Raw genomic sequence first — 57,671 nt, 5'->3', positions numbered from 1 at the left:
ATCTGTCCGCATGATGACCGATGGGATGACGAACGATCGTCCTACTATCGGTTCATTAGGTTGGGGGATACCAGCCTTGGGACGAGCACAGGGGAGGTGAATGAGTTAAGACAAAGAATAATCTCGAATTATCCTAGCGAATCATCGCAGTACAACACAAACTGTAACACTCCAAGGAGCATCTCGGTATCATCCGGTTGGCAGGCGAGAACCCCTGGGTGTAGATCGTTGATGTCCTCCCAAAAGTTCCCGAGCGATCGCTTCTGGTTCACCCAGGGGGCTAGAGGCTACTCCAGCAGTGTCGATTCGTAGGCGCGGCAATCCTGGCAGGGGCCGGTAGGATTCACGGCACAGCGCACATAGGGCGATCGCGCATTAAAACGACAACTGATATCACCCATCACATAGCCCAAGCCTTCCACATACTGGCGATCGGGGTGGTGTTCTAGGGATGGCAGCCCCCGAGATGCCAGCGAGTCGAGGGCTAATTGCAGCCGTGCCTGGGCACGGGCATCGGCCCGGCGCAGGACGAGCCAAGAGGCAATGGATGGCGAGAGTCCAATCAAGAGAATGAGCAGTGCAATCACCATAGATGCAACGAGATTCAGCTAGACTCCATCAAGTTTACCGACATGATGCGGGTTTCTCCGCCGTCTGGCAAGGGATCGAACCCTGTAGGGGTTGCCGAGGGCGATCGCTACAGGGTTCGAGGGTGGGAAAGCGATCGCCCTAGATTCAGCCTAGGGGCAGCTATTGTCCTTAGGCAAGATAGTCCGTGGATCGACCGGCTCCCCATCCGGCTTACGGATTTCAAAATGTAGGTGAATGGAATAGCCGCCGCCGTCGATCTCGCGCCCTTCGCCGTCGAATCCCGACCCGCCCCGGATGCCAATCAATTGACCGCGCTTCACGGCTTGCCCCGGCTTTACAGCAATGGAGCGCATGTGGAAGTAGACATGCTGCCAACCATCCGCTCGCTGGATGTAAATGGCGCGTCCCTCCGCCCCGGAGGTGTCATTTTTGACGGTTTTAACGACTCCATCGCTGGCCGCGTAGCATTCGTCTGGGGTGTAGCCGCCAATGTCTACGCCCGCATGGAGGCGTCCGCGGGCAAATCCAAATTCACACTTGGGGCCGCAGCTTGTGCCCTTCATCGGCCAAGCCCAGCCGGTGTCGGAGGGAATGCCCATGGCCGCCCGCTGGACAATCACCGGTTTGCCATCTTGCCCAAGCACGCGCACATGGGGCACATAGACATACCAGGTATCTTGCCCCTGGATCGCTTCGGCAAGCTTCACCTGGTAATGGTTCATCTCGTTTTCGTTGTACTCCAGCAGACCAAGTTCGACGCCTCCACGCAGGGCAGCCTTTTCGGTGTCGGCTAGCTCCGATCCCTGAATGGGCTTGAGCTTGAGTAGCGTACTGTCGATCACCTGCAGCTTGAGTTTCGGCGGTGCGGCAGCATCCACAATCCGAACGTGGGGGGCGTAGACATACCAGCGATCGCGCCCCTGGAGAGCCGCCGCCAGCTGGACGTTGAAGTGATCCGCTTCTTCGGTATAGGCAACAATGTCGAGGGTGGTATTGGCAGCGATCGCCGTCTTGTCTGTGTCGGATAGCTGGGTTGATTGAACCGGTTTAGCTTTGAAAAACGTAGTGCCAAGCGTCGTCAGTTTCATGGGTTTCCTCTCGGTACGATGCAAACAGGTGACCGGACAGATATTGGGCTGATGGACTGACCCACGATGGGAACACAGGGTGGAATCATAGCGTTAGCCGCCTCGCACCGTAACCGTTGATCCTTAGGAAGAGGAGAAGCAGGAATCGGCTCGCCTAGTCCTTAAGGTGCAGCGTTGGGGAGTGAGGAAACGCAACGTTGGTCAGTCCACCAAATGATCGGTAACAAATCTTCCATCAGTGTGCCTTAGGTCACTCGGAAACGTGCTGGACTTCATCAAGCTTTAACGGAAGATGGCGAAAACCTGCAAAATCCTCCCATTTTCAGAAACCTGCTTTACACTCGGACGGAACTCTATGTCCTACCGTCCTACCGCTCAACCAACCGACTCTGATCAACAACGGATTCAGCAATGGATGGGAACATACTCCTTCATCTGGAACGTTCTGACAGGTGAAGATGAGGCGTGGTAGGTTCTAAAGGGCCATGTTCCAACTCTATACCAGCAATACTGATAGGCAAGACCCATGAGCAACTTAGCGGGAGTGAATGTTTTAGTTGATGGTTATAACCTGCAACTCAGCCAAGGAACTGGCATCAAAACCTATGGGATTAGCTTGGTGCGATCGCTCAAAGACCTAGGCGCAGACGTCAACGTGCTCTATGGGCGTAATATTCCTAGCTTAAAAGATGCATCCTTGGAGGAGGTCTTATTCTTTGATGTAAATGAAGGCCCCCATCGATATTTAGATGGATCTTATCTGAAGCGATCGGCCCGCTTGATGCTGGATGTTGGCCGCACCCTTAGCCACCAGTCGTTTACTGCCCGCCCGATTGATGTAGGGCAGGTGGTAATACGTGGCTCTGTGCGGGGTAGTTTTATGGCCTCAATCACGAATTTGCTGGATATTACAGGAACCTATAACCTGCCTGGCTGCTACCGAACGGCCTCTGCTCTATTCCGTCTAGGGCTTGCCATGGGCGTCACATTGCCGAAGAAGGTTGATATTTTCCACGCCACCTATACCCTGCCGATGACGGTGCCCGGTGCCAAGAAAATCACCACCATCCACGATCTGATTCCCCTGCGCTTGCCCTATACCACCTTGGACAATAAGCGGCTGTTTTATAAGGTTGTGAAACGCTGTCTCAAGGATTCTGCTCTAGTCGTTACCGTATCTGAACATTCCAAGCGAGATATGGTGGATTTATTCGATGTCCATCCCGATAAGATTCAGGTAACGTATCAGCCCATTGCCCTGGAGCCGTTAGATAAAACACCGGAAGAGATCCAGCGCTATATCAAACGGTTTCGCATTGAGCATAAAAACTACATTTTGTTTGTGGGGGCGATCGAACCCAAGAAAAATCTGGGCCGGTTGATTGATGCCTATGCTCGGTTAGAAACCGATACGCAGTTTGTGATTGTGGGTAAGCGAGGCTGGCTGTGGGAAAACGAAATCGGCGCGATCGACACCATTTTTGGGGTAGACGTAGCCAAAGCAAAGTTTCGTATTCTCGATTATGTCACCACGGAAGATCTGCGCCATCTCTACGCCGGGGCAACCTGCCTAGCATTTCCTTCGCTATACGAAGGCTTTGGGCTCCCGCCGCTGGAGGCCATGTCCTTTGGTTGTCCGGTCATCACCTCCAACGTGTCGTCGCTGCCGGAGGTTTGCGGGGAAGCGGCGCTTTATGTAGACCCCTACAGTGTGTCGGATATTGAGCAGAAGCTATCCCAACTCTTGGGCGACGAAGCCTTGCAAAAGGATCTAGCCAAAGCTGGCAGGCAAAATGCAGAGCGGTTTAGCCTAGAGCGCTATAACGAACGTCTGCAGCAGGCCTACCAGCTCGTGCTTTAGGGAGCGATCGCTGCAGACTCCAACCTTGCCAGGACGGCTTGGTGATAGGCGTTGGCGTCGGCATGGTTGGCGGGGTCTAACGCGTTCCAGTTTTCATGGGCGGTGAGGACGGCGAACACCGGGTTGGCAAAGACTAGTGTCCAAGTCTTCATCGCGGAAAACAGATGCAGCGGTAGGGAGGATATCTGTCCTTTATGGATAATCACCCACTGGGTAGGGCCCATCGGCTCTTTCACGATGTGTAGATAGGGCGTCAGTTGCCCTGGAAAATACTCGGCGAATTCTATGGGGGCAACAATTTTTTCGCTCGTGAGCCAGTGCTGACGAACAAACTGCGCCGTTTCTCGCCAATACACGTCATCTAGAGGAAACAAGAAGGGGCGATCGCCCTCGGCTAACGGTTCGACCCTGGGGCTAAGGCGGATCTGGTTCACGGCCAGCCCTACGGGGCGGTAGTCGGGATTGCTAGGATCCAAGGATTGCAGGGATTGCGTACGCGGCACCTGGAAGCGCAGGCGGGTGAAGGGGCGATCGCTCTCAATCACGCTTTGGGGAATGGTGCCTTGGTAGATCACCAGAAATAGACCGTCATCTTGAACATGACAGACCTTGGTGAGCGGAATGGGGCGATCGCCCACGGTGAGGGTCAGACCATTGACGACCTCTGGCGTAATGCCGCCGACGACCTTCATGCGCAGGGTGAGATCCTGGCCGCTGGCCAGGGGTAGATCCAGGGTAGATTCCGTAGCAGGGCCAGTCCAGCGGAAGAGCGTATCGGTGTCCGCATTGCCCTCGCGCAAATGCCAGCCGGTGCCGGAAATCGGTTGGTCAAAGGTGAGGTCAAGCTGATGGATTTTGGTGTGCTGGTGAGCGGTGTAGCAGTCGATGTAATGACGCTCTAGCCAAGACTCTGGAGCCGTCTGGGTTTGGGAGTCTGGCGATCCGTAGGTGGCTTCGAGGGTGGTCTGCATCTGGCGGAAGCGATCGCGAAACTGCTCAACGGCACGATCGTAGAGAACCAGATCGCCCTGGTTCATGTCGCGCAGGCAGTCGAGGGTACCGCTCGATACACCTTGGAGGTAGTCGGATGTCTTGGCAATCATCAGCTTCTGGTATTGCACAATTGGATACCAGCCAAAGCTGTAGGACAGCAGCGCCATGGACGCCCGAAAATCCTCCAAGATGCCAAAAAAGACCAGATCGTCAAGGCGTTTTGTGGCAATATCAAGCAGATTTTCCGTGGGGGCCTGGCTGGCATCGGTGGTGGCGGTGGCCATGGCTCGCAGGTGGGGGTCGCGCATGGCCTCTTGCACGAAGGGATCGCGCACAAAGCTGTCTAGATCGGTGGCGATCGCTCGCTGCTGTAGCTTAATTCTGGTTTCGAGGGCCACGCCAGCCTGATGCTTGAACTGATAGACGGCGTCTACGTGTTCTTGCTGATGTTTCCATGAATCGGGGTAGTCGTTCATGAAATTGTATTCCGAGATAGTGCGCTGCACGGGATCTCGAAACATGGAAATAAATACGGGGGATGCCACATATTGGGTGTAGTCATCCCAGGTGAAATGACCGCGAATTAACCGATAGTTTGAGGAAAGGAACGGAGCGGTGGCCAGGTGACACCAAAGCTGAGATGGACAAATGTCTTGATGGTGGAACTTGGCGTCTAGCAGGGAGATGAGGGTGGTTCCTGCGGTTTTGGGCACGTGAACAAAACACAGCGTATCGTGAGGCTGAAGCTTGTAGGGAATCGGACTCATAAAGGATTGATCCTAGGTAGCCAAAATAGAAAAACAGGTTGCACTGGTCTTAGGCAGATGATGTTGCGTAATCTAGGGGTGGCAGAGTAACCCTTTTACAGTCTTAGCAAGAATTGGGGTGGAATGCGATCGCCCAATGGCTGAATTGCACCTCCACCCAATGGGCTCCCCCGAATGGCGTACCCTTGTCTGCTGTTTCCTAGCATCGTCCCTAGTGATCTCCTAGGTTGCCTGCCATAGCTTAATCTGCCCGTCCCAGCAGCCACTGGCTAGGAGGTTGCTGAAGGGCGCAAACACCGCCGACCAAACCCAACTATCATGATCACTCATCACATGCAGCAAGCTGCCGGTGCGGGCATCCCAGAGGCGAATGGTGCGATCGCTGCTGGCACTCACCAAAAGGCGACCATCTCGGCTAAAGGCTACCGAGTTGACAGATTGATTGTGGGTATCCAAGGTGTAGATCACCTGCCCCGTATCCCAGTCCCACAGGCGAATGGTGTTGTCGGCGCTACCGCTGGCGATCGCTTTTCCGTCGGGACTGACACAGACCGACAGCACTTCCCCCTGGTGCCCTGACAGGAAGCGCACCGGTTTACGACTGCTGAGTGTCCACATGCCCAAAGTCTGGTCATGGCTACCGCTGACCAGCATCGGCTGCTTGGGGTTTACCGCTAAGGACAGCACCCAGTGGTCATGGCCCTGCAAGGTGCGGTGTAGGCTGCCGGTTGCCAGTTTCCATAGGCGAATGGTTTTGTCGTGGCTCGCCGTCGCGATCGCCCGATCGCCGGGGATGAAGATCACCGATCGCACCCAGTCTCCATGGCCGGTGAGAACGCTCTCTAGGCTACCGGTTGCCGGTTGCCAAAGGCGCACGGTTTTATCATTGCTGCAACTGGCCACGCGGGTGCCATCGTAGCTAATGGCCACATCCCGCACCCATGCTTCATGCCCCTCCAGCGATCGCGCTAACTCGCCCGTTTTCAGAGACCAAAGTTTCACCGTTTTGTCGCCACTACCGCTAACCAACCATTGGCCTTGAGGATCGAGGGCTAGGGCTCTAACCCAGGCGGAATGTCCGGTCAATGTTTGCACACATCGCCATGCTTGGGATGAGATTTGGTTCATGGTTTAAGAACTCAACAAGGTAAAGATGCACAGCGTTGTCATTACAGCGTCGTAACTACATCGTTGTATGCGTAGACCTCACCCCACCCCTAGACGTTGCCCACTCCTGTGGCTGGCGATCGCCCCTACTGCGTCCAGGCCTTCATCTTGCCTGGATTCAAGAGACCGTAGGGATCCATCTGTCGCTTGAAGGCCAGTTGCACAGGATCGGCCGTTTTCCGTCCCCCATCTTCCAAAATATAGGTATGAGGATTGGCAATAAAGGCTCCCTGCGCTTCATGATACTGAATAATCTCCTGCAGTCGCTCAGTGGTGGTATAGCGCACCAGTTGCAGAGCAGCAGGAATCACCTTCCCGTTCACCCGAATAAATTCGAGATGCATCATCACCTCATCCCCAAAGTGATGGTACATATGCTCCACCATGGACAGCTTGGGATCCCAAGGGAAGAGAGTTTGCAGATAGGTGAGGGAGGCATCCACATTCCGGGCATGGAGAGTGGTGTGATTCCAGGTATATTCCATCAACACCGCTCCCTTCCCCGCATCTTTTGCGCCTTTTTGGTAGGCCAGGGTGCCGCCAAACTCAGCAATCAAGGCGGTGAGAGGCTCTAGGCTAGATTCAGCAATGATCAGCAATGCGCCATGCTGCCCCTCGGGCAAGGCCTGGCGTAGAGCGGTGAAGTAGCTGGGAATCGGCCAGGCGCAAATGGTGATTAGCTTTTTGATAATGCCATCAGCATCTCCAAGGGCCTGGCCAAAGCGGGCCGCCGTCATGAAGTCTGGAAAGGTGACCATACAATCCATCCAGGGATAGGCAGGCCCCAAGGGCACCTCTAACTGGGTGATGATGCCGTTGGTGCCGTAGGCATGATTCACTTTCTGCACATCATCGCCCCGTAGCTCCACCACGCGGGGCGTATCCTCCATGGTCACCACGCGCAGAGCCTGGAGGTTGCCGCGATCGCGCAATTGTCCGTAGGTAATCGACCCGATGCCGCCACTGCCACCGGCAATGAAGCCACCCACCGTTGCGGTGCGGTAGGTGGAGGGCACCATGCGCAATTCCCACCCGGTCTCCCGCGCCTGCTTGTCGAGCATGGCCATCTTCACCCCCGGTTCCACACAGGCCATCCCTGGCTGAATCCAGCGCACCGCCTGCATTCGGGTCATGTCTAAAATCACGCCCCCTTCTAGGGGAACACATTGCCCATAGTTGCCCGTGCCTGCTCCCCGCACTGTCAGCGGAATGCTGAACTGAACGCAAGCTTGCGCCACCCGCAGCACCTCGGCCTCATTCGCTGGTCTGACTACCAAATCTCCCACCTTGCCGGTGAGTAAGGGCTGTAATACAGGGCTAAAGGTGTAGTAGTCCTGAGATAGCTTCAAGATTTGGTTGGCATCTTGAATGGTCTCAATGCCGGCGATCGCATTTAAAAAATCATCGGAGCGGGTGAGCATCGCTGAGGTCATCGTTACTAAGGATCTCCCTGATATCGCTAATACATCCAAACCATCGATCTTCAAGCCCTGAACGGCCCGAATTCGACTACCTATCGATATACCGTACGTTGGATGCCCAAGTTGTGGAACACAGCACTATTGTAGGGGCATGGTAGGGGCTTGAATGGGTAGGGTCTAGTCGATGGGTTTATGTTGAGAAACGTAGGTTGAGAACAACGTAGGGTGAAGAACATATGTTGAGAGTTGTAACAAATGTACTTCAGCATTTCAATAGAAGGGTGGATATGGGTAGGCATCTACGTAAAACCCACGATCTCGTTTACATAGTTTCAAGATTTGATACGAAGCGCAAGGTTTAAAGCTGCGATCGCCTGTTAAATCAAAGGATTCAGCGATTTAATCAGGTTTATAGCCTGCAAAAAGGCGGTTGTGTTGATCCCCTTTATTCAAGCAGGGCTGTGATAATCCCGGATAGTAGCCTCTGGTCTTGTTATAAGGCGGGTTGAGTTTAAAGAAAGTGTAATGCTAGGGGCAATGATGTCCCATTTTCCCTAGGGATGGCATAGGATAAGAGGCGTCAAAAGCTGTGCATGGCGGCGATCGCATCTTTGCAGGGGGGATTGGGTTCAGTAAAAATGCAGTTGTTGTAACAACCCTTAAGCGAATACCTTAAATGTGCAGCGTCAGAGCATCTCACTGGGTAAAGCACTCACGGTTAACGCCGTTGATGTAGCCCACCATCATTTTTGTAAACCCTTCAGAAAACGCGATTAACAAGTCTGTATCCCATAGGAACGAGTGACAACCCAGGATATATGTTGATCGCCCATACGGCTTTGCATCTACACAACTCCGAGTTTTGCCAGGTGTGCCCTAGTTGGGATGTTCGTCCCAGCGTCGTAGTCTGCCAACCTGTGCATCTCTAACCAGCGCCATCTTTTAGTTTTCGATTCATTGAAGTTGCTATTCGGAAAACTAACGTAAACTCCTGAGCTCGTCATGGCTATTACAATCACCACTGAACTGAAAAGCGAAAGTTTGCAACTGTTGCGGCAGTACCAAGATACGCCTTCAGCCAATCTGCGTAACAAATTAGTTCAATTAAATCTTGGTTTAGTTCGTCGGGAAGCCCACCACTGGATTAATCAATGCACCGAGTCCTACGAAGACCTGATGCAAGTGGGCAGCATGGGCTTAATCCGGGCGATTGAGCGTTTTGATATGTCGAAAGGACACGCCTTTAGCTCCTTTGCTATCCCCTACATTCGAGGCGAAATCCAACACTATCTCCGCGACAAGGGCAGCCCCGTCCGGATTCCTCGACGCTGGCAAACCATTTATCGCCAAGCCGCCCATGTGACCCGTGAACTGCGGACGCAGCTTGACCGCCAACCAACGGATGTCGAAATCTCTACCGTTCTAGACATTCCCCTGGCAGAATGGCAAGACATCAAGCTTGCCTATCGCAATCGCTCTCCCCTCAGCCTAGATGCACCCATGTGCGAAGAGGATAGTGGCGCAACATCGTTGGGTGAGCTGTTGCCGGATAACCAGTATCGCAGCTTCCAACTGGCTCAAGAAGACCAAATCCGTCTCCAGCAAGCGCTGCTGCAGTTGGAGAACCGCACCCGCGAGGTGTTGGAATTTGTCTTCCTGCAAGATCTGACCCAAAAGGAAACGGCAGAACGCCTGGGTATTAGTGCGGTGACGGTATCGCGCCGGGTGAAAAAAGGGCTGACCGTCCTGCGCACCATCATGAGCACACCGGTTGGCGATCCGTAAGATGCCTTCCATAGGCAGGAATCCTTGAAGCCCTGCAGATATAACCGATTTTCGCGATCAATACGATCCTCCCTAGTCCCTGGTTTGTCCTGGAGCTAGGGAGATTTTTTATGTTATGAAAGGTCGCGATAGAAGAGAAACCGCAGGAGCAGCACTACGGAAATGGCTGTATAGCTAGCCGCATTGGCCAGCAAGACCGCATCACGCTTATCGGGCTGCTGGAGAAATTGGGAGCGATCGCTGCCTTTGTAGCTGGTGGCTGACGAAATAAACGTGCGGCGTGCTTGGGCTTGGGGAGGCGGCTCGTTGGTCGTGGGAGTAGCCTCAACCCGTTCCAGCAAGCGTTCCAGCAGATTCAGCCCCTGAAGCTTCACGAAGAAACTCAGCATAAAGGTAATGAACCCACTCACGCCAATGAGAAGCAGCCTGTCTGGTAGGCGATCAAACAAGACGTAGCCCACCAGAGCTTGCTCAAGGCCTTCATCGAGGATAGGCAGCACGAGGAAAAACACGAGCCAGCCCATGACCACCGACAGCAAATTGAGGGAGGTGGCATATTCAATGCTGCGCTTGTAGGACAGCTTCAATTCCCAGTGCAGGATAGCGGCCTCGGTGGCGATCGCGATCAATAAAAACAAGCTTTGTAACACCACTGCCCGCAGCGGCAATACCCAGACCATATAACGCCTCTCTTGATGCTTGTTGCCCCAGGGATGGTTGATGGGTCAATGTTGCAACCTAGTAACGCAAGATAGAAGAACGAAGATAGAAGACAGAAGAACGAAAAGGAAGTCTAGGACAAACCAGGTTTTCCACCTTAGCAACTAGGTGGGGTACGTCCGCCTCAGAGTACTAGTCAGGAGGTGGACTCAAGTCACAGCGGCTCTGGCCGGGTTTCGGCTACGCTCAACCCTCTTCTCATAGAGGCCCAACCCTCTTTTTATCAAGGTTTGAGCATTGAGCAATGTGGCAATACAGCTTGCCAACCAACTTCAAGAGCCATCGATGCCTATCTGGCCAATCATTCTAGCTAGTTTCCCGCTCCATCTCTTCAGCTTGCTCAAGGCACAACAGATGTTGGCCTACAGGGGAACTGGAGATCAACTCGGCGTCAACGCTATATCTAGAAATAAGATTTGCGATCGCCTCCTGCTCTCCTCTATACCTAGTGTTACCATCAAACAGATGCCGATTGCATTGATTTGGTATTCTATGGGTTGATTGAGCTCAGCAACTATGACGAATCTCAGAGCAGTTTCTCGAAATGGCATCGGTATTCGCACGGCCCAACACCGATCCGAGCGCATTGCCGGTCAAATCCATGTCTATGACGGGGCGGGGAAGGGTAAATCCCAGGCTGCTTTGGGGGTAGTGCTGCGATCGATTGGTCTGGGTATCCATGCCCTAGAGCCAACGCGGGTCTTGCTGCTACGATTTTTGAAAGGGCCGGGGCGCACCTACGATGAAGATGCCGCCATTGAAGCTCTGCAGCATGGCTTTCCCCATTTAATCGACCAAGTGCGTACGGGGCGGGCAGAATATTTTGGCCCCGATGAAATTACCCGGTTTGACCAACAGGAGGCCCAGCGAGGCTGGGATGTGGCCAAGGGGGCGATCGCCTCGGGGCTCTATTCGGTGGTGGTGCTGGATGAACTGAATCCGGTGCTCGATCTGGGGCTCTTGCCTGTGGATGAAGTAGCGCGCACTCTCAAGCGCAAGCCTGATTTCATGGAAGTAATTGCCACGGGCCGGGGCGCACCCCAGCCGCTATTGGATATTGCCGATCTGCATTCAGAAATGCGGGCCCACCACCATCCCAATGCCGTCGCCCATGGAATTGAAGGGATTGAAATCTACACCGGGGCAGGCAAGGGCAAGTCTACCAGTGCCTTGGGTAAAGCGTTGCAGGCCATTGGTAAAGGCATCAGCCAAGACAAATCCCACCGGGTGCTGATCCTGCAATGGCTGAAGGGCGGCACCGGCTACACCGAAGACTCGGCGATCGCTGCCCTGCGCCAGAGCTATCCCAGTTTGGTGGATCATCAGCGCTGCGGCCGAGATGCGATCGTATGGCGGGGACAGCAGCAGGAGTTGGATTATGTCGAAGCGGAGCGGGGCTGGGAACTGGCCCGAGCAGCGATCGCTTCGGGACTCTACAAAACCATTATCCTGGACGAACTCAACCCCACGGTGGATCTAGAGCTTTTGCCCCAGCCGCCGATTGTGCAGGCCCTGCTGCGCAAACCAAGGGATACGGAAATCATCATCACCGGGCGCTGCAAAAATCCCCCAGCCTATTTTGATATTGCCAGCATCCACTCGGAGGTGTTTTGCCATAAACACTATGCCGAGAAGGGCATTGACCTGAAGCGCGGGGTCGATTTTTAACGGATGGCTTAGGGATCGCCTCAAGCTGGTCTAAGATACTCCCACCTCAACCTAGCTCGGTGGGAGATCATCCTAGGCTCTGTTTTAAAACCTGCTAAATCTCTTGATCTTTCGTACGAGAGAATCGGGGTTTGGATGAGTTTTAAAACACGCCCTAGTACTCTGAGGCGGACGTAACCCGCCTAGTTGCTAAGGTGGGAAACCTTATGTGTCCTGAAATTCCTTTTCGTTTTTCTATCTTCTTTCTTCTGTCTTGTGGCGCTAGGGAACCACGACCACCATAGTGCCGACGCCAACTTGGTCAAACAGGGCCATCACATCGGCATTGTGCATGCGCACACAGCCATTGGAAGCGGCTTGACCAATGGATGAAACCGTCGGCGTGCCGTGGAGACCAATGACACCGTTGGGCATCTCGGCAAAGCCAATCCAGCGAACGCCCAGGGCGCTGTTGGGCCCTGGCGGATGCACCTCTCCTGTCCAAGGGCTTTGCCAGGCTGGATCAACTACCATTTGAAACACTTCGTAGGTGCCGGTGGGGGTGGGGGTGTCGGGATGGCCGATAGCGACGGGATAGCTGGCCACGACCTCATCCCCGTGGTAGAGGTAAACCCGCCGATCGCTGAGACGGATGAGGATACGGGGCTGAATCTGCTCCTCGGGTAGGTAAAGATCCCAGGTTCCCAGCGCGGGCAGATCGGGTTGGGAGAGGGTGACCTGGTCGGGGCTAAGGTTCCCCTGTCCTGGTTCAGCCGGTCGTCCCTCGGCGATCGCTGCCCCACCGTTCAGTAGGAGGGCGATCGCCACAGCTCGACCGAGACCAACGAGGTACCTGGAAGGGTGCAACAGGGTCATGATGTTGGATGCATGAATAAAAGTCTTTACGATGCCGATGCGTTGGCGATCGCCACCCAGCCCTGGATCACCTGGGCTACCGTCCAGGCTTGGGCGATTGCTCCTCGGGAATGCATGGGTGGATCCCCGTCGAAAATTTCGCCTAGGGAGCCGATGCACTGGGCGCGAAGCTGGCTAGCCATGGGATCTAAATAGGCCAGGGCTTGCTGAGGATCGCCATACACCTTGAGGTGGGCTTGCACCAAGGGGCCGAGCAGCCAACCCCAGGCCGTACCTTGGTGATAGGCGGCATCCCGCTCGCGAGAGCCGCCGCCATAGTGACCGCAGTAGCGTTCATCATCGGGGCTGAGGGAGCGCAAACCGTGGGAGGTGAGCAGCTTACGGCTACAGACATCCACCACGGCTTTTTGTTGCTCGGGGGTGAGTAAGGGGGCTAGACCTAGGGAGTTATGGGGGTAGGCGATCGCCAGTAGTTGGTTAGGGCGCAGCGATGCGTCATGTTCCTCCATGTCCAATGGATCGAGCACATCGTAGCAATAGCCATACTCTGGGTTCCAAAAACGCTGGAATCCTTTTCCAGTCTGCTGGGCCAGGGCTCGATAGTCCTCAGTAGATTTACCGAGGGCGATCGCCAACTGGGCCATGGTGCCGAGGGCGTTATACCAGAGGGCATTGATTTCCACCGGCTTACCTGCCCGAGGTGTGACCACCCACTTGCCAATCTTGGCATCCATCCAGGTCAACTGACTGCCAGGCTGTCCTGCATAGAGCAGGCCGTCATCGGGATCCACCTGAATTTGGAAGCGAGTTCCCTTCTGGTGCCAGTCGATCACCGATTGCAGCAAGGGAAATAGGTCGCGCACTAGCTCCAGATCCCCCGTTTCGGCATAGTAGGCGCGAATGGCTTCGAAGTACCACAGCACGGCATCAACGGTGTTGTAGCCAGGTTTTTTGCCCAGATCGGGAAAGACATTGGGCAACATGCCTTGGTCGAGGTAGCCGGCATAGGTGCGCAGAATGGTGGCGGTAATGTCCGATCGCCCGGTGTAGAGGGTCAGGCCAGTCAGGCTGATCATGGTGTCGCGCCCCCAGTCGTTAAACCAGGGATAGCCAGCGATGATGCTGCGGCCATTGGGTTCCTCGGGGAGCGATCGCTTCACAATAAACTGATCGGCAGCTAGAACCAGGGGCTGCATCCAGTCGGGAGCTGTTTGGCTATGGGAGGTGGAGGCCCAGCATTCCTGCAGGTGCTGTTCGTGGGCTCGTTGGCGGGCGATCGCCTCTTGACCATTGAGGCTGGCATTGGCATCGGTTGTAGCCACCACAGTCACCGTTTGCCCTGGCTCTAGGGTGATGGCCAAATCTGCCACATGGAGATGATCTTCATGGGCTGGGAGCCCGCGATAGTGTTCTTGGGCGAGATTAAAATCTTGGTACCATTCGTTGCAAAGATAGACCTCAGCCTGCTCGGCTAGCACATAGACCGGCTGCGCCTTGGGGAAAGCCGTCACCTTAACGCCGTGCTCGGCTGCCTCGATCGACATTTTCCAGAAGCCGACCTGGGTACTGCTGTGATGATCGCGGTAGTTGGTGAGCACCTTGAGGTAGAGCTTGATCGGCTGGGGCGATCGCTTCACATGGTAAGACACGTAGGTGGTATTGGCTCCCTGCTCCATCCAAATCCGCTTCTCAAGCAGCACATCAGCGCAGGCAAATGTCCAGGTGGGAATGCTGCCCTCCAGGGCAAACTGCTGAATGTGGTTATACCCTGTGGGATCCACCTGCTCGTTCGTCCAGCGGCTGGTGTGTAGGGGAAAGTAGTTGCTGTCGTATTCCAGAGTCTCGCTGAGCTGGGTCACCAACAGCGTGCGCCGCACCGGTGGGTTTAGAGCAGCAATCAAAACCCCGTGGTAGCGACGGGTCAGCAGACCAGCCACGGTGCCGGAGGCATAGCCACCGATGCCGTTGGTGACTAACCATTCACGCTCTTCAGCGCTGTGCAGATGTCCGCAAATCTCTCGACCAAATTGAATGTTCATGGCAGATTTATCAAGGCAGGGCAGATCAAGAAGGGATGGAATCGGGTTAGGGAGACCCGGAGCCAGGCACTAGGTCTGGACTCCTTGGGGATAAACCGTCCATCTATGCATGGCTAGGCTAATGATTGGTGTAGTGAAGTTCCTATCCTACAGTTAAGGCAGGGCTTCCGACTGTCTGATAGGCTAGTGAATGACCGTTGCTGTCAGTGAGCCGGCCCAATCATACCAATGTTGTTGCAGAATCCAGGGGTATAGCAAGCATGGATACCAAAGCCTTTAAGCGATCGCTTAATCAATCTCAGAAGTATCACCGCAAAGGCTTCGGGCACGATGAAGATGTCTCGGGCGCAATGAAGTCAGAGTATCAAAGTGATCTCATTCAGTACATTCGCGACCACGACTATACCCTAACCCAGGGCGATGTGACGATTCACCTAGCAGAAGCCTTCGGGTTTTGCTGGGGCGTGGAGCGGGCGGTGGCCATGGCCTATGAAACCCGTCAGCAGTTCCCCACAGAGCGCATTTGGATTACCAACGAAATTATCCATAATCCATCTGTGAACCAGCATCTGCGGGATATGAAGGTGGGCTTCATTGAAGTGCGGGATGGGCAAAAAGATTTCTCCGTCGTAGACCAAGGGGATGTGGTGATTTTGCCTGCCTTTGGCGCAAGTGTGCCGGAGATGCAGCTCCTCAACGATCGCGGCTGCACCATTGTAGACACCACCTGCCCCTGGGTTTCTAAGGTGTGGAATACGGTGGAAAAGCACAAGAAGGGCAACCATACCTCCATCATCCACGGCAAATATAACCACGAAGAAACCATCGCCACTAGCTCCTTTGCCCGCACCTATTTGATTGTGCTGAACCTGGCGGAAGCCCAGTATGTGTGTGATTACATTCTCAACGGGGGCGATCGCCAAGTCTTCATGGAGAAATTCCGGCTTGCCTGTTCCGAAGGTTTCGATCCCGATCGCGACCTAGATCGCGTGGGCATTGCCAACCAAACCACCATGCTCAAAGGGGAAACAGAGCAAATCGGCAAGCTGTTTGAACGCACCATGATGAAAAAGTATGGCCCCATTGATCTCAATCAACATTTCCTCAGCTTCAACACCATCTGTGATGCCACCCAAGAGCGTCAGGATGCCATGTTTGATCTGGTGGAAAAAAATCTAGATCTGATGGTGGTGATTGGTGGCTTCAATTCATCCAACACCACCCACCTACAGGAAATTGCCACCGAACGCGGCATTCCGTCCTACCACATCGACAGTGGCGATCGCATTGGCCCGGGCAATCAGGTGGAGCATAAGCCGCTGCACCGAGCGTTGGAGACCCAGGTTAACTGGCTACCGGATGGCCCCTTGACCATCGGTGTCACCTCCGGAGCTTCCACTCCCGATAAGGTGGTGGCTACAATCATTGAGCAAATCTTCGCCATCAAGACCCTGGCTGGGGTGAATTAATCCCAAAAAACACCCGCAGTCAATCATGGCGATCGCCTGCGGGTGCTTCACTGATGTTGTGTCACAGTTTCTGAATAAAAGAGCTGGTGATCTGAATGCGTCCAGCTAGGACGGCTTAAGACAAGACTACCCTGAGGATCTAAGCGGCAGGGGTGGTCACTTCGACGGGGTAGCTCACGGCCTTCCATGCCGCCAAGCCACCGCGTAGTTCTGACACGTGGGTGTAACCGGCATCCCGCAGCGTGGTGGCAGCGATCGCGGTTTCATCATCCGTTTCGCCGTAGACATAGATGTCCCGATCCACTTCGAAGTTGCTGCCGGATTGGGCCACCAAGTTGTCTAGGGGGATGGAAACAGCGCCGGTGATGTGGCAAGCGTTGAAATCTTGGCGATCGCGCACGTCTACGATGGTCAAGGCAGGCTCGCCCCAGTCAAGACGGGCTTTCAGGTCATAGACGCGGGATTGAGGTTGAATCGGGCCGGGTGTAGGAATCAGTCCTAGAAATGCGCTCATGGTTTAGTCCTTTCAAATTGAAATTGTTGGATGCTTGTCTGTAAGCTAACAACTTTCTTTACGTTTTGCAAAGAGATGTTGCCTTTTGCCTACATATAGTCATCTCTGAAGGACTAGGGATTGGGCTGAAGGGCCTATGCCGAGGCAGGTGTGGTGAATGGGCATAAAAAAACAGGCCATTTCCCTGAAGGAACCTGACCTGTTTGCCTATCCATGCAGCAACTGCCCAACGTAAACTTCGGAGTTCATAACCAACGCGCTGATGTGGAGAGCGGATGTCTGAGGCTGTGGTTGGGCATCACAACCTCAAGCATGAGGTGCGGCATTGGTGGTGACGAGCAAGTTTGGATCCTGCGCAAACGTTGTTTGATCGCGATATGCAACGTCGTTAATGACGTAATGTGTACAGGATAAAACCTAGGACTTGGTGTTAGATAAATCAACCCATTCAGAGAGCGGTTCTCCTTCAAAAGGTTGAACGCCAATATCAGGATATTGATCGTCTCTAGGACTGAATAAACGAGCAGCTCCTTCGGAGATATATTGAAGGGCGTTTTGGGTCAGTTTAAGGATGTTCATAAAGCCTCTCAGCCGTTTTACAACAGGGACAGCGGTGAAACAAATCGCCCTAGATTTAGGGACTATGCATTGGGCTAGTGTTGTTGATGGCAGGCGATCGAGAACGGCGAGTGGGTGATAATGTCTGAGTTGAGTGAACAAAGCTCTTGATCCCCTACCTCTTCATCATAGATGTCTCACTGCTGCTCTGTCATTAAATCTTGATAAGTTAATCATCGTAATTTGTGACATTGATTCATAAAAACCGGCTGCTTTTTTCGGAATGTTGCTAATAGCTGAACTTCATCGTGGAGAAGGTTGAAATCATCGGTTTGGATGTAACTAAGTGTTGAGAACTTTTTGAATAAATAGGGCAAGTTGTTCCGCACTGTCAGCGATCGCTAAGGCTTGGGTCGCTTTGGCCATTTGCTGTAGCTGCTCCGGTGAACGTAACAAATTCAACACCTTTTCTTGCAGGTGTTCGGCTTTCAGGGCAGATTGTTGGCAAACTTGAGCTGCGCCGGTCGCCGCAAAGACTGCTGCGTTGTAGGTTTGGTGATCTTCGGCGGCAAAAGGATAGGGAATGAGGATGGAGGGGGTGGCGGTGATGGCAAATTCTGTGAGGGTGCCAGCTCCGGCACGGCTGATGGCTAGATCTGCACGACGCAGTAGACCGGCCATGTCGTCATAGAAGGGGCGGGCAATGTAGTGGGGGTGCTTGAGGGTATCGACATCAGGATCGTTGGTGCCGGTTAAATGCACCACCCAGGCTCCAGCTTCAAACCAGGCGGAAGCAGCATTGCGTACCAGACGATTGACGGCGACCGCGCCCTGGCTGCCGCCAACCACCACGATCAGCGGTACGTCATCGGGAATCGGCAGGTCTACGAGGGGCGATCGCTCAGTTTGCCGAAAAGCATCTCGAACCGGGGTGCCCACGCAGATGGTCTGGGTGCGGGGCAGGTAGGCCGCTGCGGCTTCAAAGCCCAGGGCCACGGCCGTACACCAGGGGCTAAACCAGCGGGTGACTTTGCCGGGGAGGGCGTTGGATTCGTGGAGAATGACCGGCAGCCCCAGGGAGCGGGCGGCAATAATCGCCGGGGCGGCAATGTAGCCACCGGTGGTAAACACGCCCTGAAACTGCCCTTGACTTAGCAGACGGCGGGTAACGATGATTGCGTTGGCGAGTTTGCCAAAAACTTGGACGGTGGCCAGCCCCCGGCGCTGTAGCCCCTCAAAGTTAATCAGGTGTAGGGGATAGGTTTGGGGAACCAATTGGGTTTCTAGGCGATCAGGAACCCCTAGCCATTCAATGCTGTAGTCTGAAAGGTGGGCTGCCGTCGCGATCGCTGGAAATAGGTGACCGCCGGTGCCACTGGCGGCGATCAAAAGCTTAGAAGTATGTGCCATGGTCATCGTCAAACGCTATGTTGCCGAGTTAGGGCATTCCTCCGTCACGATACAGCACTTCGATGACGATGCGATCGCCTTGGTCGTGAAATGCAACAGTTGGGCGATCGCCGCCCCATGGCGCTGACCTGATCGACGGTTCCCTTGTCGTTCCCCTATCGCTGGGATCATAATTGAACGTGCATCTATAGAAAAACTAGGGCGCGTGCGGATAGCGATGCCTATCCCTCCCCACTTCATAACCTTGACCTTTGAAACCCTACACTATGTCCATGCCACAATCCCCCGAAGCCGCTGTCCCTGATTGGTCTGCCCTTGCCCCTGTCAACCCTCGTCGGCGATGGCTTCCCTGGATGCAGAGCCTGTCTCTCTCGTCCGCCGTTGTGCTGTCAGCAGTGGTGGGGAGCAGCGATCGCGTCCTGGCAGCACCGCCAGAAACCGCCCCTGCCGCTGTGCTGGAATTTGTTGCTGACTTGGATGCCGCCGCCAGCCAAGCGGATGTGAGTCAGGTGATGCAGTACTATAGCCCAGAGTTTCGCAGCGCCGACGGACTCAGCTACCGCGATATGGAAAATGCTCTGACTACGCTGTGGGAGCAATATCCAGGGCTCACCTATGAAACCCAGCTTTTGTCTTGGGAGCAGGACGGCGACGCCATTGTCACGGAAACCATGACCTTGATTACCGGCACGCCCCTGGTGGGCGATCGCTCTTTTGACTTCACATCTACCCTAGAAGCTCGACAGCGGTTAGTGGGTTCAGAAATTGTTGAGCAGGAGATTCTTGCGGAGGAAACGGTGCTGATGTCGGGCAGCAATCCGCCCACGGTGCAAATTAACCTGCCTGCATCGGTGACCATGGGTCGCTCCTTTACCTTCGACGCCATTGTCATAGAACCGTTGGCAGGAGAACGGTTAATGGGAGTCGCCATTGATGAGCCCGTGGATTTGGCTGGCTATCTTGACCCCATGGATGTGGAATTGACCGTTTTGCCGGCTGGCGGGCTGTTCAAAATTGGCCAAGCTCCAAGCACCCCCGGCAGCCGCTGGATTTCGGCGGTCTTGGTGCGGGAAGATGGCATCACGATGGTGACGCGACGGCTGCATATCGTCCGCCCTGGTGAAGGTTCCTAGGAAAGCTGAATACTGGTGCATAGTTGTTTGATCAAAGGTCTATGGTTTCTATCCAACATCAGACGGTGCTGATTACAGGGGCAAGCAGCGGCATTGGGGCGGCCTGTGCGTCAGCCTTTGCTGAAGCGGGGGCTCGGCTGATTCTCGCGGCCCGGCGGCGGGAGCGCTTGGAGGCGATCGCCCCTGCGTTGGTCGAGCAGTATGGGATTGCGGTTCATCCCGTGGTTATGGATGTGGGCGATCGCGCTCAGGTGGAAGCCGTCTTGCAGGGCCTGCCGGCAGACTGGCAGGCGATTGATGTGCTGGTGAACAATGCTGGTCTGAGTCGCGGATTAGAGCCGCTCCAGCAAGGCAGTATAGAGGATTGGGACGAGATGATCGACACCAACCTCAAGGGGCTGCTCTACGTCACTCGTACCGTGCTGCCGGGCATGGTGGAACGGGGGCGAGGGCATGTGATCAACATTGGCTCCATCGCAGGACATCAGCCCTACCCCAAGGGCAATGTCTATTGCGCCACCAAGGCGGCGGTGCGGGCCCTCAGCCATAGCCTGAAGATGGATCTGTCTGGAACGCCCGTGCGGGTCAGCTCCGTGGATCCGGGGTTGGTGGAAACAGAATTCAGCCAGGTGCGCTTTCATGGCGACCAGGATCGGGCTGCCCAGGTCTATGCCCATGTGACGCCTCTAACGCCAGAGGACGTGGCGGAGGTCGTTCTGTTTTGCGCTACCCGTCCGCCCCATGTGAACCTCAGCGAGATCTTGGTGTTGCCGACGGATCAGTCTAGCTCCACTTTGGTACATCGGCATTCGTAACCCGCTGCTGACCTGCGGTGCAGCATGGGCTGTCCACCTATGGCTGGAGGAGCGCCCTACCGAAGATTGCGGGCATCGCGGGACGTCTTGGTCTATCGGGCAGCGATCGCTTAGACAGCGCAGGGGCGATCCCATGATAGCCCCTGCCAAACACAGGTTTGTGGCGCGATCTCGGGGTTCTGCCACGGGGCAGAGTACACACCTGTTGGGACGTGGTACACAATAGAGAAGATGGCGATCGCTTCATTGCCCTCACCCCTTATTTTGCCGTCTACTGGATAACCATGACTCAGCAACCTGCCCATATCTGTATTCTCGGTGGAGGCTTCGGGGGTCTCTATACAGCGCTGGCGCTGGATCGCCTTCCCTGGCCACCGCTCCAGCATCCCCGCATTACCCTAGTGGATCAGCGCGATCGCTTTACCTTTGCGCCGTTGCTCTACGAACTGCTGACCGGCGAACTGCAAACCTGGGAAGTGGCACCGCCCTATGCCGAACTCCTGTCCGAAACCCGGATTCAGTTTCGCCAAACCGCTGTTAACCAAGTGGATTTGGCGAACCAACGGGTTGACCTCGCCGATGGATCCTCCTTGGACTACGATCGCCTCGTCCTGGCTCTGGGCGGAGAAACGCCCGTGGATCAAGTGCCCGGTGCCCAAGAGCACGCCATTCCCTTCCGCACGGTTCATGATGCCTATCGCCTCGATGAACGTTTGCGGCTGCTGGAAACCTCCGAGGTAGACAAAATTCGCGTGGCGATTGTGGGGGGCGGCACCAGCGGCGTGGAGCTGGCCTGCAAGCTGGCCGATCGCCTTGGAAAACGAGGACGGCTGCGGTTGGTAGAACGGGGCGAAGATCTGCTGAAGCGATCGCCCGAGTTTAACCGCGAGGCGTCTCGCAAGGCCCTCAGCGATCGCGGTGTGTGGCTCGATCTAGAAACCCAGGTCACCCAAGTCACCAGCGATAGCCTATCCCTCGACTATCGGGGGCAGATCGACACCATTCCCGTTGATATTGTTCTCTGGACCGTGGGCACCCAGGTGGCCGAGGTGGTGCGATCGCTGCCCGTCCCCCACAATGATCAGGGGCAGCTCACCATTACCCCCACTCTCCAGGTTGTAGAACATCCCCACGTGTTCGCCCTTGGTGATTTAGCCGCCTGTGAAGACGCCGCTGGGCAACGCATTCCCGCCACCGCCCAAGCCGCCTTCCAGCAAGCCGACTATGCCGCCTGGAACATCTGGGCTGACTTGAGCGATCGCCCCCTGCTGCCCTTCCGCTACCAAAACCTAGGCGAAATGATGACCTTAGGTATCGATAACGCAACATTAATGGGCTTGGGTTTAACGTTAGATGGACAACTGGCCCACATTTTCCGTCGCTTGGCCTATCTTTATCGCATGCCCACCTTTGATCATCAACTCAAAGTAGGCTTAAATTGGATTGCCCGTCCCCTGCGGGAGTTGCTATCTACCTGATTGCTCAAGTCTTTCCGTTGATGGTATTCAACTTGCGATGAAACGTCCTAAAGTTATTTTTCTGGACGCGGTCGGCACCCTCATTGGCGTCCGTGGAACCGTTGGTGAAGTCTATTGCGATATTGCGAAGGTCTATGGCGTCCAGGCGGATCCAATCGCCGTGAACGAGGCCTTTTACGATAGTTTTAAGGCCGCTTCAACCATGGCCTTTCCCGGTATTGACGAAGATGAAATTGAAGAGCGGGAGTTTGGCTGGTGGTGGGCGATCGCTGCTCAGACCTTCCAGCGGGCTGGCGTGCTAGACCAGTTTGATAACTTTGCCGGCTTTTTTGCCTCCCTCTATGCCCACTTTGCCACCGCTGATCCGTGGTTCGTCTATGCAGACGTGCGCTGGGCCCTAGAACATTGGCAAAGCCAAGATATTGAGCTGGGCATCATCTCCAACTTTGACTCTCGGCTGCACCGCGTTTTACCGGCGCTGAAGCTCGATGGCTTCTTTTCCTCCGTCACCCTGTCCACCCAGGCAGGATCGGCGAAGCCCGACCCCCGTATCTTTGAAATCGCTCTAGCAAAACATGACTGCGCGCCAGAAGATGCTTGGCACATTGGCGATAGCTTCCGCCAAGACTATGAAGGGGCCAGGGCCGCTGGCCTGCGCGGCGTGTGGCTGCGTCGCAGTGAGGTAGAGAGCGAGCAACCTGTTCCGGCCTAGCTAATCTGATGGGGGCATGCTCCAACCGCCATGGATGCCCCTATCAGGCTAGCTGCGATCGCTATATGGTATGCCATAGCCCCAAGTTGCCACGGTACCGAAGGGTAGAGTAGCTATGGGGTAGGGTAACTATGGGATCAGGCCCATCCTGGGTGGTTCTGGCTATAGGTCGCTCCGCGTGACCCACATCAGATCCAAGAGCAAGAACTAGTACTCTGAGGCCTAAGTGACCCGCCTAGGTGCTGAGGCGGGAAACCTGGTTTGTCCTAGAATTCCTTTTCGTTCTTCTATCTTCGCTCTTCTATCTTCGTTCTTCTGTCTTGCATTCCTAAGGGGTGCAGGCATCACCCTGGGCAAGTTCAGATGCGCCCAGCAACGTTTTGAGGATCACACAGCGGGTAGATCCAGAGCCATCTGCCGGCACTTGAACGACCACAGTGATCGGTAGATTGCCATCTGAGACCAAGATGCCATTGGGGTCAAACACGACCGAATCGACCTCGGCACCGTTGCCATCAAAGACGTCTAAGCTAGCCATTCCATTGGCCAGCCGTCCTTCACCCAAAAGCTCGGTGTTACGCCCCCCACCCCCTGCAGAGCCATAGAGTAACTCCGGTGGATTTCCATCATTGAACTCGACTACCTGATTGCTGCGCAAGCGCCCTGCATCAGTTTGCGATTGGCGGATACGCTGAAATACTTGGTCGGCAAGCTGATTAGCCTCGCGGGAATTGGCAAAGGCAACCCATCCTGGAGCAGCGATCGCTGCCAGAATGCCCACGATAATCACGACTGCCAAAACCTCAATCAGGGTAAAGCCGGCGTTGGCTGGTTGGCGAAGCAGTTTTGCTCTCATGGTGGTTCTCCAAGCCCATGACTGTAAATTCGTTAACATTGGTTTAAATCTCCGACTGCCGGTAGTACTGCTTGTTCTTGCACCCAGGTTGAGGCTGCCCTCTTCTCATCAATCAAGGCTTACATTATTTAGTCAATGGGTGTTTTGCCAATCACCCCACGGCTTAGGACTCTGGTTTCTAGGGCAGTCATAAAGGAATCTTCATTTTGAGCCCCAGACCGTCCATCCGCATTGCCGCGCAGGCGAAGAATCACCTCGGTATTGCGGTTGGTGGCTGAGGGGCCCACGCAGGCATAAAAACTGCGGACTCCGTCCAAGCTTGTAGTGCCTAAGAGTTGATCCGATGGGCTAACGTTAAAGCCGGTGGGACACACAGATTGGTCAGCTGAAACAAATTGAGCGTTTGCACCCTCTCCGCCATCGACAAAATCAACTAACACATCAGGACGACCATCAGCATTCCCGACTTGCAAATTCTCGTCCCCTAGGAACGGCCAGGTTCTGAAGTTCTGTTGGGCTCCTGGGTTAGCATAACCAGGACGGCGCGCTCCCCCTTGGGTAAACTCGGTGAGCGAATAGCGAGTTAGCTGAGCCTGTCCATCCCAGCCCGCGCCATCACTTAACAGATAGACCACAAGTGAATAGGAGTGACCGTTAATGCAGTTGGTGTCCTCAGGCGCATTGCCGTTGGCACAGGCTTGTAAGATCGCATCTGGAAACCGATCTTGCTTCCAAAAGGCCACCACCGGCACGCTGTTTTGGGTGAGATTGGCGGGTAAGTGGTTGACAATGCCAGGACAGAAGTCATCGGTGCCCGGAGCGCCTCGTCCGGTTATGCAGACAGGTTCATAGACGTAGACCGCCTCACGCAGTTCGGTGCTGATGTAGTCCAGCGCATTTTGCATATCCTGTTGGGTTTCATCGCGGGCCGCTTCTCGCTGGTTGGTACCCATGAGTTCTAAGACCAAATACAGCAAGCCAGAAATAATCATGCCTGCCAACGCTGCCGCAATTAAAACTTCCATCATGGTGAAGCCGGCAGAGGCCTGTTGAGAGCGGCGGGCATAACGACGAAAGAGGTGAGAGAAGAATGTGACCATGGTTCGTGACTCAGGGTGGACGGTGCTCAGTGGTGAAACAAAGAATTAAATGGCTGGGTGAACGTTTGACGGAGCGCTGTGTAACCCTAAGCTAGCCGTCACAACCGCCTTGGGCACTGTGAAACTCACATAGGGAGTCACGGGTATCACTCCAGTTCACCTGGGTATTAATCACGGCAAGGGGACGAGTGCTTTGGCTGCTATCGCCGCTCGTAAACCCGAGTCCCGCTTCTTCTGTTTCAAGATCTCCCCAATTCACCGGGTTATCTAGGACGGCATAGACCCGCACCGCCATGTAAAAGTTGGTGGGACGGTTGAGACCGTTTTGCTCGCGGTCTGAGACGACGCCATTGTTGCGAAAGACCTGCATGATAAAGTCAGGTTCGCAGTCGCCGGTAATGTCAATGGGTAGGGCTCGGTTGGCCGGCAGTTGACCACCGTCATAGCTATTGCAGCCAGGGTCGATGGATTGAAGTTGGTTGACAGTGCCGGTGGGCGGCCCTTGATCTGCTAGAGGGCCGTTGCCAACGGCGACTGGCAAGGCAGCAGGCTCATGGCGACCATTGTTGACCATCCCGCGCACTCGGTCAAATTCACCCTGGGCTATCTGGTAGGCCTGCTGAGTCCGTTGGTTTTGCAGGCGTGTGGCGACGGCAATCACAATGGGTGGGGTAATCATGGCCCCCACAATTCCAATCATGATAATCGCGACGAGGGATTCTATAATTGTTAACCCCGATTCAGAGGGGCGATCGCTTGCTTGGAGGTGTTTGGTAAAAGGAACTGACATCATCCGCATCCTCGAACACAGTGGCACAGTAAATAAATAAGTATCTGTAGCGGCCCAACTCAGGCTGGTTGATTAGCCTGGCTTCCTGCTGTCCCGTCCCCCTCCATGCCTGGAAAGGGACAGGAAGCACAGCATGGGGGAGGCAGAAACCGCCAACCCCCATACCTTGCTAGTTACAGTTGGAGTCTGGGATAGCTCGACAGAGCGTCAGCATGTAAGGATCATCCGCCGGGGGCTCGCTATAGAACTCGTTACGGGTGTTTTCCGCTGAGATAAAGCGAGATGCCAGGGGCCCAGCCGGTGCATACTGCAAGCCTACGTCATACCCCCAACGTCGATTAGGTGGGCTGTAGTACCTGATTTGCTCAGCGTTAGGTGGCACGGCACCTGGTTCCCAAGCGCTTTGGTCAAACGGTGACGTGGCATAGCGGCTGAAGGAGAGCTGAATAAACGACCCAGTGAGAAACTGCCGCGGCCAAGTGGTAATAAACCGAGGGAAGTTGTGCAGTCCACCGTAGGATTGGTTGGGACGAGAGGGCACCAGACCGCTGACTACGATCGCATTTTGGCGAACCTCATCCCCTACAATCAACGACTTGCCGTCTGAGAAGTCGTAGTAGGTTTCTCGGTTGGTGAGCCCATATTCTCGGTTTTGTGCAACCCAGTAGTTGTCAGCCACCTGCACGGGGTTGGCATTGTTGGTCACCTTAATGGGCGAGGTCAGATCCATAGGAACTTCCCGCATCCAGCGCTGCCCGCGAACGGTGCTGGGCATGGTGGTTTCGTTGCGTGCCGGGGGCAAGGTACGCGGACGGTTTTGGTTGAGGTAGGAGGTGACGCTGTTGTTGCCCGCGCAGTTGTATTTAGCGGTGGTGTTACCAGCGTTACCGTTGTTCCCTGCGGTCAAGAACCCTTCTTCAATGGAGCCATCACAGAAGTTGTCGGGCAAGGTGGTGATAGCATCAGCTAGCACTTCCGAGGGCCGCCATAGATCGGTATCTGGACGAGAGAAGCGGCGATCGAGTGTGGCGCGGTTGTAGAAGTTGTTGAAGTTTTCGTTGAGCAATTGCTCAAATTCTTCTAGCCGCTGTCCACCGTTGGTTTGATGCAGGTTGAAGTCGCCTTGGATATACACAGGGTTATCCGAGATGAAGGTCAAACCTGACTGAGCCCGGTTTGGACGCATCAGCACAGCACCCTTACGCAGCCGGAAGCCATGGGGACGGCGATCGGGGTCGGGGGCATAATCCACAGGTTTGGGGCTGATGTTGTTGTCGGCATTCAGCGGTGGATCCGTTGAGAGATAGGTATCTCCGCCCGCCCGCATCCGACAGTTTTGGTTGTTTTGCAGGGCAGTGTTGTTGCCACAGGCTGCCCAGCTACCGCCGCTGCGAGGACGGATAATCGCCCCCTCCGAGACAGCATCTTCACGGAAGGCATACACCACACCCCCGGTATCGTTGCCGTTCACGGGCATCCAGAAGTTGCCGCGATAGGTGCTATCTTTGAGCAACTCAAGATCAATGTCGAGCACTCGCACGCTCATCATTTCCCGACCATTCATCAAGGCGGAATCTTTGAACGGCACTCGCACCAAGGTGCCAGCATCGGGGCTCACGCCGCTAGCCGTACGAGGGTCAACACTATCGCATAGCCCTGTCAAACATTCCTTGATCCGCACTTCGATGGGGTGGGTCGGGTTATTGCCGTTGCCTACGTTTGCATTCGGGAGGCTCCAGTCAGCTCGGGGCAGAGGACGCAGAACCACCTCGGAGATATCGCTATCGTTGGTGAGATCTACGAAGCTGGTGTCGTAGGCCATCTCCCGGTAAACGATGTTGGCGTTGTTGACGCTTTGGATGTAGGCGCGGTAGTTGGTACCCGCTGCCCGATCTCGCGCATCACGGAGGTTTGCGTTATCTGTGCCGCCGGCCCGATCGCTGCGATCGCGTCCTGGGAACAGCGCATAGAGAATCGGGTACTTAGGATAGGCTGTGCAGAGCCCACCTAGGGATTCAGTAGCAGCCAAACCATAGAAGGGGCTGCTGTTGGCGGGGTTGGAGGGATCAAAACATCCCGGCTGTGGGCTAGGCCCAGATGAAAAGCCCCGGCGCAAATCGCGAATAATCTGTTCGCGAGTGGAGACAATTTCCGCAAGCGCAATCAACCGATCAAATTCTGGACGGTTGGCTCCGGCCGTTTGGTGCCGCCATAGCTTCAGCCCATAGATAATGTTGTCTGGGGTAAAGCTTTCTGGACGGAGGTTATAAAATTGATAGTTGGTAGCGTTGTCAGTAGCCTTTGTGGGTTGACCTCCTGGAGCCCCTGCCGGTACAGCAGGTAGACCATAGCCAGCACCACCCAGAGGAGACTGTGCATCAACCCCATACAGTTGAAGAATCCGATTTGCCAGCAACTGCATGTCATTGCGGGTGTTGGCATTGGCGGTATAGTCAAACTTCAGCATGTAGTCTACGTTGTAGGCCAACATCCCTAGGGTGCAAGCCGCCGTATGCAAGGTGGCTTGATCCGCAGGGCTGAGGTCGTCGTAGCCATTGAAGTCCGCATCGGCAATGCCACCGCCGTCGCTATTGAGGATGCGACGAAGAATGGAGAAGTCTCCCCACATGGCCATGCTGGGATAGGGATGCACCGTGTTGTCTTGCACGGGCGGGAAGGAGGGAGCGCCGCCGTTGGGGTCGCCCGCATAGTTGGCTAGGTTGGCCAAGGCCCGCATCATGGGCGTTCCAGGGTTGAAGGCGTTCCGTGCCGGAGCTTCAAATTCCCAGCCATTGGTGCCGGTGCCCGCAAAGAAGTTGCTGATCACCAAGGGGTATTCTGTGCCAATGCCGCCCCAGTTGCCCAAGTTTAAGTTCTGGAAGGTTGCCGCTCGGGCTAGGGTTTCCGGCGTTCCGGGGTGGGTCGTGAGCGCCATGCAGGCCGTGGGTAGGTCGGTAGCATCTTCAAAGTGATAGACCGCCATAGACTGCACCGCTGCTAGGTTATCCCGCAAGGTGCGTCGTTGCCGAGCTTCATGGCAGCGGTTGGCATTGCCGCCGGTGCAGGTATTCCAAGGCCGTAGGGGGTCGAGGTCACTGATGTCGGCTTCGTTAAGCCCTGTGACGTTTCGTTCAGGGGGCAACCCTCTTGCATTGAGGATGCCGCCCCAGCCCACGGGGTTGCCCAGCTCCAAACGCTGGCTAACCACAATCTTCATGCCTTCCGCATCGGCCCGGCGTTCCCAGTAGCCATCTAGACCAACGTTGGCGGCGTTGGCATCACCCGTGAGGGCTTCTGTGCGGGTCAGGTCTGCTTCAGTAACCACCAAGCTGCCGTCAGCGGTGGCTAAATCACCGTCGATAGGAATACCCAAGCCAGGAATCGGGACACCTTTGACCCGGGGGTTTGGCCCAAAGCGGTTATCGGCTCGGAAGGAGTCGTCTACGAAGGGCGTATCTTCTGATTGGTTATAAATCCGTCCTTCCCGCAGGAAGATATTGTCTTGCTCACGGTTCCAGCGTGCTTCACGATAAACGCTTGTGTCATCACCAGGAACGTTGCGGGGCTTGGAACGATCTTGGGTGAATAGAAAAACGGGGTCAAGGGAATAGTCAGAAGGAGAAGGCCCGTTGTTGGCTACAGAGTCGCGATCGCGGTTGAACAAAATGGCGTTGTTGTTGCCAATGAGCGGCGCTTCACCTTCGCGATAGACGTGGAAACGGTTTTGGTTTTCAAAGCGATCCGTCCCAATCTTGCCACTCATGGCCTGCCCTTGGAAGGGTTGGTTGCCATCGGTGTTGGGGTCGGTGTCATCCAGATCACCCACCGTGACTTCGGAGGCCTGGCGGGTGTAGAGACAAGAGGCTGGAGAGCTGATCAGGTAAGCATTATAGGAGTTGTTGCCAACAACTAGGCTACCTTCGGTGTGCATCGCCCCGTTCCAGTTAAATTCTGGGCCAGGGAAGATTTCTAGGTCATTCCGGAACCATGCTCCCCACTTGTTGCCCCGGCTATATTCCCGGTCTTGCTGAAACTCTAAGGTCGAGACCGTGCGGTTGCGTTCATCCGGCAGCACGTAAACACTCACCTGGAAGTTTTTCCGCACCATGGAGGTGTTGGCTTGGTCGGGGAACCAACCGGCCTCCGGCTGGGTACCGGTGTTAGTGGCGCAGGCGGGGTTGGCTTGGGAGCTGTTGCTCAACGGCCCGTTGCGGATTTGCAGGGCGTTGGAGCGGGTTTCTAGAGCCGGACGGGTTTGGTTGTTGAGGTCTTGGAAGTTCGCTGGGGTGCGGAAAATCAGCGAGTAGGCAACCCAAGCGTCATCGGTGCCGTCTCCATCGGTGTCAGCCCGATAGCGCCAAGCGTTATCGATGTCGCCATCGCCATTGAGGTCAATGCGCTCTTCTGGGCCGTAGGTGCCAGTTGGGTCGGCAGGAAACGTGTAGGGATCTTGTCCGCCGGGCAGCAGTCGCTGGTTGCCAGGCGTGCTGTTCGCCATCATCTCGTACAGCGACAATTCTGGCGGAATCCCGCTCGGGAGGCGGCTGTCTCGCTCTCGGTTGAACATGTACTCTAGCTTAGCCTTGGCCCGGTCGATGGCAGGCGTGGCGGTGTTATACACAACCCGCTGCTGGCGATCGGCAATGGTGTCATTGGTGCGGCTAAAGCTGCGATAGCTGATGGCTCCAACGCTAAGGCTCACCACCAGCAAAAGAAGAATAGTGGTAGGCAAGACGAAACCGCCAGCCCTGCCCATCACAGAGTGGCGACCTAGCAAAAATAGGGTTTTCAAAACCCAGTTCACAAATGTTTTGGTGAGCTGCTTGGCAAACTGACGAACCTGTCGCAGCAGCTTGCCGAGTGCTTGAATTAACTTACGGGTTGACATAACTGCCTTCCTGTCGGAATTTGGGTGCCTTGGAACAAACGGAGAATAGTGGAATAAATAGGGTAGATTGTCGGGGGCGATCGCCCACTTGGTTGGGGAAAACCAGGGGAAAACCAGAGAGAGATCGAGATAGAATACGCCGCCTAGATTTGCAGGCAGGTGGGCGCAGGCGTAGATGCTCGGGTTGCGCCAAATCCTAATCTGCGTCTTGGGACTTAAAGGCAGAACCCTAAAGAATTAACTTGTGATTCAAGTTGGAATGAGCCGATTCCGCAAAGGTTGATTCTTTTTTGAAATCTTTTTTGAAATCTTGTTGAATCGTGGCGTCAATGCGGGATGAAACGGTTGCAGACCAAGGATTTGAAAGATCTAAATGACGTTGCACGATGACCTGATGATGTCTGAAGATGCGGGATGCGATCGCCCTCCTTGCTTCCCATGGTCGTGGCCCATCTCCTGGCTTGCCCACCATGGACAGCGATCGCTCTGTAGAGATCAGATCTATTCAAGGTCTAGAGCCAGCCTACCCAGGTGCGGCATGAAACTGATCAGGGATTCCATGGAAATGCGGATGTGTTGATTCACGTCAGTAGGCCTATAGCCGCGCATACAACAAACGAGATGTATTGCTACATCTCGCTGTGGGGCCCGAAACAGTCGGGCATATAACTTGAATTGGCACGGCTTTGACCCGTTAAATCCGGTGAAATGTGCTTCTAGGGTAAGAAGCTAGGGTTGCGTTTATACGTCTAGGGTTGGATAGACGTCACAGACATACTGATTGAGATCGATGCCTGCTTCTTTTGCCAAGGCATTGATACCTTTGTGACCTAGGGTTTTGATCGCCTTGGTCGATAGACGTAACCGTACCCAGCAGTTGCCCTCGGGCCACCAAATGCGCTTGTCTTGCAGGTTGGCGTGCTGGAGTTTCTTGGTACGACGGTGGGAGTGAGACACCGCGTAGGCGTTATTGGCTTTTTTGCCAGTGAGTTGACACTTGCGGGACATGGTTCTACTGCGATCGCGACAATGTGCGTTTACACGCAAGATTCAATTCTACCGGATGGTTTGACCAGATGGCTAGTAGTTGCTCGAAGTCGTGCTCCACCACCAGCCTTGCTGGTCTACGATACGTGGCTAGGAACGGCATCAGGGAGGCGATCGCCCGTTTGGGCATGGAACCAGTGACGATGCTGGCTGGGAAGGGCCAAGGTAATCTCGTCTGACCAGGTTTGATCGCTGGGCAGCAGGGCCCGCACTTTCACATCGCTATGCTTCACCTGGATGCTCAGAAGATTGCTCATGCCCAAATGTTCTACGAGGAACACCTTGCCCTCTAGGGTTTCCGTATCCTCAGGGCGGGCGATGCGTACATGCTCAGGACGGATACCCAAAACAGCCTCGGGCGGGGGCGCAAAGCGATCGGGCAGGCGCAGGCGACTGTTGCCCAAGACCGCCGTGTTGCCTTCACAGGGGAGGTTAAACAGGTTCATCTGGGGGCTGCCAATGAAGCCTGCCACAAAGCGATTGGCGGGGCGATCGTAAATGTGGCGGGGTGAGTCGAGCTGCTGCACGTTGCCTTCATGGAGCACTGCCACCTTGGTGGATAGGGTCATGGCTTCGGTTTGGTCGTGGGTGACGTAGACCACCGGCGTGTTTTGGGCATCAAAAATCTGCTTCAAATCTGCCCGCACCTGTTCCCGCAGTAGGGCATCGAGGTTGCTGAGCGGTTCATCCAGCAGAAAAACATCGGGGCGACGCACCAGGGCCCGGCCCAATGCCACCCGCTGCCGCTGTCCACCGGATAGCTTGGCAGGCTTGCGGTCGAGCAACTCGTTGAGCCCCAACACCCGAGTGGCATCGGCTACCCGTTCTTGGATGGCGGAGGTGGACATATTGCGCAGTTTTAGCCCCGAGGCCATGTTGTCGTAGACGGTCATGTGGGGATAGAGGGCATAGCTTTGAAACACCATGGCAATGTTGCGATCGCCTGCACTCACATGGGTCACGTCTTGTTCGCCAATCATCACCCGACCGCGCGTCGGCTGTTCGAGACCGGCAACCATGCGCAGGGTGGTGGATTTTCCGCAACCGGAGGGCCCCACAAGGGTGAGAAATTCGCCGTCATCGACCGTAAAGCTCATGTCTTTGACGGGGACAATGGTGCGGCCGTAGGTTTTGTTGAGATGTTGTACTTCGAGCTTAGCCATAGCAACTTTTCCGTAGTCGGTGGGTCAGACTGTGAATCAAGGGGTAGGAGAACCAAATGCGGGCAATGCCTTGGGGAAGGCGATCGCCCTTAGCCTTTGACGGAACCGGAGGTCAGCCCTTGAACGATCTGGCGCTGGAAAAACAGCACAAAGAGAATCAGGGGTAGGGTTCCCATAATGGTGGCGGCGGCTAGGGGGCCGTAGGGGATGTCAAAGAGAGTGGTGCCAGCCAGTTGGGCAGCAGCCACGGGAACGGTTTGCATACTCTCTCGGGTGATGAATGTGAGTGCAAAAATGTACTCATTCCAGGCGAAGATAAACGCCAAGATGCCGGTGGTGGCCAGGGCCGGGAGGGTCATGGGCAAGACAATCTTTTGCAGCATTTGCAGGGTGTTGTAGCCATCGACCTTGGCAGAATCTTCGAGATCGCGGGGCAACTGCTGGAAGAAGCTGCGCATCACCAAAATGGTCAGGGGCAAATTAATGGCGGTGTAGGGGATAATCAACGCCAGATAATTGTTCGCAAGACCGGCAGCGCGCACCAGTTCCAGCAATCCTAGGAAGAGCAAAATGTAGGGGAATAGGGTGACCACTAAGACCATCGCCAGAATAATCTGTTCGCCGGGGATGCGCAGGCGGGCCAGGGCATAGGCTGCCGGTGCGCCAATGCAGAGGCAGAGCACCGTGGAGATAATCGCCACAAAGGCGCTGTTGAACAGGTAGCGGTGGAAGTGGTTTCGGGCGAAGAGGTCAATATAGTGTTGAAAGGTATATTGATCCAACGCGGGAATATAGACCACGGGGTCGGTGGTAATCGCCTCGTTGGTTTTAATCGAGGTCAAGAGTTCCCATAGCACCGGCCCCAAACTGAAGATCAAAATGAAGGCGATCGCCACCCATAGGGTAACTTGCACCCAAGTGGGGCGGGCTTTGGTGGGATTGGAGGCCACCACAGGCTTTTGGGTTGTAGTCATGCGTCAGCTCCGGTAGCAGCAGAACGGGCTTTGTTGAAGTAGGCGATCGCCACGGCCACCACGGCAATCAAAATCAGGAAGGTGACGACGACCAAGGCAGCACCGTAGCCAAAGTCGAGGTAGCGCATCACGGTGGAATAGATATAGAGCGACACCATTTCAGTAGCCCCGCCTGGCCCCCCGCCGGTCATGACGGAGATCAAATCGAAGATGCCGAAGGCTTGGGCAAAGCGGAAGAGCATGGCGATCAAAATTTGCGGCATCAGCAAGGGCAAGGTAATTTGCCGAAAGCTCTGCCAGCGACTTGCGCCATCAATGGCATGGGCCTCGTAAAGATCCTGGGGAATAGACTGTAGACCCGCCAGCAGCAGGATGCTGACAAAGGAGGTGGTTTTCCATACGTCAGCCGCGATCGTGCAAATCATTGCCCAGGCAGGATCGCCCAGCCAGTTCACCGGATTGCCGATCAGCGGCACCCAGTTCATCAGCATGTCGTTCCAGACGCCATACTCGCTGTTAAAAATCCAGCGCCAGGCCAGGGCGATCAAGGCGGTAGGCAAGGCCCAGGGCAAAATGGCAATGGTGCGCACCAGCCCTCGCCCGCGAAAGGTTTGGTCGAGCACTAGGGCAAAGCCCAGCCCTAGGACTAGCTCAATCACCAAGGACACGGCGGTGAAGATCGAGGTGTTCCAGATACTGCCCCAGAATCGTCCATCGAGGGCCATGCGCGTGTAGTTGTCGAAGCCGGTAAACTCGGCGTTGAGACCATTGCTGAGGTTTTCGGTAAACAGACTCAGCACAAAGGCTCGAATAATGGGATAGGCATAGACGAGGAGCAGTACCAAGATGGCGGGTAAGACCAGCAGCCACCCGGTACGCATCTCTCGCATCCGAATCGTATCTTTCATAGCGATCGCATCTCTTGCTAGGGGGTCGGTGGGTCGCAGACGACCCGAAGAATAGGACTGGTGCGCTTAGGCAGAACCCAAAACCCGACGAGTCTCACCGGCGGCTCGCTCCATGGCGGCTTCTGGCGTCAACTGTCCAGTAATAGCGGCACTGAGGTAGCGCTGCAAAATATCAGAGGCCTGGGCATATTGACCAATGGGCGGACGCAGAACGGCTTGTTCGGCCACCTCCAGCAGTTGCTCATAGTGGTCGTAGGCTTCGAGTACCTGCGGATCGGTGAAGAGCGATCGGCGGCTGGGGACGTAGCCATATTCCACAACAAACTGCCGCTGGGCTTCCTCACTGGTGAAAAACTCGACGACTCGCCACGCTTCATCGGGGTGGGGCGTATTGGCCGAAATTCCAAAGCCCCAGCCGCCCTGACAGGCACCACTGCTGCGTCCTGCTTCAGACACCATGGGCTTCAGGGCCACCTGACCGCGAATGGGCGATCCCTCACGATTCACTTCCGGCCAGACGTAGGGCCAGTTTCTTAGGAAGGCGGCGTTGCCATTTTGGAACACCCGCAGACTGTCTTCTTCTAAATAATTGGTGACACCGGGGGGCGAGACCCGGCTGCTGATGGTTTCTTGGAGAAATTCGACGGCAGCGATCGCTTCCGGTTGATCCAGCCCCACGTCGAGACTCTCGGGATCAATCCAAAAGCCGCCGTGCCCTTCTAGGATTTCCACAAAACCGGCGGCTAGACCTTCATACTGCAACCCTTGCCACACATAGCCCCAGTTCACTAACTCTTGCTCCTGGAGGGTGCGGGACGCATCGAGCAGTTCCTCAAAGGTATCCGGTGGCTCTAACCCGGCTTCTTCCAATAAATCCGTGCGGTAGTAGAGCATTCCCACATCAGAACGGAAGGGCATACGATACAGCCCTCCCTCGACCTGCCCCGCTTCCACATCAGCGGTGAGGAAATCTGCTAGATCGTCCTCGGACACTCGATCGGATAGATCTGTAAGCCAGCCCGCCGCTGCAAATTTAGGAATCCAAACAATATCGGAAAAGATAAGATCATAGGGAGAATCGCCTAGCAGGAAGGAGGCGGTATATAAATCCTCCACGGCATCGGCGGCATTGGGGCCACGAATCACATCAAGACGAATGTCGGGATTATCGGCTTCAAATTCATCCACTAGGATCTGTAGCTGATCTGCTTCCAAGGCGCGCACGAGGAAACTAATCGTCACCGGCTGTTGGGCTAGGGCAATCAGGCCTATGCTGATCGCGCCGATACAAGACAAAAGAGCGATCGCTATCCATCGCGATCGCTGCATACGCCGCCCCAGCCCCCGCAACGGTGCAACTATGTGGGTCAGGTCGTGAAGCCAAGATCTCAGGGTATTCATGCTCGGGGTCTCTATACAACGATCGCTAGGGGTGCAGCTCTAGGCTGAAGAGATGGAACTGCAACGCTGGGCTTTTGGATCAAAACCTAAGGCCTGATTCAGATACAGCAACAGTCCTGTCGCATAGACAAACCATTCACCACGGGCGCAGCCAACCTAGACGAGCTACAGCAATCAGCGATCGCTCATGAGCCTCCCAACGGCGGGCCAGCCCCGGCTTACGAGAAACCTTAAGGTTTTCTTCATAACCTAGAAATGTGTCTTTAGCTTAGGAATTTGTCTGTTGCGATACATCTCTCTAGAGACAGATATGATGAGAACGTGCAATACTTCGTAATATTGGCAGTGCAGGCGATTGCTCCTCCATCGCTGCCACAATATCTCGTAGATCTGTTTGAATGGAGATCAGCAGGCCTAATCAGTCTGTATCTCAGGGAGCCCTGACGGGCTCTTAATGGCGGGACAGGTTGTTCCGCTTTTTTGTCCTTCTACCCGTTGGGTCTGGATCTAGACCGGCGATCGCTTTTGGGATGGTACTTTGATTGCTTGATCGACGATGAATCGTCGATTGATTGCGATAGAGTGCTATCCCAACGACACCGAACTGGCATCCAATCCCCTATCCTCCACCTAATTCTGGCAACGATGACCCAATCCGTCTTGACTCCGCTTGAAAATCCTCTCCTCATTGGCTATGGGCTGCCGCCCTTCGATCGCATCCAGCCTGAGCATGTGGTGCCCGCCATCACCCAACTGCTCACGGAGCTAGATGACGAGTTGGCTTACTTAGAAGATCGGGGCACTCCCACCTGGGCAGGCTTGATCGAGCCCCTCACCCACATTGAAGAACGGCTGTCCTGGAGTTGGGGGGTGATTGGCCATTTGATGAGCGTTAAGAATAGTCCAGACTTGCGGGAAGCTCAGCAGACGGTGCAGCCAGCGGTGGTGCAGTTTATCAATCGCCTCAGCCAAAGCCAGTCTCTATACGAGGGCTATAAAGCGATTCGGGATGGCGAGGAATGGCAGCAGTTGGATGCGGCCCAGCGCCGTATTGTTGAGGCGAATATTCGCGAGGCCGAATTTGCTGGCGTGGGGCTCACCGGAGAGATTCGCGATCGCTTCAATGAGGTTCAGCTTGAACTGGCGGAAATGGGCACGGATTTTTCCAACCACGTGCTAGATGCCACCAAGGCGATCTCCTTCCTGTTTACCCAGGCTGACGAGGTAGATGGATTGCCGCCCAGTTTGCGATCGCTGGCGGCCCAAATGGCACGGATGGCAGGAGAAACCGAAGCGACGGCCGAGGCTGGCCCTTGGTTGATTACCCTCGACTTTCCTAGCTATCTGCCGTTTATGCAGCATAGCCGCCGCCGCGATCTGCGAGAAAAACTATACCGGGCGTTTGTCGGCCGGGCCGCTTCCGGAGAATTTGACAACACCGCCCTGCTGCGCCGCATTTTAGAACTGCGGCAGATCAAAGCCCAGATCCTCGGCTTCGGCTCCTACGCAGATCTGAGCCTGGCCAGCAAAATGGCTCCAGATGTGGCGGCCGTGGAAGCGCTGCTAGAGTCCCTACGCCGATCGAGCTACGATGCGGCCGTGCATGACTTGGAGCAGCTTACCGCCTTTGCCCAGGCTCAAGATCCCACCGTCACCACCCTGGCCCATTGGGATATTCCCTTTTGGTCGGAGCGGCAGCGGGAGATTGAGTTTGCCTTAAATGAAGAAGAGCTGCGCCCCTATTTTCCCCTCACCCAGGTGCTGGATGGTTTGTTTGACCTGGCCCGCCAACTCTTTGGGGTCATTATTACCCCCGCAGACGGGCAGGCTCCGGTATGGCATGACGATGTGCGCTACTTCCAAGTGTCGGATGAGCAAGGGAAAGCGATCGCTTACTTCTACCTCGATCCCTACAGCCGTCCTGCGGAAAAACAGGGGGGCGCTTGGATGAATGTCTGTCTCCAGCGGGCCAAGATTCGCTTGGTAGAAGGAGAACGGCTGCGGTTGCCCATCGCCTATTTGATTTGTAACCAATCACCGCCGGTGGATGACGTTCCCAGTCTGATGACCTTCCGGGATGTGGAAACCCTGTTCCATGAATTTGGGCATGGGCTGCAGCATATGCTAACCACCGTGGATTACTCCGGGGCCTCGGGAATTAACAACGTGGAATGGGATGCAGTGGAACTGCCCAGCCAGTTTATGGAAAATTGGTGCTACCGACGCTCTACCTTGATGAGCTTGGGCAAGCATTACCAAACTGGCGAACCGTTGCCCGATGAGTATTACCAAAAGCTGGTGACGGCCCGCACCTACATGAGCGGCAGTGCCACCCTGCGCCAAGTTCATCTCAGCCTGCTAGATCTGGAGCTCCACCATCGCTACCAGCCCACCAGCGATGAAACCCCCAACCAAGTGCGCGATCGCCTCGCTGCCACCACCATGGTGCTATCGCCCTTGCCAGAAGATTCCTTCCTCTGCGCCTTCAAGCATATTTTTGCCGGGGGCTATGCGGCGGGCTACTACAGCTATAAGTGGGCTGAGGTGCTGAGTGCCGATGCTTTCGCTGCCTTTGAGGAAGCGGGTCTAGACGATGACGGAGCGATCGCGGAGGTGGGACGGCGGTTTCGCGATACGGTGCTGGCCCTAGGCGGTAGCCAGCCGCCCATGGAGGTGTTCAAGGCGTTCCGAGGCCGGGAACCGGATCCCTCCGCCTTGCTGCGCCACAGTGGGTTACTGGTATCGGCTTAGGTCTGAATCGCCTAGTCTGGATCACTTAGCTCTAGATCACCTAGGTCTAGATCACCTAGGTCTAGATTACCGATCTGGATCACCTACGTTTGGATCATGGCATCGAGCGCACCCTGGAGATCTTGGGTGAGGCTGGTGATGGCTTGACGGCGATTGCCCTGATAGTCATCCCAGCGATCGCTCACACACAGGGGTTGCCCCACCGTCATCTGCACCCGTTGGGCTCCCAGTCGAGGGATTTGGGAGGTGCGATCGCCCTTGATGCGCGCAATGGTTTTCCACAGCAGCAGCAGGGTATCGGCAAAGCGCTCCACGGTAGGTTTTTCCTTCACGTAGCGCCCTGTGACGCTGACGAAGTTTTCCACTAGTCGCATGTGCCACAGTCGCAGATCCGCTTCTTCCGCAATGCGATCGGCCAACCCCTGCTCCACTGGCGATAGGTCAGACAGTTGTAGATCATTGCGATAAATCCGATCCCAGCCCGCCTGCTCCACCCGCCGACAGCGATCGATCACCGTACCCTTGGGCGTGAGCTGGAAGAACTGTTCTGCCACAATCAGGGCCGTATCCAGCAACGTCTGCAAGCGCTGGGGGAGATCAAGCGAGGTATCCCCCGCCTGGGATGGGTTAGCAAGGGCATCGGCTAGGGCTTCGGGCAGCATATGCTGATAAAAGCGAATGTAGTAGCGCTCAAGCTGAACCAATAAATGTTCGCCCAGACCGTATAGCCGCTGGTATAGCCACGTTTCTTGCTCAGGGGTGAGGGGTTGCCCATTGCGAATGGTGGGTAAGGTAGCCGGTGCGGGCGGCGGCACCCAACCACTGTCGGCTTCAAGCTGGCTAAGTAATTGGACGAGGCTTGTCCAAGGAGCCGTCGTGAAGTGGTACTGAATGCCTAAAGGTAAGATAAATACCTGGGTATCGCGATCGCGTACATCTTCCGCACACCAAAAGCCAAACTGGGCAATGCCAGGTTCTAGGGGGCTAATCAGTTCATTATGACCATTGGTGCCGCCTTCCGGAGCCGCCGCCATGGGAAAGTCTCCCTGGGCAAAGAGCTGGCGGATGGAGCGTAGACCCGGGCGATCGAGACCGCCGCGCCGGATGGGGGTGCCGCCAAGCTGGGCCATCAGCCAGCCCACCGGTCGCCCTGCCCAAAGGGGAATGCCGCGATCGTAGACAAAATGGACATGGGGGTTGGTGATTCGAATACCCTGCTGGGAAGCGATCGCCGGTAGCTGTGACCAGATCATCTGGGCGATGCACAGTGGATCGCTGGTGGACGGATGGCGGAAGGCAATCAGGAAGCGGGCTTTGCCCGACTGAAAGTCTTGGTATAGGCGGGCGAGGGTGTCGCCATTGTGAACCTCGACTTGGTCAATCTTCAGCCGCCAGCGCAGCCAGAACGGGAGGAGCGATCGCGCCCCCTGCCAAACAGCAGCATTAAACGAAGGTTCGATAAAAGCCAGCGGCGGTTGAACTTCAGTGACAAAGTAGGACACAGCAACAATCCTCAAGAGGGATGAAATAGCCTGCCCTCGTTGAGATAACGGGTTAGGCTCTGATGTCCAGAATACCCATCATTCCGCGATCTTCGTGATCAAGAATGTGACAGTGGTAAACTGTCATACCCGAAAATTGGTCAAAGGGCACGCGAATACGTACCCGTTCATATCGTGGCACTAGCACGGTGTCCTTCCATGCACGGTAAGGCTCCGCCACACCATTGCGTTCGATCACCTGGAAGGGATTGACGTGAATGTGAAAGGGATGATCCATGCCGCCGTCGTTGATAATCTCCCAGTCTTCCACGGTGTTGAGCTGGACTTCGGTGTCAACGCGATGGTGGTCAAACATTTGACCATTGATCAAAAAGCCCGGCATCATGCCGCCACCCATGCCGCCGCGATGCATACCGCCCATGCCGCCATTCATCCCCGGCATACCCATGCCGCCGCGCTGCGTACCATCCTGATTCATGCCGCCCATGCCGCCACCCATGCCATGGTTAAGCACAAACGTCCGCACTTGGCTAGGTTCCGGCAGGGCCTCAATGGGTAGAAGCTGAGTGGGTGGAGCCATCACCGTGGTGCGATCGCCATAGACGAGTCGAGCCAGCACCTCCGGCTGATCCTGAATGGTTTGGTTGTCCATGCCTTGCATCATCGTCATCAGACCGCGATCGTAGGGAAGGTTAAGCACCTCATACTCACCCGCCGCTTCTGTCCCATGAACCAACACCTCGGCCCGTTCACCGGGCGTTAGGAGCACCTCTTCCACGGTCACCGGCGCTTCCAAGGCTCCGGCATCACTGGCAATCCAATGCATGGGATGGGAAGCGATCGCCAATCGATAAAATCGCGAAGCCGATGCGTTGACGATACGCAGCCGCAGTAATCCATCTTGGGGAATTGTGAAACTAGGGCGGCGCTGACCGTTGACCGTGAGGATCGATCCTTCCCGTCCCCACATTTGAGCCATAGGGCTAGGAGTGGCTACCTGCTGCTGACTCACGTCAAAATCTTTGAGCACCAGAATTGCCTCGCTGGCCGCCTGCACTTCGGGAATGTCATCCAAGGCACCACGGACAATCAACACACCGGAAAGACCGCCAAACACCTGCTCGGCCACCAGCCCATGGTGATGGGGGTGATACCAAAAGGTGCCCGCAGGATGATCGGCAGGCAATGTAAAGTCGTAGGTGAAGGTCTCTCCCGGTGGCACCGACAAAAAAACATTATCAGCCGTGCCGGTGGGCGGAATATGTAGACCGTGGTAGTGCAGATTGGTGGGAGTCGCCAAGCCATTGGTGAAGCGAATGCGGATGGTGTCGCCTGCGCGGGCTTCCAAGATCGGGCCGGGCATCTGACCGTTGTAGGTCATGACCTGGACGGGGCGACCGTCGCCTAGGAGGTCAAGACGTTCCATCCTAGCTGTAAGATCCACCTCTAAAAGTCCCCCTTGGCTGATGAAGCGATCGCTCAAGGGCTGAGCACGGCTTATGGTTGAAGAAATACAGCGGGGTAGCATGATAGCCCCTGCGGTTGCGCCAGCAAGGGTCAAAAAGTGACGGCGATTGATCATGGTTGTAACAACTGAGTGAGCATACTCCATTATGGCCATGTAGCTATGAATACTGGGGGGCGATCGCTTCGATCAGAGAAAATCTATACTTATCTAATATCCTGAGTTCAAATAAACATCCCTCACGGGCGTCGAGGCGAACGGAGTCAACGATAGACGATTGCTGAATCGATAGATGATTTGCCCTCATCCCCAACCCTTCTCCCTAGGGAGAAGGGAGCTAGAACTCCTGTTCCCTCTTCCTAGGGCTAGGGCTAGAGTGAGGGCGGATTGAGCCATTCATACTTGTATTCAGCAACGCTCGATAGGCAACGACGCTTGAGGACGTAGGTTTTGGGGGGCGATCGCCCTCTAGCTAGATGTCCACTTCTATGATGGATCACACCCCTGTTCTCAAACGAGAGCCTGGATGCCACACTAGTAGTGAATGTTGTTTCAGCGTACCTGTAACCATGCAGCTTTCCTTGGCTTTGAGTGATCCAGATCTCAACTCTGACGAACTAGAGGTCTTAACCCAAACCCTGCACCGCCAGCTCTATGATTTAGCGGAAGATGTTGAACGAGTGCCCGTTCAAACTATGTCTCCAGCGGGAAGCTTGGTGCAAAAAGGGGACGAAACCGAGCCAGGTTTACTGCAAATGGAGGTGAACCTAGACAGCGTTCGCAAACTGGCGGCTTGGCTCTGGCAGCGCTTGGCAGGGCGATCGACCAAGGCCACGCTGAAATTTGGCGAGGGTAGTCGTGCTGTGGAGTTTTCCTTTGAAGGCAATAGTCAAACCGATTTGGCTGCAACCCTAGAGGATGCGACCGGGTTTATTGAACGAGTCTTGCAGCTTCAGGCAGAGCAGCAGGGCTCCCAGGCGATCCTAGAAACGGACGGCTCATGAGTGAACGAAAACCAAGTCATTTTCTTGTAGGCTGAGATCTTGATGCGTTCATCCAGCAAGCCGAAACATGTCCCTACTCTGAACTGACGGCTCTAAGGCTGCGGACTTGCTATGCAGCGGTGATCGTTTTGACGCCTGATAGAGAGGCAAGAGACTATCTACGTAGAGTTATGGCAGTTATGTCTAGAACTTTGCTTTAATATTGAACAAGACATCAAACGTTGGCTTCACTAAGATCTCAATAAGATGAAGGAGGTATGAAGACAGTAGTCATACATAGGCATTAGCCATGGTTGCATGGTAAGGCAACGGTCAATCGTTGATGCAATCGTTGATGGTATTGACTACCTCAAAGACAGGTATGAAACACGTTGGCTCAAGGTGTCTTTGGTTATGACTCTAGTCTAGGTAAGCCCGCCTCAGTGTCATGAACTGCACTTGTATCCCTCTCAGGAGCTAGCTCATGGTTAGACGACGATACTCGCTACAATCATGAGAATCTCTTTGCCTTGGTTTGCCCCTTCAAGAAGCGATCGCCTTCTTGTAACCTCATGCAAAGAACAACAACCCATGCTCATGACACCATGCCCAGACGTTGGGTAGATAGATAGAGGCTGTTGTACTCATCAGTGTTTTGCCTACCAGAAGATCCACGGGGCTGCTCTACGCTCACCTCAATGGAGAGGCGATCCACGTCATTACCTTAGCCTGTTAATAATGTCACTTTAAGAAATACCACGTTTAGCTAGCACAGTCAGCAGCCCATATTCACCCTAAGGCTGGCTCATGCTTGAGGGACGTCGTTGGCTTGAAGTTGATCAAGATAGGACTATCATGTCTGACCTGATGATTCACTGGTTTTAAGTCGATCAAGGGTTCAAGAGATGATGGATGAAGACTGCGGTTTGATCTGAAATGAATGTCAGTAGGTTTTGGTAAGGAAATAAAATAATGGCTGTCAGAAGAGGTGATGCTAGCAACAATCGGTTGCGGGGTACGGTTGAGGATGATCGGCTGTTTGGGCTGGGTGGTGATGATATCCTCCTGGGTCTGCAAGGTAATGACCTGTTAGACGGTGGTGCTGGCAGCGATCGCTTACTTGGCGATGCGGGCGATGATCGGCTGATTGGCGGCGGTGGTGGCGACTTTCTAGACGGCGGTACCGGCAGCGATCGCATGGAAGGGGGCGCGGGCAATGACATTTATGTTGTAGATAATGCAGGCGATCGCGTCATTGAGGCGTTGAACTCTGGCATCGATCTGGTCAATGCGTCTATTAGTTTCCGGCTAGGTGCAAATATCGAGAATTTGACCTTGACCGGAAACCAGGCGATCAACGGTACGGGTAACGATCTAGACAACACCATCCTGGGCAACAACGCCAATAACGTCCTTCGCGGATTGGATGGCGATGATGTCCTGCGCGGGCGCGGTGGCGATGACACCCTTCGAGGGGATAGGGGGAACGACACCCTCTTTGGCGATGCGGGTGATGATCGCCTGTTTGGCGACGCTGGCAATGATCGTCTCGATGGCGGCACCGGCGATGATGTCCTGAATGGTGGAACGGGCAACGATATCCTAGACGGTGGGGATGGCACCGATATCTTGATTGGCGACACCGGGCGCGATACCCTCCGGGGCGGGGCGGGCAACGACACGCTGCGCGGTGGAGCAGATGATGATGTCTTAGAGGGCGGTGATGGCGATGATCTGCTAGACGGTGGCACCGGAGCAGATATCATGCGCGGTGGGGCCGGAGATGATATCTATCTGGTCGATAACCTCGGCGACACGGCAATTGAAAATGCCAACGAGGGTCTGGATCTGGTGCGATCGCAGGTGTCGTTTACCCTAGGCGCTAACGTCGAAAACCTGATCTTGCTAGGAACGGGCAACCTGAATGGAGCCGGTAATGACCTCAACAACACCATCCTTGGCACCACGGGCAACAACATTCTTGAGGGCGGCGCGGGCGACGACTACCTAGATGGGGTGGGGGGTAATAATACTCTGATCGGCGGCACTGGAAATGATACCTATATCATTAGCGGCTTGGGCGATACCATCACGGAAGATCTAGGTGGTGGTATTGATACCGTCATCACTCGCTTCTCGACGGTACTAGCCCCCAATCTAGAAAATTTGATTCTGTTGGGAAATGATAATCTCAACGGCGTTGGTAATGAAGAAAATAATACGATTACCGGTAACGCTGGAGATAACCTGCTGCAAGGCAACGGCGGCAATGACGTGCTGATCGGTGGTGCCGGGCTCGATACCCTGCTCGGCGGGGATGGGAATGATACCTATATCCTCAATGATGAAGGTGACACAATTCTGGAAACGCCTGGCGGGGGAGCCGATACGGTCATTTCTACCCTACGCTCTTATACCCTGGCAGGTAATGTTGAAACCCTGATTTTAGGCGGCGCTAATAACCTGCGGGGCACAGGCAATGAGTTAGATAACACCCTGATTGGCAATAGCGGCAACAATACCTTATCGGGTGGCGATGGCAGCGATCGCATTGAGGCAGGCGACGGCAACGATACCCTAGATGGCGGCAGCGGCGATGATGTGATGATCGGCGGGCGCGGCAATGACATCTATGTCGTAGACAGTGCTGGCGATGTGGTGATCGAGGTGGTTAACGGCGGCATTGATACCGTAGTCGCTAGCGATTCCTATACCCTAGGCGATAACATTGAAAACCTGTTCCTGATCGGCACAGCAGATAGTGATGGCACGGGCAATGACCTCGCCAACACCATCACGGGGAATAATGGCAATAACCGCTTAGAAGGGCGCGGCGGCGATGATCTGCTGGTGGGCGGTGACGGCAACGATATCCTGGATGGCGGCAGCGGCATCGATGAGATGCGCGGCGGCACGGGCAATGATACTTACCTGGTCGATAACATTAGCGATCGCGTTGTTGAATATGCGAACGAAGGCATTGATCTAGTTATTTCCGACGTATCCTATTCCCTGGGAGCTAATCTAGAAAATCTTACCCTGGTCGGCACAGGCAATAATATTGGCTCGGGCAACGCGCTGGATAATACCATCCTGGGCAATACGGGTAACAATACTCTGATCGGCGGCGATGGCAATGACGTGCTGGATGGCGTCGGTGGACGCAATAGCCTGATCGGCGGTCGCGGCAATGATACTTACTTTGTTCGCCAAGTTGGCGACATTGTGGTAGAAAATGCCAATGAGGGTCTCGATACCGTCGTTTCAGATGTAAACTTCACGCTCGGGGCCAATGTTGAGAATCTGATTTTAGTGGGCCCCACCGGTAGCGAAAACCTCACAGGGGTGGGGAATGCCGGCAACAATACCATCACCGGCAATGCCGGGAATAACCTGCTGCAGGGCGGTGGCGGCAACGATGCCTTAATCGGTGGTGCTGGCGTCGATACGATGCAGGGCGGCACCGGCAATGATACCTACTACGTCGATAACAGCGCTGATGTGGTCACTGAAAATCCCAATGAAGGGACAGACGTGGTGATTGCTAGCGCTAGCTATACCCTATCCGGTAATGTCGAGCGATTGGTATTGCTGGATGGAGCCGTGAACGGGGTGGGGGATGCAGGTAACAATACCATTATTGGCAACGACGCCAATAACCTCCTTGACGGTCGGGGCGGCAGCGATCGCCTCGTGGGCGGCCGCGGCAATGATACCTACGGGGTAGATAACCTGGGCGATCGGGTAATCGAAAATGCCAATGAGGGTCTAGATACAGTCCTTTCGTCGGTTTCCTATACCCTAGGAGCCAATCTGGAGAACCTGACCCTGCAACCGGGGGCAGGTAACCTAAACGGTATCGGCAATGATGCCAACAACACCATCCTTGGCAACGAGGGAAATAATCGTCTAGAAGGACGGGGCGGCAACGATGTGATCATCGCGGGGGCAGGTAATGATCTCCTTGATGGCGGCACCGGCAATGATCTGATGATCGGCGGCACGGGGAATGATACCTACGTGATCGACAGCGCGGGCGATCGCATCACCGAAGCGGGCCCAGATACGGACATCGACACGGTCATTTCCAGCCTTAACCTCAACCTCTCTGCACCAGACTATGTCAACATCGAAAACCTAACCCTGGTGGGCGGAGCCACCCTAGGCACCGGCAATGATCGCAACAATACCATCATAGGTAACGCCAACGGCAATACCCTAGATGGCGGTGCGGGCAATGACGTGCTGATTGGCGGCAGCGGCAACGACATCCTACGGGGTGGCCTAGGAGTAGACGAGATGCGCGGCGGAGTCGGCAATGATACCTACTACGTCGATGACACCAGCGATCGCGTCATCGAAGCACCCAATGCCGGGCGCGATACGGTGATTTCCACGGTGAACTACACCCTGGGCGACAATATCGAAATTCTTATCCTCGACCCAACAGGCGGGGCCATCAACGGCACAGGCAACAGTCTAAACAACACCATTATTGGCAACGACAACAATAATGTTTTAGATGGTGGTGCAGGGGCCGATCGGATGATTGGCGGACGGGGCGACGATCGCTACATTGTCGATGATGAGGGCGATCGCGCCATTGAAACTGTAGCAGGCCCAGCCGGCGGCATTGACACCGTAGAATCCTCCGTGTCCTTTACCCTCGGGGCCAATCTAGAAAATCTGATCCTGACCGGTGCCACCGGCACTGAGGATCTAATCGGGGTGGGTAACGCAGGTCGCAATACCATCACCGGCAACGATGGCAATAATATCCTCGATGGGCGCGCCGGCAATGACGTGATGATCGGCGGTCTGGGCAATGACACCTACGTGGTCGATGCCGCTGGGGATGGGGTGGTGGAAGCCGTGGGCATCGGTGGCGGCATCGATACGGTGATCTCCTCGGTGTCCTATACCCTCGGGGCCAACCTAGAGAATCTGATCTTGGCAGCCGGGGCCGGCAACATCAACGGCTTTGGTAACGCCTTGGAGAATAGCCTGATCGGCAACGGGGGCAACAACACCCTCGATGGCGGAGCTGGAGCCGACTACATGGCCGGCGGGGCAGGCAATGATCGATATTTCGTTGATGATGAGGGCGATCGCGTTGTAGAAAACCCCGATGAGGGATTAGATACGGTAACCTCCAGCGTTTCCTATACCCTGGGGGCCAATATCGAAAATCTTACCCTAGTGGGCACGGCCGTCGTTGGGGTGGGCAATGGCGAGAACAACACCCTGCGCGGCAATGCCCAAGGGAATCTTCTCGACGGTGGCGCGGGCAACGATGTGATGATCGGCGGGACAGGCATTGATACCTATGTGGTAGACAGTCGCGGAGACGTGGTTGTAGAAACCGGTGCCGATCCCTTCGATACCGTGATTTCCTCGATTTCCTACACCCTCGGCAACACCTTAGAAAATCTGACCCTAAGCGGCAATGCCAACATTAACGGCACCGGCAATACGGCGAATAACACGATTCGCGGCAACACCGGCAACAATATCCTCGATGGCGGAGCCGGTGCGGATGTGCTGATCGGCGGCGGCGGTAGTAATACCTTTGTGGTAGATGACCTTGGCGATCAGGTGGTAGCAACGGGGCCGGGCATTGACTTGGTCATCTCCAGCGTCAACTACACCCTAGGTGCGAATCTAGAAAACCTCACCCTCAACGGCACCGGCAATATCAACGGCGTAGGTAATGATGTTGCCAATACCATCACCGGCAACGAGGGGAATAATACCCTGCTGGGGCTAGGCGGCAACGATCGCATCATCGGCGGGGCTGGCAACGACTACATCGACGGCGGCAACGGGTCGGACTACATGGCCGGCGGCACCGGTAGTGATACGTACCTTGTCGATAATGCTGGGGATGTCGTGGAAGAAGCGATCGCTGGCCCCCTAGGCGGCATCGATACCGTCATTTCAGATCTTTCCTTTACCCTCGGGGCCAATCTAGAAAACCTGATTCTCACCAACAATGGCCCCAACCTCAATATCAATGGAGTAGGCAACGCCGAGAACAACACGATCATTGGCAACGACGGCAACAACACGCTGCTGGGGGGAGCTGGTCGAGATGTGATCATCGGCGGGGCCGGCAATGACTACCTCGACGGCGGCAGCGGCGCGGATAATCTACGGGGCGGGGCCGGTAATGATACTTACCTCGTCGATAACCTCGGCGACGTGGTGGTCGAAGACCTCACCAACGCGGCCGGCGGCGGCATTGACCTGGTGATTTCCGATGTGTCCTTTACCCTAGGAGCCAATCTCGATAACCTCACCCTCACCAACAATGGTCTAAACCCCAACATCAACGGGGTGGGCAACGCCGAAAACAATACCATCCTCGGCAATAACGGCAACAATACCCTGCTGGGATTGGCGGGGAATGATGTGCTGATCGGTGGCGAGGGCGGCGATTACATCGACGGCGGTGCGGGCGATGACATTATGGTCGGCGGTGCGGGCCATGACACCTACGGGGTGGATGCTCTGGGCGATGTGGTTGAAGAAGCGATCGCTGGCCCAGCCGGCGGCATTGACCTAGTCCTGTCCGATCTGTCCTACACCCTGGGCGCTAATCTGGAAAACCTCACCCTGCGCGGCACGGCAGCGATCGGGGTGGGCAATGATGAAAACAACACGATCCTTGGTAACGCCGCTGATAACCAACTCCTAGGCGGCTTCGGCGATGATGTGCTGATCGGTGGCGGCGGTAATGACCGCCTAGATGGCGGCGTTGGCGATGACATCATGCGCGGCGGCATCGGCAATGATACCTACATCGTCGATTCCTTGGGTGATGTAGCAGCAGAAATCGTGGGCGGCCCCACCGGTGGTCTAGATCTGGTGATCTCCGACGTCAGCTTTACCCTGGGGGCCAATCTAGAAAACCTTACCCTCACCGGAACAGCCAACCTCACGGGGGTAGGGAATGCGGAAACCAACACCCTGCGCGGCAATGGCGGAAATAACGTCTTGGATGGTGGGGAAGGCGCAGACGTTTTGTTCGGCGGGGCTGGTAACGACGTCTTCCGGGTGGATAACCTGGGCGATCAGGTATTTGAAAATGCCGGCGAGGGCATCGATACCGTGGAATCCTTGGTGTCCTTTACCCTCGGCCCCAACCTAGAAAACCTTGTGTTACTAGGGGCAGATCCGATCAACGGGGTGGGCAACGGGGAAGTCAACACCATCCTCGGCAATGCTGGCGACAATACCTTGCTAGGACTGGCCGGCAACGATGTGATCCTGGGCGGTGAGGGCAATGACTATATTGACGGCGGCACCGACGATGACACCATGACCGGCGGCGCGGGCAATGATACCTACATCGTGGATTCCTTGGGCGATCGCGTCACCGAACGCACGGGTGAAGGCTTCGATACCGTCATTTCCTCCGTGTCTTTTACCCTAGCTCCCAACATTGAGCGGGTGATTTTGGTGGGCGTGGGGGATCTGAACGTCGTCGGTAACGACCAAGACAATACCCTCACCGGCAACGACGGCGATAATACCCTGCTCGGTCGTGGCGGCAACGATGTGTTGATTGGCCTCGGCGGCGACGACTACCTGGATGGCGGCAGCGGCAACGACATCATGCGCGGTGGTGCTGGCAATGACACCTACGTGGTGGATAGCCTGGGCGATCAGGTGATTGAAGACATCGCTGGCCCGGCGGGGGGGCTTGACCAGGTGATCTCCAGCGTTAGTTTTACCCTCACCCCCAACCTGGAAAACCTCACCCTCACCGGGAATGCCAACATCAACGGCATCGGCAACAACGGCAATAACACCCTCATCGGCAATGCTGGCAACAACCGTCTGGAAGGGCGCGATGGCAACGACGTCTTGGTGGGCGGCGGCGGCATCGACTTCCTGGTGGGCGGTGCCGGTGATGATACCTACTTTGTCGATAACAGCAGTGATGTGGTGGTGGAAGCCGCTGGTCAGGGTAATGATGTGGTTTTTGCCACCGCCTCCTACACCTTAGGGTCTGGGGTGGAAGTGGAGCGGTTGATTCTCCTGGGAGAAGACAATATCAACGGCACCGGCAACGAGTTTGACAACACCATCATCGGTAATGCTGGCAATAACCGTCTCGATGGCGGCACGGGCAGCAACCGCCTGGAAGGAGGTGCCGGCAATGATGTCTACGTGGTCAACAGCGTTGATGACATCGTGGTGGAAGCGGGCCCCGCCACCGATATCGATACGGTGGAAGCCAGCATCAGCTATACCCTAGGAGCCAATCTAGAAAACCTGATCCTCACGGAAGATGGCCTAGACCTTGACCTAATTGGGGTGGGGAATGCCCTCGACAACAGCATCATCGGCAACAGCGGTAACAATATCCTGGATGGCGGCGGCGGGGTCAACTACCTAGCCGGCGGCCGCGGGGATGACACCTACCGGGTCAACAACTCCAATGACGTCGTCGTTGAGCGGTTGAATGAAGGGATTGACCTTGTGGAAGCCACGGCCAGCTATGTGCTGGGTGACCATGTGGAAAACCTCACCCTGGTGGCCGGATCGGGGCCGATCAACGGGACGGGGAATAATCTCAACAACAGCATCATCGGCAATGAGTTTGTTAATATCCTCAGCGGCGGTGATGGCAACGACTACCTAGATGGCGGAGTTGGTGCCGACACCATGATCGGCGGGCTGGGCAACGATACCTTTATCGTAGACAACATCGGTGATGTGACGCTCGATAGCGGCCCCGGCATTGATACCGTTATTGCCGACGTGAGCTTTACCCTCGGTGCCAGTCTGGAAATCCTGATCCTTACGGATAATGGCCCCGACTTGGATATCAACGGTGTGGGTAACGACCAAGCCAACACCATCATCGGCAACTCAGGCAACAACATCCTGGATGGTCGTGGGGGGAGCGATCGCCTCCTCGGTGGCAGCGGTGACGATACCTACATCGTCGATAGCAGCGCCGACCAGGTGATTGAGCTGGCGGGCGAGGGCATTGATCTGGTTGTTGCCAGTGTCGGCTATACCCTGGGGGCCAACCTGGAAAACCTCACCCTCAGCGAAACCGCCCCCAACCTGAACATCAACGGCGTCGGCAATAATCGCAACAACACGATCACCGGCAACAGCGGCAATAATATCCTGGACGGTGGTGAAGGGGCAGATGTTTTACTGGGCGGTGCGGGCAATGATACCTACATTGTGGATGATGAGTTCGACCAAATCCTCGAAACCGGCCCCGCCACGGACTTGGATACGGTGATCGCCAAAATTAGCTGGACTCTGGCACCCCAGCTAGAGCAGCTCATCCTCAGCGAAGATGCTCCCAATCTGAACATCAACGGCACGGGCAACGACGGCAACAATACCCTCATTGGCAACTCCGGCAACAATATCCTGGATGGCGGTCTGGGCAATGACGTGATGATCGGCGGTGCGGGCAATGATATCTATATCGTGAATAGCACCCGCGATTCCGTTGTGGAGGCGTCGGGCGGCGGGACAGATACCGTGCGGTCTAGCGTCAACTTTACCCTGGGCGACAATATCGAACGTCTGGAGCTACAGGGCACCGGCAACGTCAACGGTACTGGCAGCGGTGGTGATAATGTGATCATCGGCAATGTCGGCAATAACGTCCTCGACGGCGGTGGCGGTCGCAACCGCTTGGAGGGTGGTGCGGGCAACGACACCTATATCATTACGGAAGACGACATTGTGGTGGAGGATGGCCCCGATACAGACATTGATACGGTTGTGGCGGGTTTCGAGGTGGATCTGCGGCAGGAGCCCTTCACCCGCATCGAAAACCTGACCATTTCTACCGATGCCAACCTTAACGGTTTTGGCAACGAGGCGAATAACGTTATCAATGGTGGATCGGGCAATAACCAACTGTTTGGCTTTGGGGGCGATGATAGCCTCAATGGCTTTGCGGGCAACGACACCCTGGTGGGCGGCAATGGCAACGATGTCCTGGTGGGCGGTAACGGCAACGATACCCTCATCGGCGGTCGCGGTACCGATACCCTAGAGGGCGGCAGCGGTCGCGATCGCTTCGTCTTCGATATTCTAGACGGCGCAGTGGATACTATCGTGGAGTTCACTGCGGGCAACTCCACCAATGCCGATCGCATCGTTCTCGATCTATCCGTCTTCACTCGCATTCAAAGCGACATCAACTTGGCAAACAACGGTCAAGAAACCGGCCCCTCCGGCTTCAGCCTGGAAGATGAATTTGCGGTCATTGGAGCCGTCAATGAAGCAACAGCGGCGATTGTCTACAACGAAGGTACCGGTGCCCTGGCCTATCGGGCCACGGCGGGCGGCGCTCTCACCCAGTTTGCGTTGCTGAATGGACGTCCCTCGATTAGCAACGAGGACTTCCTGCTGCAAGCCTAGGGTCTTGCCCCTGTTCCCAACACGAAAAAAGCGATCGCCTTCCTAGCCAGAAGAGCGATCGCTTGGATCACCGTCTACACCATGTCAAATCAAACTTATCCCAGGTCTTGGGCACCTCGATCAGGCAATGGACAAGCCATCGACAGGTCGCCCGAGCTGGTTGTAAACGTCGTCTCATCTCGATAGTGGCGGGGCGTTTGCAGCATCAACTGCCAAACCTTACCGATCTCTAAAAGATTAAAGCGATCGGGATAGAGTTCCTGAAGCAGCTCTTGCACCATCGGATAGTAGTCTGAATTCATACCAGGAAAGATATGGTGTTCCGTATGGTAAGAAAAGTTGAGATGGAGCACGTCAAAGATCTTAGGTACCCGCAGCGATATGCTGTTGATCAACGGATCATTCACCGGCGTCATGCGGCATAGCATATGGTTGGTGTAGATATAAATCATGGCACCGCAATAGCCACTCCAAATGGGCAGAAAATAGCCCAAGAGCAGCGGAATTGGATGCCAGCCCAGATAGCTAAGAATGCTCAGGTGAATGGCGATAACCACCAATAATTCCAGAGCGATCGCTTTTCGTTCCTTAGGGCTAACGGTAAAGGAAAACACTGGATATCGGGTTTTTCCATCATTGAATAACAACACCGCCGTGAGATTCCGAAAGGCATGGACAGCCCAAGACGATGTCATGCCCACGGCTAGCCAAAGAGGATGCACCTCTACCGACGGCACAAACAAATTCTGGATCCATTTACCCCAGCTTTTTGGCTGATCGAATAAGTAATTGCGATCGGGATCTTGGAGAGAATTGGTGTTGCTGTGATGCTCTCGGTTATGCACCGCCTTCCATAATGTGGGCGGCATCCACAACATCGACAGTCCGATCAAGCTCAGTACCTTCCTCAGCAAGGGCTGTTTCACCGCACTGCTGTGCATCAAGTCGTGGGTACTAAATAAGAGAATGATCACACTATTTCCCATGGCGATCGCCAGCGGCAGATAGAGCCATAGTAGATACCAAGACCACTGATCTAGATGCTTGGCAATGCCCCAGCCTAACAGTAAGATCGCAACATTGATGAGTAGAATAGCAACTTTGCTTTTATCGGGTAGAAATGCATCTGGAGGAAGTAAGGGACGGAGTTTCTTCGCATACTCTGCCTGACTTATCCAGATTTCACGATCAGTAACGTTCATAAAGTTCCGTAAATTTTTCAAGGATCAAATCTTTTGACATTCTTAAAATGTCAAGCCCAAGGTTTAGTTCAGCACTATCGTTGGCTTAACAGGTGTTGTTGACTAGTAACGAGCATTAAAACATCGAGCCCATCATTGTCACCCCACGCTAACCCCAGGACTCAGCAACGCCGTTTGCCGTTTGCCCACAGATGACTGGAGAGAGTGCAATGAGTCTCACTACTACCAAACAAACTGTTCAAGCCTATCTTCCGCTCATAGGAGATATTAGCCACAAGCATCCAATTGCTTATCAAACGAGTCGAGGAGCCGTCAAAGTATTCAACGCTTTACAGATGGCCGTAGCGGAGTCTTACATTAACGGTCTAGAGGTTCCCGACGCTGTTTTGCGATCGCTTTTTGATACCTGTATGCCAATTCTGTTCAAACATTTTCCATCTCTGCTAGCTCCCTACGACTGGGTACTGAATGAGACAGATCACGTGGCAGAAGGATCTCAGGATTTGATGAAAGTTCAGTACGACCTCCCACAGAAAATGTTTAAGCTGATGTTGGGGGACTGGGATTTAATGTATCCTAAATACACCATGGCGCTGTGGGAAAGGGGAGCTGCTGACCTTGAACAGGCGCAGATGCACATGGTCGATGACGCTATAGAGAAGCTCGGCATTCAAGATGGTGACCATGTCCTAGATGTGGGTTGTGGATGGGCTGCTGTCCCAAACTATGTCATGTCGAAATTCCCCAATGTTCGGTTTACAGGACTGAGTCTCAGCCATGAACAGTGCGAAGATGTTCGCCAGCGCATGAAGGATCCTAAGAGTTATCTTAGCTCAGACCGATTCACCTTGGTCGAAGGAGATTTTAACACAATTCAATTTGAAGAGACGTTTGACAAAGCTCTATCCATGGGTGTTTTTTGTCATGTTGGCAATTTGACCCACGCGTTTGAAAAAATTGCGTCTTTCTTGAAGCCTAAAGGTCAGTTCTTTTTGCATATTATTACGGTGCGTTTACCCAATAATGTCTCCAGTGTCTACACCCATCGGTATATTTTTCCCCATGGTCGCTACTGGAATTTTGATGCTCCCCCAGCCCGCAACCAACACCTAAAAACCGTGAAACGCTGGTATATGAACGGCAACAACTATTCCAAAACCTTTGCTAGCTGGCTCCAGCGCTTTGATGATCACTATGACGAGATCAAAGATCTTGATTATGGGATCGACTTTATAAAATTCCGTCGCATCTGGCGCTTTTACCTGATCTGGTTCGTTTCCAACTTTGCAAGTTGTGATGGTGAAATCAATGGTAACGGTCAATTTCTGATGACCCGCACCTAGTTCACTCCATAGTACAGAGCGATCGCTCCCCGTGCATTTCATGGGTGCCGAAAGGAGCGATCGCTTAAAGCAAGGCTGACAGCCCATGAAAGTGCCTGATGATAAACATAGATAAATGCCTATTGATAAATATCTTACTTAATTTAGATGCTGGGGCACAAAAAAGAGTCGCAAAAAGGAGTTGCAAAAAAGAGTATCGATGTATTTCCGGAACTAGTCCTCAATCCCAACCCCGTCAAAAAACTTATGTTGACCCAGCAGAGCAACATGGTAGCCTGATATCTCATGAGTCGGTTCTGATGGGGAGCAGCCATTGGAGAGCAGGGGCGATCGCTCCTGTTTAGGGAAAGTTCGGTGCAAGTCCGACGCTGTCCCGCAACTGTCATGATCATGGGTCTCTCATGGAGTAAAGAGAGAGCTAGGTCTCAGCCAGGATGCCTACCGATACAAAGCACACCCTACACATCTGCGAGGTACAGACCGTGTTCCATTCCATCACCACCGTTCAGCGTCCGGTGCGAGCGGGCATTATCCTAGCGCTAGCCCTGGGAGCGATCGCTCTCTACGCAACGCCTGCCCTGGCTCACCATCCCTTTGGTGGACAGACACCCACGACCTTCATGTCCGGATTTCTATCGGGGCTAGGTCACCCGGTCATTGGTCTCGACCATGCAACCTTTGTGGTGGCATCAGGTTTGCTAGCCGCACTCTGGCCGTCTGGCTTAGTCATTCCTTTGGGCTTTGTCCTATCATCCCTCCTGGGTACCAGTGTCCATCTACTCGGCTGGAATTTGCCCGCTGCGGAAATCTTCATCTCTGGATCCGTGGTGATGTTCGGTATTCTCCTGGCCCTGCGGCAGCAGTTGCCGCTCTTGCCTGTGGTGATCCTAGGGGCGATCGCCGGTCTCTTCCATGGCTATGCCTATGGGGAAGCGATCATTGGCGCAGAGATGATGCCGCTCGTGGCCTATCTCCTAGGCTTCACGGTCATTCAGGGGGCGATCGCCCTGGCCGCCTACGGTATAGCTCGCCGGGTGGATCTTCCCTCCACGGAACGTCCGCTATCGCTACGATTCGCTGGATTTCTTATCTGTGGACTCGGCACCGCTTTTCTCAGTGCCACTGTTCTCGGCTAAGAACCTGTAAAACCAGTTATTGTCAGGCGATCGCTCTTGAAGATCTTCACCCCAAACCTCTCTTTCAGGGCGGCAGAAGGGCTTGAAAGACCCTCACCCCCAACCCCTCTCCCAGGGCGGTAGAGGGGCTTGAAAAACCCTCACCCCAACCCCTCTCCCAAGGCGGTAGAGGGGCTTTGAAAGCAACCCATGCTCTGCACTCTTGCTCCCCTGCTCCCCTTGTGGGAGAAGGGGTTGGGGGATGAGGGGCAACGATGCGCCAGCCAGCTATCGGTGTAGGCTGCGTCATGCCTTGGATGTCTTCTAGATTGGTCAGGGAGAGAATCTACGCCAAGTTTAGCAGGCTGCCCCACATAGGATGGTTCAGCAGTGTTGAGGAGCGATCGCTTTTCTCTACAGTTCCCTAAAGGATGGCTATGCATAAAATTCCCGTAACTGTGATTACCGGCTTCCTCGGCGCAGGTAAGACCACCTTAATTCGCCATCTCTTGCAAAATAATCAGGGCCGACGTATCGCTGTCTTGGTGAATGAATTTGGCGAAATTGGTATTGATGGCGACCTGCTGCGTACCTGTCAGGTGTGCGATGAAGACGACCAGCCCAGCAATATTGTAGAACTGGCTAACGGCTGTCTCTGCTGCACCGTGCAGGAAGAATTTTTGCCGACGATGCAAACCCTGCTGCAGCGGCGCGAGCAACTGGATTGTATTG

The 57,671-nt window shown here is 54.9% G+C and carries 39 protein-coding genes and 1 riboswitch (1 of these 40 only partly in view); of the genes, 16 read left to right on the top strand and 23 right to left on the bottom strand.

All coding sequences use genetic code 11. The features are described from left to right. Positions 1-287 precede the first annotated feature (287 nt). Positions 288-590: a DUF6464 family protein gene (locus JUJ53_RS15470; RefSeq protein ID WP_204152908.1), complete on the bottom strand. Its 303-nt coding sequence runs from the start codon at positions 588-590 to the stop codon at positions 288-290. Between the two features lie 150 nt (positions 591-740). Next, positions 741-1,679 carry a M23 family metallopeptidase gene (locus tag JUJ53_RS15465; RefSeq protein WP_204152907.1) on the bottom strand — a complete coding sequence of 313 codons (939 nt, stop codon included), beginning with the start codon at positions 1,677-1,679 and terminating at the stop codon, positions 741-743. A 526-nt stretch (positions 1,680-2,205) separates the two neighbouring features. Here JUJ53_RS15465 and JUJ53_RS15460 point away from each other — a divergent pair. Next, the gene (locus JUJ53_RS15460) at positions 2,206-3,540 is read left to right on the top strand and encodes a glycosyltransferase family 1 protein (protein ID WP_204152906.1); all 1,335 of its coding nucleotides are present in this window, start codon (positions 2,206-2,208) and stop codon (positions 3,538-3,540) included. On the opposite strand, the gene JUJ53_RS15455 is transcribed toward JUJ53_RS15460, so the two are convergent. From JUJ53_RS15455 to JUJ53_RS15445, 3 genes are all read right to left on the bottom strand, one after another. Beyond that, entirely contained in the window at positions 3,537-5,300 is a 1,764-nt protein-coding gene (locus JUJ53_RS15455; RefSeq protein ID WP_204152905.1) for a sulfotransferase family 2 domain-containing protein, read from the bottom strand. The two genes, JUJ53_RS15460 and JUJ53_RS15455, sit on opposite strands and share 4 nt — an antisense overlap. A 222-nt stretch (positions 5,301-5,522) precedes the next feature. Continuing rightward, a complete protein-coding gene (locus tag JUJ53_RS15450) occupies positions 5,523-6,428 on the bottom strand; it encodes a WD40 repeat domain-containing protein (RefSeq protein WP_204152904.1) in 906 nt (301 codons plus the stop codon). A 125-nt stretch (positions 6,429-6,553) separates the two neighbouring features. Next, positions 6,554-7,900 (bottom strand): FAD-binding oxidoreductase, encoded by a 1,347-nt coding sequence (locus JUJ53_RS15445; protein ID WP_204152903.1) that lies wholly within the window; start codon positions 7,898-7,900, stop codon positions 6,554-6,556. A 990-nt stretch (positions 7,901-8,890) separates the two neighbouring features. On the opposite strand from JUJ53_RS15445, the gene JUJ53_RS15440 reads away from it, so the two are divergent. After that, on the top strand, positions 8,891-9,673 hold the full coding sequence (locus tag JUJ53_RS15440; RefSeq protein WP_204152902.1) for an RNA polymerase sigma factor SigF: 783 nt from the start codon (positions 8,891-8,893) through the stop codon (positions 9,671-9,673). A gap of 113 nt (positions 9,674-9,786) precedes the next feature. Here JUJ53_RS15440 and fraC read toward each other — a convergent pair whose 3' ends face one another. After that, positions 9,787-10,353 (bottom strand): filament integrity protein FraC, encoded by a 567-nt coding sequence (fraC, locus tag JUJ53_RS15435; RefSeq protein ID WP_204152901.1) that lies wholly within the window; start codon positions 10,351-10,353, stop codon positions 9,787-9,789. Between the two features lie 556 nt (positions 10,354-10,909). Here fraC and JUJ53_RS15430 point away from each other — a divergent pair. Beyond that, a complete protein-coding gene (locus JUJ53_RS15430; protein ID WP_204152900.1) occupies positions 10,910-12,061 on the top strand; it encodes a cob(I)yrinic acid a,c-diamide adenosyltransferase in 1,152 nt (383 codons plus the stop codon). Between the two features lie 261 nt (positions 12,062-12,322). Here the strand turns inward: JUJ53_RS15430 and JUJ53_RS15425 are convergent, their stop codons facing one another. Beyond that, the gene (locus JUJ53_RS15425; RefSeq protein ID WP_204152899.1) at positions 12,323-12,916 is read right to left on the bottom strand and encodes a L,D-transpeptidase family protein; all 594 of its coding nucleotides are present in this window, start codon (positions 12,914-12,916) and stop codon (positions 12,323-12,325) included. A gap of 26 nt (positions 12,917-12,942) precedes the next feature. Next, a complete protein-coding gene (locus tag JUJ53_RS15420; protein ID WP_204152898.1) occupies positions 12,943-14,955 on the bottom strand; it encodes an amylo-alpha-1,6-glucosidase in 2,013 nt (670 codons plus the stop codon). 260 nt (positions 14,956-15,215) lie between these two features. Here JUJ53_RS15420 and JUJ53_RS15415 point away from each other — a divergent pair, with 260 nt between their 5' ends. Next, entirely contained in the window at positions 15,216-16,424 is a 1,209-nt protein-coding gene (locus JUJ53_RS15415; protein ID WP_204152897.1) for a 4-hydroxy-3-methylbut-2-enyl diphosphate reductase, read from the top strand. A gap of 139 nt (positions 16,425-16,563) precedes the next feature. On the opposite strand, the gene JUJ53_RS15410 is transcribed toward JUJ53_RS15415, so the two are convergent. From JUJ53_RS15410 to murG, 3 genes are all read right to left on the bottom strand, one after another. After that, complete coding sequence (locus JUJ53_RS15410; protein WP_204152896.1) at positions 16,564-16,938, bottom strand: rhodanese-like domain-containing protein; 375 nt, start codon at positions 16,936-16,938, stop codon at positions 16,564-16,566. 417 nt (positions 16,939-17,355) lie between these two features. Beyond that, positions 17,356-17,517, bottom strand: a complete 162-nt coding sequence (locus JUJ53_RS15405) for an isochorismate synthase (protein WP_204152895.1) — start codon at positions 17,515-17,517, stop codon at positions 17,356-17,358. Between the two features lie 321 nt (positions 17,518-17,838). After that, positions 17,839-18,906 (bottom strand): undecaprenyldiphospho-muramoylpentapeptide beta-N-acetylglucosaminyltransferase, encoded by a 1,068-nt coding sequence (gene murG / locus JUJ53_RS15400; RefSeq protein ID WP_204152894.1) that lies wholly within the window; start codon positions 18,904-18,906, stop codon positions 17,839-17,841. Here murG and JUJ53_RS25150 point away from each other — a divergent pair. From JUJ53_RS25150 to JUJ53_RS15380, 5 genes are all read left to right on the top strand, one after another. Further along, positions 18,905-19,033, top strand: coding sequence for a hypothetical protein (locus JUJ53_RS25150; RefSeq protein WP_275415775.1), 129 nt, complete (start codon positions 18,905-18,907; stop codon positions 19,031-19,033). The two genes, murG and JUJ53_RS25150, sit on opposite strands and share 2 nt — an antisense overlap. A 145-nt stretch (positions 19,034-19,178) precedes the next feature. After that, positions 19,179-20,039 carry a nuclear transport factor 2 family protein gene (locus JUJ53_RS15395; RefSeq protein ID WP_204152893.1) on the top strand — a complete coding sequence of 287 codons (861 nt, stop codon included), beginning with the start codon at positions 19,179-19,181 and terminating at the stop codon, positions 20,037-20,039. A gap of 41 nt (positions 20,040-20,080) precedes the next feature. Then, complete coding sequence (locus JUJ53_RS15390; RefSeq protein ID WP_204152892.1) at positions 20,081-20,854, top strand: SDR family oxidoreductase; 774 nt, start codon at positions 20,081-20,083, stop codon at positions 20,852-20,854. A gap of 284 nt (positions 20,855-21,138) precedes the next feature. Then, positions 21,139-22,332: an NAD(P)/FAD-dependent oxidoreductase gene (locus JUJ53_RS15385; RefSeq protein ID WP_204152998.1), complete on the top strand. Its 1,194-nt coding sequence runs from the start codon at positions 21,139-21,141 to the stop codon at positions 22,330-22,332. Positions 22,333-22,369: 37 nt separating this feature from the next. Next, a complete protein-coding gene (locus JUJ53_RS15380) occupies positions 22,370-23,044 on the top strand; it encodes an HAD-IA family hydrolase (protein WP_204152891.1) in 675 nt (224 codons plus the stop codon). Positions 23,045-23,372: 328 nt separating this feature from the next. Here the strand turns inward: JUJ53_RS15380 and JUJ53_RS15375 are convergent, their stop codons facing one another. From JUJ53_RS15375 to hpsA, 4 genes are all read right to left on the bottom strand, one after another. After that, positions 23,373-23,900: a prepilin-type N-terminal cleavage/methylation domain-containing protein gene (locus JUJ53_RS15375; protein ID WP_239125086.1), complete on the bottom strand. Its 528-nt coding sequence runs from the start codon at positions 23,898-23,900 to the stop codon at positions 23,373-23,375. A gap of 128 nt (positions 23,901-24,028) precedes the next feature. Continuing rightward, positions 24,029-25,000: a hypothetical protein gene (locus JUJ53_RS15370; RefSeq protein WP_204152889.1), complete on the bottom strand. Its 972-nt coding sequence runs from the start codon at positions 24,998-25,000 to the stop codon at positions 24,029-24,031. Positions 25,001-25,091: 91 nt separating this feature from the next. Beyond that, on the bottom strand, positions 25,092-25,790 hold the full coding sequence (locus tag JUJ53_RS15365; RefSeq protein WP_204152888.1) for a type II secretion system GspH family protein: 699 nt from the start codon (positions 25,788-25,790) through the stop codon (positions 25,092-25,094). A gap of 169 nt (positions 25,791-25,959) precedes the next feature. After that, positions 25,960-30,678, bottom strand: a complete 4,719-nt coding sequence (hpsA, locus tag JUJ53_RS15360; protein ID WP_204152887.1) for a hormogonium polysaccharide biosynthesis protein HpsA — start codon at positions 30,676-30,678, stop codon at positions 25,960-25,962. A gap of 407 nt (positions 30,679-31,085) precedes the next feature. Between hpsA and JUJ53_RS25145 the strand changes: the two genes are divergently transcribed. Continuing rightward, complete coding sequence (locus JUJ53_RS25145) at positions 31,086-31,220, top strand: hypothetical protein (RefSeq protein WP_275415774.1); 135 nt, start codon at positions 31,086-31,088, stop codon at positions 31,218-31,220. Between the two features lie 199 nt (positions 31,221-31,419). Here JUJ53_RS25145 and rpmB read toward each other — a convergent pair whose 3' ends face one another. The 5 genes from rpmB to JUJ53_RS15335 form a co-directional block, all read right to left on the bottom strand. Continuing rightward, positions 31,420-31,686, bottom strand: coding sequence for a 50S ribosomal protein L28 (gene rpmB / locus JUJ53_RS15355; protein WP_204152886.1), 267 nt, complete (start codon positions 31,684-31,686; stop codon positions 31,420-31,422). 116 nt (positions 31,687-31,802) lie between these two features. Further along, positions 31,803-32,888, bottom strand: coding sequence for an ABC transporter ATP-binding protein (locus JUJ53_RS15350; protein ID WP_204152885.1), 1,086 nt, complete (start codon positions 32,886-32,888; stop codon positions 31,803-31,805). 89 nt (positions 32,889-32,977) lie between these two features. Further along, entirely contained in the window at positions 32,978-33,862 is an 885-nt protein-coding gene (locus tag JUJ53_RS15345; protein WP_204152884.1) for a carbohydrate ABC transporter permease, read from the bottom strand. After that, the gene (locus JUJ53_RS15340; protein WP_204152883.1) at positions 33,859-34,770 is read right to left on the bottom strand and encodes a sugar ABC transporter permease; all 912 of its coding nucleotides are present in this window, start codon (positions 34,768-34,770) and stop codon (positions 33,859-33,861) included. The genes JUJ53_RS15345 and JUJ53_RS15340 overlap by 4 nt, the downstream gene beginning before the upstream one ends. A 66-nt stretch (positions 34,771-34,836) precedes the next feature. Continuing rightward, entirely contained in the window at positions 34,837-36,111 is a 1,275-nt protein-coding gene (locus tag JUJ53_RS15335) for an ABC transporter substrate-binding protein (RefSeq protein ID WP_343327967.1), read from the bottom strand. A gap of 705 nt (positions 36,112-36,816) precedes the next feature. Between JUJ53_RS15335 and JUJ53_RS15330 the strand changes: the two genes are divergently transcribed. Next, entirely contained in the window at positions 36,817-38,922 is a 2,106-nt protein-coding gene (locus tag JUJ53_RS15330) for a M3 family metallopeptidase (RefSeq protein ID WP_204152882.1), read from the top strand. An 83-nt stretch (positions 38,923-39,005) separates the two neighbouring features. On the opposite strand, the gene JUJ53_RS15325 is transcribed toward JUJ53_RS15330, so the two are convergent. Together JUJ53_RS15325 and JUJ53_RS15320 are read right to left on the bottom strand one after the other, a co-directional pair. Continuing rightward, positions 39,006-40,424: a 1-acyl-sn-glycerol-3-phosphate acyltransferase gene (locus tag JUJ53_RS15325; protein ID WP_204152881.1), complete on the bottom strand. Its 1,419-nt coding sequence runs from the start codon at positions 40,422-40,424 to the stop codon at positions 39,006-39,008. A gap of 52 nt (positions 40,425-40,476) precedes the next feature. Continuing rightward, positions 40,477-42,006 carry a multicopper oxidase family protein gene (locus JUJ53_RS15320; protein ID WP_204152880.1) on the bottom strand — a complete coding sequence of 510 codons (1,530 nt, stop codon included), beginning with the start codon at positions 42,004-42,006 and terminating at the stop codon, positions 40,477-40,479. A gap of 452 nt (positions 42,007-42,458) precedes the next feature. Between JUJ53_RS15320 and JUJ53_RS15315 the strand changes: the two genes are divergently transcribed. Both JUJ53_RS15315 and JUJ53_RS15310 read left to right on the top strand, forming a co-directional pair. Further along, the gene (locus JUJ53_RS15315; protein ID WP_204152879.1) at positions 42,459-42,893 is read left to right on the top strand and encodes a hypothetical protein; all 435 of its coding nucleotides are present in this window, start codon (positions 42,459-42,461) and stop codon (positions 42,891-42,893) included. Positions 42,894-43,844: 951 nt separating this feature from the next. Next, entirely contained in the window at positions 43,845-53,279 is a 9,435-nt protein-coding gene (locus tag JUJ53_RS15310; protein ID WP_204152878.1) for a hypothetical protein, read from the top strand. A 95-nt stretch (positions 53,280-53,374) separates the two neighbouring features. Here the strand turns inward: JUJ53_RS15310 and JUJ53_RS15305 are convergent, their stop codons facing one another. Then, positions 53,375-54,481: a fatty acid desaturase gene (locus JUJ53_RS15305; RefSeq protein ID WP_204152877.1), complete on the bottom strand. Its 1,107-nt coding sequence runs from the start codon at positions 54,479-54,481 to the stop codon at positions 53,375-53,377. A gap of 209 nt (positions 54,482-54,690) precedes the next feature. Here JUJ53_RS15305 and JUJ53_RS15300 point away from each other — a divergent pair, with 209 nt between their 5' ends. From JUJ53_RS15300 to cobW, 3 genes are all read left to right on the top strand, one after another. Next, positions 54,691-55,824: a class I SAM-dependent methyltransferase gene (locus JUJ53_RS15300; RefSeq protein WP_204152876.1), complete on the top strand. Its 1,134-nt coding sequence runs from the start codon at positions 54,691-54,693 to the stop codon at positions 55,822-55,824. 297 nt (positions 55,825-56,121) lie between these two features. Further along, positions 56,122-56,285: riboswitch (cobalamin riboswitch) on the top strand. Continuing rightward, complete coding sequence (locus tag JUJ53_RS15295; protein ID WP_204152875.1) at positions 56,259-56,960, top strand: HupE/UreJ family protein; 702 nt, start codon at positions 56,259-56,261, stop codon at positions 56,958-56,960. Its footprint overlaps the riboswitch before it by 27 nt. A gap of 416 nt (positions 56,961-57,376) precedes the next feature. Further along, positions 57,377-57,671: the 5' end (the start) of a cobalamin biosynthesis protein CobW gene (gene cobW / locus JUJ53_RS15290; RefSeq protein ID WP_204152874.1), read on the top strand. Its footprint extends 776 nt past the window's final position; only the first 295 of its 1,071 coding nucleotides appear in the window; its start codon is at positions 57,377-57,379; the stop codon falls past the right edge of the window.

The sequence above is a fragment of the Leptolyngbya sp. CCY15150 genome (assembly GCF_016888135.1).
GTDB lineage: Bacteria > Cyanobacteriota > Cyanobacteriia > RECH01 > RECH01 > RECH01.
This window is presented reverse-complemented; position numbering and strand designations above follow the sequence as displayed.

Bases quoted from the DNA above. Each gene is read 5' to 3' on its own strand.
- JUJ53_RS25150 (WP_275415775.1), top strand. From the start codon at position 18,905: ATGGTCATCGTCAAACGCTATGTTGCCGAGTTAGGGCATTCCTCCGTC.
- JUJ53_RS15410 (WP_204152896.1), bottom strand. From the start codon at position 16,938: ATGAGCGCATTTCTAGGACTGATTCCTACACCCGGCCCGATTCAACCT.
- JUJ53_RS15340 (WP_204152883.1), bottom strand. From the start codon at position 34,770: ATGAAAGATACGATTCGGATGCGAGAGATGCGTACCGGGTGGCTGCTG.
- murG (WP_204152894.1), bottom strand. From the start codon at position 18,906: ATGGCACATACTTCTAAGCTTTTGATCGCCGCCAGTGGCACCGGCGGT.
- JUJ53_RS15310 (WP_204152878.1), top strand. From the start codon at position 43,845: ATGGCTGTCAGAAGAGGTGATGCTAGCAACAATCGGTTGCGGGGTACG.
- JUJ53_RS15345 (WP_204152884.1), bottom strand. From the start codon at position 33,862: ATGACTACAACCCAAAAGCCTGTGGTGGCCTCCAATCCCACCAAAGCC.
- JUJ53_RS15295 (WP_204152875.1), top strand. From the start codon at position 56,259: ATGCCTACCGATACAAAGCACACCCTACACATCTGCGAGGTACAGACC.
- JUJ53_RS15350 (WP_204152885.1), bottom strand. From the start codon at position 32,888: ATGGCTAAGCTCGAAGTACAACATCTCAACAAAACCTACGGCCGCACC.
- JUJ53_RS15370 (WP_204152889.1), bottom strand. From the start codon at position 25,000: ATGGTCACATTCTTCTCTCACCTCTTTCGTCGTTATGCCCGCCGCTCT.
- JUJ53_RS15365 (WP_204152888.1), bottom strand. From the start codon at position 25,790: ATGTCAGTTCCTTTTACCAAACACCTCCAAGCAAGCGATCGCCCCTCT.
- JUJ53_RS15375 (WP_239125086.1), bottom strand. From the start codon at position 23,900: ATGAGAGCAAAACTGCTTCGCCAACCAGCCAACGCCGGCTTTACCCTG.
- JUJ53_RS15450 (WP_204152904.1), bottom strand. From the start codon at position 6,428: ATGAACCAAATCTCATCCCAAGCATGGCGATGTGTGCAAACATTGACC.
- JUJ53_RS15440 (WP_204152902.1), top strand. From the start codon at position 8,891: ATGGCTATTACAATCACCACTGAACTGAAAAGCGAAAGTTTGCAACTG.
- JUJ53_RS15385 (WP_204152998.1), top strand. From the start codon at position 21,139: ATGACTCAGCAACCTGCCCATATCTGTATTCTCGGTGGAGGCTTCGGG.
- JUJ53_RS15465 (WP_204152907.1), bottom strand. From the start codon at position 1,679: ATGAAACTGACGACGCTTGGCACTACGTTTTTCAAAGCTAAACCGGTT.
- JUJ53_RS15430 (WP_204152900.1), top strand. From the start codon at position 10,910: ATGACGAATCTCAGAGCAGTTTCTCGAAATGGCATCGGTATTCGCACG.
- JUJ53_RS15300 (WP_204152876.1), top strand. From the start codon at position 54,691: ATGAGTCTCACTACTACCAAACAAACTGTTCAAGCCTATCTTCCGCTC.
- JUJ53_RS15390 (WP_204152892.1), top strand. From the start codon at position 20,081: ATGGTTTCTATCCAACATCAGACGGTGCTGATTACAGGGGCAAGCAGC.
- JUJ53_RS15420 (WP_204152898.1), bottom strand. From the start codon at position 14,955: ATGAACATTCAATTTGGTCGAGAGATTTGCGGACATCTGCACAGCGCT.
- JUJ53_RS15425 (WP_204152899.1), bottom strand. From the start codon at position 12,916: ATGACCCTGTTGCACCCTTCCAGGTACCTCGTTGGTCTCGGTCGAGCT.
- JUJ53_RS15395 (WP_204152893.1), top strand. From the start codon at position 19,179: ATGCCACAATCCCCCGAAGCCGCTGTCCCTGATTGGTCTGCCCTTGCC.
- JUJ53_RS15415 (WP_204152897.1), top strand. From the start codon at position 15,216: ATGGATACCAAAGCCTTTAAGCGATCGCTTAATCAATCTCAGAAGTAT.
- JUJ53_RS15455 (WP_204152905.1), bottom strand. From the start codon at position 5,300: ATGAGTCCGATTCCCTACAAGCTTCAGCCTCACGATACGCTGTGTTTT.
- rpmB (WP_204152886.1), bottom strand. From the start codon at position 31,686: ATGTCCCGCAAGTGTCAACTCACTGGCAAAAAAGCCAATAACGCCTAC.
- JUJ53_RS25145 (WP_275415774.1), top strand. From the start codon at position 31,086: ATGCGGGATGCGATCGCCCTCCTTGCTTCCCATGGTCGTGGCCCATCT.
- JUJ53_RS15405 (WP_204152895.1), bottom strand. From the start codon at position 17,517: ATGAACATCCTTAAACTGACCCAAAACGCCCTTCAATATATCTCCGAA.
- JUJ53_RS15380 (WP_204152891.1), top strand. From the start codon at position 22,370: ATGAAACGTCCTAAAGTTATTTTTCTGGACGCGGTCGGCACCCTCATT.
- JUJ53_RS15330 (WP_204152882.1), top strand. From the start codon at position 36,817: ATGACCCAATCCGTCTTGACTCCGCTTGAAAATCCTCTCCTCATTGGC.
- JUJ53_RS15315 (WP_204152879.1), top strand. From the start codon at position 42,459: ATGCAGCTTTCCTTGGCTTTGAGTGATCCAGATCTCAACTCTGACGAA.
- JUJ53_RS15320 (WP_204152880.1), bottom strand. From the start codon at position 42,006: ATGATCAATCGCCGTCACTTTTTGACCCTTGCTGGCGCAACCGCAGGG.
- JUJ53_RS15305 (WP_204152877.1), bottom strand. From the start codon at position 54,481: ATGAACGTTACTGATCGTGAAATCTGGATAAGTCAGGCAGAGTATGCG.
- JUJ53_RS15445 (WP_204152903.1), bottom strand. From the start codon at position 7,900: ATGACCTCAGCGATGCTCACCCGCTCCGATGATTTTTTAAATGCGATC.
- JUJ53_RS15470 (WP_204152908.1), bottom strand. From the start codon at position 590: ATGGTGATTGCACTGCTCATTCTCTTGATTGGACTCTCGCCATCCATT.
- fraC (WP_204152901.1), bottom strand. From the start codon at position 10,353: ATGGTCTGGGTATTGCCGCTGCGGGCAGTGGTGTTACAAAGCTTGTTT.
- JUJ53_RS15460 (WP_204152906.1), top strand. From the start codon at position 2,206: ATGAGCAACTTAGCGGGAGTGAATGTTTTAGTTGATGGTTATAACCTG.
- hpsA (WP_204152887.1), bottom strand. From the start codon at position 30,678: ATGTCAACCCGTAAGTTAATTCAAGCACTCGGCAAGCTGCTGCGACAG.